53 protein-coding genes (2 of these 53 cut by a window edge) are annotated in these 57671 nt (G+C 35.6%); 29 read left to right on the top strand and 24 right to left on the bottom strand.

Annotated elements, in window-relative coordinates:
• The 4 genes in view from msrA to F1003_RS07275 are tightly spaced (at most 18 nt apart) and all read left to right on the top strand, a layout consistent with a single transcriptional unit that may run on beyond the window.
• A protein-coding gene (gene msrA / locus F1003_RS07290) for a peptide-methionine (S)-S-oxide reductase MsrA (protein ID WP_155088543.1) crosses the window boundary here: on the top strand, positions 1-223 show its 3' portion. It extends 323 nt beyond the left edge of the window; 223 of the gene's 546 nt are visible here — the last part of the coding sequence; its start codon lies beyond the left edge, outside the window; its stop codon occupies positions 221-223.
• Between the two features lie 18 nt (positions 224-241).
• Positions 242-499 carry a peptide methionine sulfoxide reductase gene (locus tag F1003_RS07285; RefSeq protein ID WP_155088542.1) on the top strand — a complete coding sequence of 86 codons (258 nt, stop codon included), beginning with the start codon at positions 242-244 and terminating at the stop codon, positions 497-499.
• Positions 489-992 (top strand): peptide-methionine (S)-S-oxide reductase, encoded by a 504-nt coding sequence (locus F1003_RS07280; RefSeq protein ID WP_155088541.1) that lies wholly within the window; start codon positions 489-491, stop codon positions 990-992. The genes F1003_RS07285 and F1003_RS07280 overlap by 11 nt, the downstream gene beginning before the upstream one ends.
• Complete coding sequence (locus F1003_RS07275) at positions 985-1227, top strand: DUF7672 family protein (protein ID WP_155088540.1); 243 nt, start codon at positions 985-987, stop codon at positions 1225-1227. Before F1003_RS07280 ends, F1003_RS07275 begins: the two co-directional genes overlap by 8 nt.
• Here the strand turns inward: F1003_RS07275 and F1003_RS07270 are convergent.
• The 5 genes from F1003_RS07270 to F1003_RS07250 all read right to left on the bottom strand — a co-directional run bounded on the left by F1003_RS07270 (position 1213) and on the right by F1003_RS07250 (position 5344).
• Positions 1213-3210 (bottom strand): protein-disulfide reductase DsbD family protein, encoded by a 1998-nt coding sequence (locus tag F1003_RS07270; protein ID WP_202913886.1) that lies wholly within the window; start codon positions 3208-3210, stop codon positions 1213-1215. The genes F1003_RS07275 and F1003_RS07270 overlap by 15 nt on opposite strands.
• Positions 3211-3347: 137 nt before the next feature.
• A complete protein-coding gene (locus tag F1003_RS07265) occupies positions 3348-3758 on the bottom strand; it encodes a rhodanese-like domain-containing protein (protein WP_155088539.1) in 411 nt (136 codons plus the stop codon).
• A gap of 20 nt (positions 3759-3778) precedes the next feature.
• Positions 3779-4093, bottom strand: a complete 315-nt coding sequence (locus F1003_RS07260; RefSeq protein ID WP_155088538.1) for a rhodanese-like domain-containing protein — start codon at positions 4091-4093, stop codon at positions 3779-3781.
• A gap of 126 nt (positions 4094-4219) precedes the next feature.
• Positions 4220-4828 (bottom strand): thioredoxin family protein, encoded by a 609-nt coding sequence (locus F1003_RS07255; protein ID WP_155088537.1) that lies wholly within the window; start codon positions 4826-4828, stop codon positions 4220-4222.
• Between the two features lie 6 nt (positions 4829-4834).
• On the bottom strand, positions 4835-5344 hold the full coding sequence (locus tag F1003_RS07250) for a TlpA family protein disulfide reductase (RefSeq protein ID WP_235898289.1): 510 nt from the start codon (positions 5342-5344) through the stop codon (positions 4835-4837).
• Positions 5345-5611: 267 nt separating this feature from the next.
• Here F1003_RS07250 and F1003_RS07245 point away from each other — a divergent pair, with 267 nt between their 5' ends.
• The 10 genes from F1003_RS07245 to F1003_RS07205 all read left to right on the top strand — a co-directional run bounded on the left by F1003_RS07245 (position 5612) and on the right by F1003_RS07205 (position 13802).
• Positions 5612-7012 carry an anthranilate synthase component I family protein gene (locus tag F1003_RS07245; RefSeq protein WP_155088535.1) on the top strand — a complete coding sequence of 467 codons (1401 nt, stop codon included), beginning with the start codon at positions 5612-5614 and terminating at the stop codon, positions 7010-7012.
• A gap of 98 nt (positions 7013-7110) precedes the next feature.
• Positions 7111-7677, top strand: a complete 567-nt coding sequence (locus F1003_RS07240) for an anthranilate synthase component II (RefSeq protein ID WP_155088534.1) — start codon at positions 7111-7113, stop codon at positions 7675-7677.
• A 99-nt stretch (positions 7678-7776) separates the two neighbouring features.
• Complete coding sequence (gene trpD, locus F1003_RS07235; protein WP_155088533.1) at positions 7777-8772, top strand: anthranilate phosphoribosyltransferase; 996 nt, start codon at positions 7777-7779, stop codon at positions 8770-8772.
• A gap of 51 nt (positions 8773-8823) precedes the next feature.
• On the top strand, positions 8824-9609 hold the full coding sequence (trpC, locus tag F1003_RS07230) for an indole-3-glycerol phosphate synthase TrpC (protein ID WP_155088642.1): 786 nt from the start codon (positions 8824-8826) through the stop codon (positions 9607-9609).
• Between the two features lie 17 nt (positions 9610-9626).
• Complete coding sequence (locus F1003_RS07225; RefSeq protein ID WP_235898288.1) at positions 9627-10241, top strand: phosphoribosylanthranilate isomerase; 615 nt, start codon at positions 9627-9629, stop codon at positions 10239-10241.
• A 326-nt stretch (positions 10242-10567) separates the two neighbouring features.
• Entirely contained in the window at positions 10568-11749 is a 1182-nt protein-coding gene (gene trpB, locus F1003_RS07220; protein WP_155088531.1) for a tryptophan synthase subunit beta, read from the top strand.
• Positions 11750-11834: 85 nt separating this feature from the next.
• Positions 11835-12629: a tryptophan synthase subunit alpha gene (gene trpA, locus F1003_RS07215; protein WP_155088530.1), complete on the top strand. Its 795-nt coding sequence runs from the start codon at positions 11835-11837 to the stop codon at positions 12627-12629.
• A gap of 98 nt (positions 12630-12727) precedes the next feature.
• Positions 12728-12874 carry a hypothetical protein gene (locus F1003_RS16820; protein WP_202913885.1) on the top strand — a complete coding sequence of 49 codons (147 nt, stop codon included), beginning with the start codon at positions 12728-12730 and terminating at the stop codon, positions 12872-12874.
• A gap of 60 nt (positions 12875-12934) precedes the next feature.
• Positions 12935-13387 carry a tRNA (cytidine(34)-2'-O)-methyltransferase gene (locus F1003_RS07210; RefSeq protein WP_155088529.1) on the top strand — a complete coding sequence of 151 codons (453 nt, stop codon included), beginning with the start codon at positions 12935-12937 and terminating at the stop codon, positions 13385-13387.
• Between the two features lie 88 nt (positions 13388-13475).
• Entirely contained in the window at positions 13476-13802 is a 327-nt protein-coding gene (locus F1003_RS07205; protein ID WP_155088528.1) for an EF-hand domain-containing protein, read from the top strand.
• A 167-nt stretch (positions 13803-13969) separates the two neighbouring features.
• Here F1003_RS07205 and F1003_RS07200 read toward each other — a convergent pair whose 3' ends face one another.
• The 8 genes from F1003_RS07200 to F1003_RS07165 form a co-directional block, all read right to left on the bottom strand.
• Positions 13970-14194 carry a VF530 family protein gene (locus F1003_RS07200; protein ID WP_155088527.1) on the bottom strand — a complete coding sequence of 75 codons (225 nt, stop codon included), beginning with the start codon at positions 14192-14194 and terminating at the stop codon, positions 13970-13972.
• Positions 14195-14313: 119 nt separating this feature from the next.
• Positions 14314-15585 (bottom strand): DEAD/DEAH box helicase, encoded by a 1272-nt coding sequence (locus F1003_RS07195; protein ID WP_155088526.1) that lies wholly within the window; start codon positions 15583-15585, stop codon positions 14314-14316.
• Positions 15586-15683: 98 nt separating this feature from the next.
• Positions 15684-16493, bottom strand: a complete 810-nt coding sequence (locus F1003_RS07190) for a TspO-related membrane protein (RefSeq protein WP_155088525.1) — start codon at positions 16491-16493, stop codon at positions 15684-15686.
• Between the two features lie 81 nt (positions 16494-16574).
• Complete coding sequence (locus tag F1003_RS07185) at positions 16575-17276, bottom strand: uracil-DNA glycosylase family protein (RefSeq protein ID WP_155088524.1); 702 nt, start codon at positions 17274-17276, stop codon at positions 16575-16577.
• Positions 17276-18001, bottom strand: a complete 726-nt coding sequence (locus tag F1003_RS07180; protein WP_155088523.1) for a hypothetical protein — start codon at positions 17999-18001, stop codon at positions 17276-17278. Before F1003_RS07180 ends, F1003_RS07185 begins: the two co-directional genes overlap by 1 nt.
• Positions 18002-18032: 31 nt before the next feature.
• On the bottom strand, positions 18033-18791 hold the full coding sequence (gene yaaA, locus F1003_RS07175; protein ID WP_155088522.1) for a peroxide stress protein YaaA: 759 nt from the start codon (positions 18789-18791) through the stop codon (positions 18033-18035).
• 485 nt (positions 18792-19276) lie between these two features.
• Complete coding sequence (locus F1003_RS07170; protein ID WP_155088521.1) at positions 19277-20308, bottom strand: RluA family pseudouridine synthase; 1032 nt, start codon at positions 20306-20308, stop codon at positions 19277-19279.
• Between the two features lie 4 nt (positions 20309-20312).
• On the bottom strand, positions 20313-20864 hold the full coding sequence (locus F1003_RS07165; protein ID WP_155088520.1) for a PASTA domain-containing protein: 552 nt from the start codon (positions 20862-20864) through the stop codon (positions 20313-20315).
• 127 nt (positions 20865-20991) lie between these two features.
• On the opposite strand from F1003_RS07165, the gene F1003_RS07160 reads away from it, so the two are divergent.
• Positions 20992-21969 (top strand): D-alanine--D-alanine ligase, encoded by a 978-nt coding sequence (locus F1003_RS07160; protein ID WP_155088519.1) that lies wholly within the window; start codon positions 20992-20994, stop codon positions 21967-21969.
• Positions 21970-22056: 87 nt separating this feature from the next.
• On the top strand, positions 22057-22512 hold the full coding sequence (gene coaD / locus F1003_RS07155) for a pantetheine-phosphate adenylyltransferase (protein WP_155088518.1): 456 nt from the start codon (positions 22057-22059) through the stop codon (positions 22510-22512).
• On the opposite strand, the gene F1003_RS07150 is transcribed toward coaD, so the two are convergent.
• The 4 genes from F1003_RS07150 to F1003_RS07135 all read right to left on the bottom strand — a co-directional run bounded on the left by F1003_RS07150 (position 22505) and on the right by F1003_RS07135 (position 27736).
• Positions 22505-23149 (bottom strand): response regulator, encoded by a 645-nt coding sequence (locus F1003_RS07150; RefSeq protein WP_155088517.1) that lies wholly within the window; start codon positions 23147-23149, stop codon positions 22505-22507. The two genes, coaD and F1003_RS07150, sit on opposite strands and share 8 nt — an antisense overlap.
• 18 nt (positions 23150-23167) lie before the next feature.
• Positions 23168-25108, bottom strand: a complete 1941-nt coding sequence (locus tag F1003_RS07145; protein ID WP_162306915.1) for a tetratricopeptide repeat-containing sensor histidine kinase — start codon at positions 25106-25108, stop codon at positions 23168-23170.
• A gap of 213 nt (positions 25109-25321) precedes the next feature.
• Complete coding sequence (locus F1003_RS07140; RefSeq protein WP_155088515.1) at positions 25322-27193, bottom strand: outer membrane protein assembly factor BamB family protein; 1872 nt, start codon at positions 27191-27193, stop codon at positions 25322-25324.
• A gap of 9 nt (positions 27194-27202) precedes the next feature.
• On the bottom strand, positions 27203-27736 hold the full coding sequence (locus tag F1003_RS07135; RefSeq protein ID WP_155088514.1) for a DUF6252 domain-containing protein: 534 nt from the start codon (positions 27734-27736) through the stop codon (positions 27203-27205).
• Positions 27737-27932: 196 nt separating this feature from the next.
• Between F1003_RS07135 and F1003_RS07130 the strand changes: the two genes are divergently transcribed.
• A complete protein-coding gene (locus F1003_RS07130; protein WP_235898287.1) occupies positions 27933-28361 on the top strand; it encodes a HEAT repeat domain-containing protein in 429 nt (142 codons plus the stop codon).
• Between the two features lie 23 nt (positions 28362-28384).
• On the opposite strand, the gene F1003_RS07125 is transcribed toward F1003_RS07130, so the two are convergent.
• Positions 28385-29338: a GSCFA domain-containing protein gene (locus tag F1003_RS07125; RefSeq protein WP_155088513.1), complete on the bottom strand. Its 954-nt coding sequence runs from the start codon at positions 29336-29338 to the stop codon at positions 28385-28387.
• Between the two features lie 33 nt (positions 29339-29371).
• Entirely contained in the window at positions 29372-31981 is a 2610-nt protein-coding gene (alaS, locus tag F1003_RS07120; RefSeq protein ID WP_155088512.1) for an alanine--tRNA ligase, read from the bottom strand.
• 228 nt (positions 31982-32209) lie between these two features.
• On the opposite strand from alaS, the gene F1003_RS07115 reads away from it, so the two are divergent.
• The 6 genes from F1003_RS07115 to F1003_RS07090 all read left to right on the top strand — a co-directional run bounded on the left by F1003_RS07115 (position 32210) and on the right by F1003_RS07090 (position 36000).
• Positions 32210-33181 (top strand): M23 family metallopeptidase, encoded by a 972-nt coding sequence (locus F1003_RS07115; RefSeq protein ID WP_155088511.1) that lies wholly within the window; start codon positions 32210-32212, stop codon positions 33179-33181.
• 1 nt (position 33182) lies between these two features.
• Positions 33183-33512 carry a MerR family transcriptional regulator gene (locus tag F1003_RS07110; RefSeq protein ID WP_155088510.1) on the top strand — a complete coding sequence of 110 codons (330 nt, stop codon included), beginning with the start codon at positions 33183-33185 and terminating at the stop codon, positions 33510-33512.
• 12 nt (positions 33513-33524) lie between these two features.
• Positions 33525-34121 carry a LemA family protein gene (locus F1003_RS07105; RefSeq protein ID WP_155088509.1) on the top strand — a complete coding sequence of 199 codons (597 nt, stop codon included), beginning with the start codon at positions 33525-33527 and terminating at the stop codon, positions 34119-34121.
• Positions 34122-34129: 8 nt separating this feature from the next.
• Positions 34130-34567 (top strand): TPM domain-containing protein, encoded by a 438-nt coding sequence (locus F1003_RS07100; RefSeq protein WP_155088508.1) that lies wholly within the window; start codon positions 34130-34132, stop codon positions 34565-34567.
• Positions 34567-35391: a TPM domain-containing protein gene (locus F1003_RS07095; RefSeq protein WP_155088507.1), complete on the top strand. Its 825-nt coding sequence runs from the start codon at positions 34567-34569 to the stop codon at positions 35389-35391. The genes F1003_RS07100 and F1003_RS07095 overlap by 1 nt, the downstream gene beginning before the upstream one ends.
• Positions 35392-35502: 111 nt before the next feature.
• On the top strand, positions 35503-36000 hold the full coding sequence (locus tag F1003_RS07090) for a TPM domain-containing protein (RefSeq protein ID WP_155088506.1): 498 nt from the start codon (positions 35503-35505) through the stop codon (positions 35998-36000).
• On the opposite strand, the gene F1003_RS07085 is transcribed toward F1003_RS07090, so the two are convergent.
• The 4 genes from F1003_RS07085 to era all read right to left on the bottom strand — a co-directional run bounded on the left by F1003_RS07085 (position 35997) and on the right by era (position 43608).
• Positions 35997-38777, bottom strand: a complete 2781-nt coding sequence (locus tag F1003_RS07085) for an outer membrane beta-barrel protein (RefSeq protein WP_155088505.1) — start codon at positions 38775-38777, stop codon at positions 35997-35999. The genes F1003_RS07090 and F1003_RS07085 overlap by 4 nt on opposite strands.
• A 104-nt stretch (positions 38778-38881) precedes the next feature.
• Positions 38882-41263 carry an FIDD domain-containing protein gene (locus F1003_RS07080; RefSeq protein ID WP_235898286.1) on the bottom strand — a complete coding sequence of 794 codons (2382 nt, stop codon included), beginning with the start codon at positions 41261-41263 and terminating at the stop codon, positions 38882-38884.
• A gap of 70 nt (positions 41264-41333) precedes the next feature.
• Entirely contained in the window at positions 41334-42638 is a 1305-nt protein-coding gene (der, locus tag F1003_RS07075) for a ribosome biogenesis GTPase Der (RefSeq protein ID WP_155088503.1), read from the bottom strand.
• An 88-nt stretch (positions 42639-42726) separates the two neighbouring features.
• Positions 42727-43608, bottom strand: coding sequence for a GTPase Era (era, locus tag F1003_RS07070; protein ID WP_155088502.1), 882 nt, complete (start codon positions 43606-43608; stop codon positions 42727-42729).
• A 120-nt stretch (positions 43609-43728) separates the two neighbouring features.
• On the opposite strand from era, the gene F1003_RS07065 reads away from it, so the two are divergent.
• On the top strand, positions 43729-46980 hold the full coding sequence (locus F1003_RS07065) for a S41 family peptidase (protein WP_155088501.1): 3252 nt from the start codon (positions 43729-43731) through the stop codon (positions 46978-46980).
• Positions 46981-47180: 200 nt separating this feature from the next.
• On the opposite strand, the gene F1003_RS07060 is transcribed toward F1003_RS07065, so the two are convergent.
• A complete protein-coding gene (locus F1003_RS07060; RefSeq protein ID WP_155088500.1) occupies positions 47181-53297 on the bottom strand; it encodes a LamG-like jellyroll fold domain-containing protein in 6117 nt (2038 codons plus the stop codon).
• A 379-nt stretch (positions 53298-53676) separates the two neighbouring features.
• Between F1003_RS07060 and F1003_RS07055 the strand changes: the two genes are divergently transcribed.
• The 5 genes from F1003_RS07055 to F1003_RS07035 all read left to right on the top strand — a co-directional run.
• On the top strand, positions 53677-54432 hold the full coding sequence (locus F1003_RS07055) for a hypothetical protein (RefSeq protein ID WP_155088499.1): 756 nt from the start codon (positions 53677-53679) through the stop codon (positions 54430-54432).
• Positions 54433-54453: 21 nt separating this feature from the next.
• Positions 54454-56073 carry a hypothetical protein gene (locus tag F1003_RS07050; RefSeq protein WP_155088498.1) on the top strand — a complete coding sequence of 540 codons (1620 nt, stop codon included), beginning with the start codon at positions 54454-54456 and terminating at the stop codon, positions 56071-56073.
• Positions 56074-56084: 11 nt separating this feature from the next.
• Positions 56085-56705 carry a hypothetical protein gene (locus tag F1003_RS07045; protein WP_155088497.1) on the top strand — a complete coding sequence of 207 codons (621 nt, stop codon included), beginning with the start codon at positions 56085-56087 and terminating at the stop codon, positions 56703-56705.
• A gap of 54 nt (positions 56706-56759) precedes the next feature.
• Positions 56760-57476, top strand: coding sequence for a fibronectin type III domain-containing protein (locus tag F1003_RS07040; protein WP_155088496.1), 717 nt, complete (start codon positions 56760-56762; stop codon positions 57474-57476).
• Positions 57477-57614: 138 nt separating this feature from the next.
• A protein-coding gene (locus F1003_RS07035) for an RNA polymerase sigma factor (protein ID WP_155088495.1) crosses the window boundary here: on the top strand, positions 57615-57671 show its 5' end (the start). 522 nt of this gene lie beyond the right edge of the window; 57 of the gene's 579 nt are visible here — the first part of the coding sequence; its start codon is at positions 57615-57617; its stop codon lies off the right edge, out of view.

Genomic DNA, 57671 nt, shown 5'->3' with positions numbered 1-57671 from the left:
AAACCAAAAGGAAATTGCTGAAGCTGTTTTTGACGCACTAACACCTTATTACGATAAGCCAATTGTAACCGAACTTTCTAAAGCAGAAATTTTTTACGAAGCTGAAAAAGAGCATCAGGATTTTTACAAAAACAATCCTAATTATGGCTATTGCAGTTATGTGATAGACCCAAAGTTGGCCAAACTGCGCAAACTACATTCGGATAAATTGAAAAATACTTAGGTAAGAGAATGGGTTTTTATGCTTTTAGAAAAAATTAAAAATATCCCTATAGGATACTCTGAAGTCAATTACAAAGACAAAACATACGGAGTAACTCGTAATGATTTTAATAACGGAAAAAGTATAAAAATTTATGCCGAAGAACTTGGTGGTAGTGATTTCATAAGCTTAAACTATTATATAACCAATAACAATGAGCTACTCAAGCCTTGCGAAATGTCAGAGCAGAAAGTCATTCACTTTTTAAATAATTATATGTTGTCGCATGAAAACTAAAATTGCTTTGGGAGGTGGTTGCCACTGGTGCACAGAAGCTGTATTTCAATCATTGATTGGAGTTGGCATGGTGGAACAAGGTTATGTTGCTTCAATTGGAGAACAACATGCGTTTTCAGAAGCTGTTATTGTTCATTTTAATACAGAAATGATTTCATTGAGAACTTTAATTGAAGTGCATTTAGAAACACATAAAAGCACCTCTAACCATTCCATGCGAAAAAAATACCGTTCTGCCATTTATGTATTTTCCGAAGGTCAAAAAATTGAATGTGAAAAATTGATAGTAGATTTTCAAAACGAATACGACGGAAAGTTGATTACCGAAGTCTATATGTTTTCGAAGTTTAAAGCATCTCGAGAAGCTATTCAGGATTATTATCTAAAAAATCCTGAAAAGCCCTTTTGTAAAACTTTTATTACACCAAAGCTTAAAAAGCTTCGTAAATTGCATGGTAATAAATTGAAAGCAAAAACAATTAACTATGATTAGAATCTACATCATCGGATTAGCCATTTTAATTATTGCTATAATTGCTAATGGTATCGTAGTTAAATTAGGACTAAAATCTTGGTATGACTTTATCAACTTACTTACTGACCAAGGTATATCAGCACTTAAAGAAATTTCAATTATAGATTATTTCTGGCTGTTGATTGGCTATCCTTTGGTGCTCGGTTTAGGTTATTATCTTGGAGATAAATTGTATATGCTACTTTTTACCTAATGCTGTTTGCTTTTTAAAATTCTCTAAACCAGTTTTCAACCACTCAGCGTATACATCTTCATTTGGTGTATTTCCTGTAGGATGATTTAAAAGTCCCATATTATGATCTAGTAGTGCATAATACGGCTGGGAATTATTCTGAAAATTTATGGTCTGTAAAGCTGTCCACTTATCTCCAATATCCTCAATATCCTTTACCGTACCATTAGATCTTAAATATTGAAATTGTTCTTCCTCTGGTAATTCCTTTCTGTCGTCTACATAAAGTGAAATAATAACATAATCCTTAAGCAATACATCATACACCTCTGGTGTACTCCACACCTGTTCTTCCATCTTTCTACAGTTAACACATGCCCAACCCGTAAAATCCAATAAAATAGGCTTGTTTTCTGCTTTTGCCGCAGCAACTCCCTCTTCTAAGTCCTTATAACAATTAAGATCTAGCGGACATTCTGATGCTTTTTCATATAAACTATAAAACATTGGAGGCGGAAAACCACTTAACAATTTTAAATTAGCGTATTTAGTATTGGTTAAGCCAGGTAATAGATAAATGACAAAAGCCACAACCAAAATACCCGTAGTAATTCTAACTTTGCTCAATTTTTGTAAAAGCCCATCATGAGGGAATTTAATTTTCCCAAATAGATATAAGGCCAACCCTATACCAATAATAACCCAAAGTCCTATAAATACTTCTCGCTTTAAAAGTCCCCAATGTTCTACTAAATCTGCGTTGGACAAGAATTTAAGTGCTAATGCTAATTCTAAAAACCCTAAAACAACCTTTACTGTATTTAGCCAACCACCAGACTTCGGCAATGAGTTGAGCCATTTAGGAAACATAGCAAATAGCGTAAATGGCAAAGCTAAGGCCAAGCCAAATCCGCCCATTCCCATACTTAATTGCATGGCACTAGCATCTGAAGCCATTGTACTACCCAACAAACCTCCTAGAATTGGCCCAGTACATGAAAAGGACACAATTGCTAAGGTTAGAGCCATAAAAAAGATGCCGACTATACCACCAATTTTATTGGCTTTACTGTCCATGGCTGCACTCCATGATTGAGGTAGAGTGAGTTCAAAATATCCGAAAAATGAAAATGAGAATACTATGAAAATGACGAAGAATATAATGTTTAGGGTAACGTTTGTAGAAATAGTATTAAGAATTCCTGAATCCAAAGAATCCATAACATGGAATGGAATACTTAACAGTACATAAATCAAAAAGATAAAAAGTCCATAAAGTATTGAGTTAAACAATCCTTTTTTAGAATCGCCAGAACTTTTAGTGAAGAAAGATACCGTAAGCGGAATCATTGGAAACACACAAGGGGTTAACAAGGCTATCAAACCTCCTAAAAACCCAAGGAGGAATATCCCAAAGAAGCCCTTACCATCTGTAGTTTGCTTTTCGTATTTATCCCAACCTGTTACATTGAGGTCTAATGCCTCTGAAAGTTGTTTACTTCTTTCATCTACCGTGACCTCCTCTTTTTCTATTGCTGAACCGTCTAATGACAAATTAAAGGTATAGTCTCCAGGAATACATTTTTCGTTGTCACAAGTCTGATATTCTACATAAATCTCAATCTGATTAAAATCTGCATTTAAAACAGTAATTTTCTGCTTAAATTGAGCTTGATCCTTAAATTTTACAACGTTCTCTTCAAATATTTCATCAAATACTGGCGCCACTGAAGGTTCTGATGTAACTCCTTCTAGTTTATAGTTATCATCTTGATTTCTATATTCAAAAAAAGTTATTGGCGCAAAGCCATCTTTATCGACTTTATTTTGAGAATAGATATACCAGCCTTTGTCAATATTGGCTTTAAAAATGAGATTGTATTCAGTGTCGGATATTTTTTCTATTTCAGATTCCCACTTAACGGGTTCTAAAATCTGCGAAAACGAATGGAATGAAAAGCAAAATGCCAAAAAGCAAAATAGGAGTACTCTTTTAATAGTCATAAATAAAGCATTAAAACACAAATGTAAACGTTGTGTTTCTATTATCAATTAACAAGCGCCTAATTTATAAAAACCTTAAGAATTTACGGGAATGGGAAAAACATAAAAAAACCAAACATACAGTTTGGTTAATTAGTTTAAGATTTTACCTCAATCTTTATTTTATCGGAATGTTTCCACTTAGAAATACCACCTTCGAGATCATAAACTTTCTCAAAGCCAGCTTCCTTTAATTTTTTAGCACATTTAGCACTTCGGTTACCTCCTTTACAGTATAAAATTACCGGTTTTGCTTTGTCTAATTTAGATATATCCTCATCAAAAGTTGGTGATGTAAAATCTATATTTTGAGAATTTACAATGTGCTCTTTTTCGTGTTCTTGTGGTGTTCTTACGTCTACCAATTGTACTTCCTCCATCTCCAGTATGGATTGCATTTCTTCAGCAGTTACAAGCTTTACATCTGTTGCAGCATCTTTAGTGTCTAAACAACTTGAGGCGAAGCATAGTGTCAATAAAAGACCGAAGATTAAATATATTTTTTTCATAATAGTGCTGTTTATCAAAATTATAATTGAGCAACGTCTCCTTGCCACTCCATAAAACCGCCTTTTAAATTATAGGCGTTGTTAAAACCCAACTGGTTCATGATAGCGCAAGCTTGCCCACTTCTCCCTCCAGATTTACAATACACATAATAGCTTTTGGTTTTATCTAATTTCTCTAGCTCATCGATAAAACCTTGACCTTGATAAATATCGATATGAATTGCATTAGGAATAACTCCTTCTTCAACTTCATCTTGTGTTCTAACATCCAAAACAACAGAATTATTGTCTTTATCTAGTTGTTTTGTCCAATCCTTTTGCGATAAATCCGCCATAAAAAAAGCTTTTTTAGAATCACAAAATTAACATTTCCTTATGAAATAGACGTAAAAAAATCCGAAGTGTTACACTTCGGATTAAATTTTAACATTTTTACTTTAAGTAAAGGATAAGCTTCTCACTTACACCTTAATAGAACAGCCTATTGCTCTTGTTTCTTTTACCGGAACTTCCTTATTCTTCTTCAAGGCATCAACAGCATCTTCTACATATTTGGTGTTTACGGCACTTGAATCTTTATAATTGTCATCTATCGCTCCAATATATTTAACCACATTACCTTTCTTAGTTTTTTCTAAGATGTATACATGAGGTGTTTTAGTAGCTCCATACTGAGGATAAATTTTTTGTCCTTTATCCATTAAATATGGAAAGGTAAACCCTTTGGCTTTTGCTCTTGCTTTCATGGCTTCCATATTATCACCAGGTTTTACATCTGTATTATTTGGCATAATAGCAATTACTGGGTAACCTTGCGAAGCATATTTTTTATTGAGGGCCTCTATCCTATCTTCATAAGCAACAGCGTAAGGACAAGTATTGCATGTAAATATTACAATAAACCCTTTGGCATCCTTATAATCGGACAAAGACACCATTTTTCCATCAATGTTTTCTAGGCTGAAATCAGTAGCGATATCTCCAATTTTATAGCCATCACCATCTGTTGTTGTAAAAGCAGATAATGTTACCACTAACACCATAACTGCGAGTATTCTTAAAGTTTTCATATTAATCTATTTTAAAAATTGTTTTAGTTCGTTTTCTAGTTCTTCTTTAGTAAACGACTTTTCGTAAAACTGTCGTTTATCACCTTTGTATATAATTGTGGCTGGTAAAGCACCAGTCCAATTTTCGTTAATTGCAGGTATCCATCTATTTTGATCTGTATCATCAAAAGCTACGATTTCAGATTTTAAGTCGTGCTTTTTTATAAAAGGTTTTAACTTGGTATCGTAGTTTCTTGGAAAATCCAGACTCACCAATAAAACCTCTACGTCCTTATCCTTGTAGTCTTTATTTATTGTTTCAAAATAAGGTAATTCCTTAACACAAGGCGCACACCAAGTAGCCCAAAAATTGACCACATGTACCTTCTCGTCTTTTTTATTAATTAAAGGCTCTAAACCATCATAGTCATAAACTTTAAGGTCAAAATCAGAATTAGTGATTTGAGTTACTGACTGTTCCTTTTCATTGTTAGCATCAGCTACCTCTTGTTTAGCGGTCTCGTTCTTGCAAGACATAAAAATCAACAAGATTATTATAACACTGTATTTCATAACCATAAAGTTATCAATCCATCTATTTAATACTAAAAAATTAACAAAACATTAATTTAAATGTTTGATATTGAAATAATCCTTATTATATTTGGCACTCAAATGAAAACAAAAACAAATCATATTTGGTGGTGGAATTTCTCAAACTCATGTTCGTGAAATAACCCTTGGTATGTAATAATATAAAAAAAGGCTTGTCATTCACGACAGGCCTTTTTTAATTTTAAATTGATGAAAACATTTAGTCTATACACACATTATAAAAAAATATTGGCAGATACCATTACTCCAGTGAGCATCTACCTGAAGATTAGGGATAAATTCCCTAACAGTATTCTTCTGGAAAGTAGTGACTACCATGCCAATGACAACAGTTTTTCTTATATCTGCTGCAATCCAATAGCCTCAATACAAGTTAAAGATGGTGTTATTTCCCAAACCTATCCTGATGGCAGTTCTAAAAACAATTTTGCCAATACTGTTGGGGTAGTAGAAGAAATCCACAAGTTTACTCAACGATTTAAAGTAGATAGCAATAAAGAATTTAAATTCATTAATAATGGCATTTTTGGTTATACAGCTTATGATGCTGTAAAGTATTTTGAAGATATAGACATCTCCAAAAAAGACAGTTCTATTGATATTCCGGACATCTACTATGCAGTGTATCAAAACATCATAGCAATAAATCACTTTAAAAATGAAGCGTATATTTTTGCACATTGTTTCGATACAGAAAATAATATTGACGATATTCTTCAATTAATTCAAACAAGGCAATATGCGTCTTATGATTTCGCTACAAAAGGCGATATAGAATCTAACCTTACAGATGAAGAATATAAAGCAAATGTAGAGCTTGCTAAAAAGCATTGTGCGAGAGGAGATGTATTTCAGTTAGTCCTCTCTAAACAGTTTTCGCAACAGTTTAGCGGAGATGAGTTTAATGTTTACAGAGCATTGCGAAGTATTAACCCATCACCTTACCTATTCTATTTCGACTACGGGAATTTTAAGATATTTGGAAGCTCACCAGAAGCACAGTTGATCGTAAGTGATAATAAGGCAGAAATCCATCCAATTGCTGGCACATTTAAACGAACAGGAAACGACTTAAAAGACGCTGAGCTAGCAGAACAACTAATTAAGGACGACAAGGAAAATAGTGAACATGTTATGTTAGTTGACTTAGCCAGAAACGACCTAAGCCGACATGGAAGTAACGTTACCGTTGAAAATTATAGAGAAGTTCAGTTCTTTTCTCACGTCATCCATTTAGTAAGTAAGGTCACAGGAACGAAACATAAAGACACAGATACTATGCAGGTTGTTGCTGACACATTCCCAGCCGGAACATTGAGTGGAGCTCCAAAGCACATGGCGATGCAACTTATAGAGAAGTACGAAAAAACAAGCAGAGCTTATTATGGTGGCGCGATAGGTTTTATGGATTTTGAGGGCAATTTTAATCACGCCATAATGATTAGAACATTTTTAAGTAAAAACCATAAACTCTTCTGGCAAGCAGGAGCAGGATTGGTTGCTAAATCTAATCCTGAAAGCGAATTACAAGAAGTATATAACAAGCTTGGAGCATTGACAAAGGCGATTGAACAAGCTAAGGAAATATGAGTGATTAGTAAAAAAACTAAAAGTATGAAATTGAAGACAAATATTAATAAATCAAAAAACAAATTCCCTTTCCTCTGGAAAGGGTTAGGGAAAGGCTTATGAAAAAAGTATTGGTCATAGATAACTACGACAGTTTCACCTACAATCTAGTACATTATTTACAGGATTTAGATTGTGATGTCACCGTAAAAAGAAACGACAAACTCACCTTAGAAGAAGTCGATGCTTTTGATAAAATCATCTTATCACCAGGTCCTGGAATCCCAGATGAAGCTGGACTACTGAAAAAAATTATAGCGAAATACGCACCAACCAAAAGTATTTTGGGTGTGTGCTTGGGACAACAAGCCATAGGCGAGGTTTTTGGTGGTTCCTTAGTGAATTTAGATACGGTTCACCATGGTGTGTCAACTAATGTTACAGTTTCTGTAGATGATGAAACCTTATTTAAAGGACTTAATAAAACTTTTGAAGTAGGCCGTTACCACTCATGGGTTGTTAACACAGATTTACCTGATAGCTTAGAAGCAACATCTTTCGATACTAACGGACAAATCATGTCTTTAAGGCATAAGGTTTATGATGTTAAAGGAGTACAATATCATCCTGAATCTGTTCTAACACCAAACGGAAAAACTATTCTTAAAAACTGGGTGAATAGTTAAATTGATTGACGATTGACGATCGACGAATAACAGAAAATTTGGAACGAATAAGACTTAATGAAGATTAATTAAAAAGTTACTCGCTTCCGCGAGCATAAAATGAAAGAAATACTAAACAGATTAATAAACCAAGAAAGCATCTCTAGCGAGGAAGCGAAAAACGTACTCGTTAATATATCAGAAGGCAAATACAATCAAAGTCAGATCGCTTCATTCTTAACGGTGTATATGATGCGTAGCATTACCATAGAAGAACTCAGAGGCTTTAGAGATGCGCTTTTAGAACTTTGTATTCCTGTAGAATTAGAAGGCTACAACACCATAGATTTATGTGGTACGGGAGGTGATGGCAAAGACACGTTTAACATTTCAACATTGTCATCTTTTGTAACTGCAGGTGCTGGAGTCCATGTCACAAAGCATGGTAATTATGGAGTGTCTTCCGCTTGTGGCTCTTCAAATGTTATGGAGCATTTAGGTATTAAATTCACTAATGATATTGACTTTTTAAATCGCAGTATTGATAAAGCAGGTATTTGTGTATTACACGCACCTTTATTTCATCCAGCTATGAAAAATGTAGCACCAATTAGAAAAGAGCTAGGTGTTAAAACATTTTTTAATATGTTAGGACCGATGGTTAATCCAGCTTTTCCTAAAAATCAGATGGTGGGAGTTTTTAACCTAGAATTACTAAGACTTTACGGCTATTTATATCAAGAAACAGATAAAAACTATGCTGTTGTGCATGCGTTAGATGGTTATGATGAAATCTCTTTAACAGGAAAAACAAAAGTCATTTCAAACAATTCTGAAACACTATTCGAGCCTCAAGATTTAGGTGTAAACAAAATAGAACAAAAAGAAATCTTTGGTGGTAATACAGTTGCCCAAGCCGCACGATTATTTACCAAAATAATTAGGGGAAAAGGCACTGATGCACATAATAATGTGGTTTGTGCAAATGCTGGTTTGGCGATAGCCACGGTAAAACAGATTTCACATAAAGAAGGGTTTGAATTAGCTAAGGAGTCGCTCTTGGGTGGAAAAGCAAAAGCGAGTTTAGACAAATTGATTGAGTTGAGTGAGAAGTAGGAAGTTAGAAAAAAATAATTAAAAAAGATTACCACTTTCGTGGGAATAGACATGAATATTTTAGACAAAATAGTAATTGATAAACGTAAAGAAGTTGATTTACGCAAATCTCTAATTCCAATTCAGCAATTAGAAGCTTCAATACTTTTTGAGCGAGAAACAATCTCACTTGCTCAGAAACTAAAAACAAGTCCGTCTGGAATCATCGCTGAACATAAGAGACGCTCTCCGTCTAAATCAGTGATTAACCAAAGTCTTAATGTTCAAGATGTTGCTAAAGGCTATGAAGGTGCAGGAGTATGTGGTATGTCTGTTTTAACAGATTCTAAATATTTTGGAGGCTCTTTAGATGATTTAATATTGGCAAGAGCAAGTTCTAAGCTCCCACTTTTGAGAAAGGAATTTATAATAGATGAGTATCAAATTATCGAAGCCAAAGCTTATGGAGCAGATGTTATTTTATTGATAGCTGCCATTTTAACCAGAGGCGAGATTAAAAAGTTCTCTGAAGTTGCAAAAAGTCTTAATCTCGATGTTTTATTAGAAGTACATAACGAAGAAGAACTAAACAAATCCATCATGCCTTCATTGGATATGTTAGGTGTAAACAATAGAAATCTAAAAACTTTTGAAGTCAGTTTAGAAACCTCTAAAATGCTCAGTGAAAAAATCCCTAACGATTTTGTAAAGGTGTCTGAGAGCGGCATTAGCTCTGTTGAAGCCATAAAAGAACTACAACCTTATGGTTACAAAGGGTTTTTAATAGGTGAAAATTTTATGAAAACTGATAATCCAGGGCAAAGTGCTACAGATTTTATAAAAGCTTTAAAATCATGAAGCTAAAAGTCTGCGGCATGAAATATAACACAGCTGACGTTGCAATACTGCAACCCAACTATTTGGGCTTTATATTTTATGGCAAATCACCACGAAATTTTGAAAGTGCTATTCCAGAACTACCAAAAGGTATTAAAAAAGTTGGAGTATTTGTGGAAGCACCAATTCAAACAATCTTAGATAAAGTGAACTATTATAGTTTAGATGTCATTCAACTTCACGGAAAAGAATCAGCAAAGTACACGAAGGACCTTTTGAGGGTATTAATAGATTCGGCCATAAAAATTCCCGAAATCATTAAAGTCTTCTCTATAAAAGACAACTTTGATTTTTCTCAATTAAGGTCATATAAAGATTTAGTCGATTATTATTTGTTTGATACCAAAGGAAAATTACCAGGAGGTAACGGTTACACTTTTAATTGGGATGTATTGAAAGACTACCCATCAACCAAACCTTATTTTTTAAGTGGAGGAATTGGATTGAATGAATTAGAAAAAATTAAAAAATTTAAAAAAAGTCCTGCTTCAAAATACTGTTATGCTGTTGACGTTAACAGCCAATTTGAAATAGAACCTGGATTAAAAAATATTGAGGAATTAGAAAAATTTAAACATGAATTAAATAAATAGTTTTCAGTCACAGTATTCAAGTACTAATGATTGAAAACAGAAAATTAAAAAAGATTGAACTAGAAGTAAATTTAACAAGAATGAAAGTCATGACTTCCGACATAGGCGGAATCATCAAAATTCAGAAATAAAGAGCGAAGGAATGTAGATGCGAAGCGCAGCTTCAAGCACGGAATTCCGAAAGTGAATGGTGCTTTAGCAATTTCCTAATTTTGATCGTGATTTTTTGGTTCGTTTTGCATCAAGTCAAAATGAACAAAAGAAAAAAGAAACAGATTGCCACATCGCACAAAAAATGCGATTCGCAATGACAATATTTTATAATTATGAGTTACAACATCAACAACAAAGGCTATTACGGAGAATTCGGTGGAGCATTCATCCCAGAAATGCTCTACCCAAATGTTGAAGAACTACGGCAGAATTATCTAAAAATAATGACAGAACCTTCGTTTAAAGAAGAGTTCCATCAATTATTAAAAGATTATGTAGGTCGTCCTTCACCACTCTATTACGCCAAACGCCTTTCTGAAAAACACAACGCAAAAATTTACTTAAAGCGTGAGGACCTCAACCATACTGGTGCTCATAAAGTCAACAATACCATTGGGCAAATCCTTATGGCAAAACGATTGGGTAAAAACAGAATCATTGCCGAAACAGGTGCTGGTCAACATGGAGTAGCTACAGCAACCGTTTGCGCGCTCATGGGAATTGAGTGCATTGTGTATATGGGAGAAATTGATATCGCACGGCAAGCTCCTAATGTAGCACGTATGAAAATGTTGGGAGCAGAAGTTAGGCCTGCTTTATCTGGTAGCCGAACCCTTAAGGATGCAACCAATGAAGCCATTCGTGATTGGATTAATAATCCGGTTGACACACATTATATTATTGGGTCAGCCATTGGACCGCATCCATATCCTGATATGGTGACTAAATTTCAGTCCATTATTTCAGAGGAAATCAAATGGCAATTAAAAGAAAAGGAAGGCAAAGAAGATCCTGATTATGTAGTGGCTTGTATTGGAGGCGGTAGTAATGCGGCTGGTACCTATTATCACTTTTTAGACAATGAAAATGTTGGTATCATAGCAGTAGAAGCCGCAGGAAAAGGAATTCATTCGGGCGAAAGTGCAGCCACATCTGCACTTGGAAAAGAAGGCATCATCCACGGTTGCAAAACACTTTTAATGCAAACTAAAGATGGACAGATTACTGAGCCTTACTCTATTTCGGCCGGATTGGATTATCCAGGAGTTGGTCCATTACATTCGCATTTATACAAATCTGGACGTGGAGAATTTTACTCCGCTACAGATGATGAAGCCATGACAGCAGGATTGGAACTATGCCAGTTAGAAGGTATCATTCCAGCGATTGAAACTGCTCATGCATTGGCCATTTTTGAACATAAAACTTTTCAACCAGAAGATATTGTTGTGATTAGCTTATCTGGTCGTGGTGACAAGGATTTACAGAATTATATAGATTATTTTAAACTCTAACGTCATTCCGAACAAAGTAAAGAAATCTCATGATGAGATTGCCACGTCACTTCGTTCCTCGCAATGACAAGAAAAATTTCAAAAATTGAACAGAATAATCCAAAAACTAAAAGAAGACAACCTGCCTGACGGCAAAACAGGAAAGCTTCTATCGATATATTTCACTGCAGGTTATCCCAATATAGATGACACTGTAACCATCATTCAAAATCTCGAAAAAAGTGGTGTGGATATGATTGAAATTGGATTACCTTTTAGTGATCCTCTAGCCGATGGCCCAACAATCCAAGCAAGTTCTACAGCAGCATTAAAAAATGGAATGACTACCGAATTACTATTTGAGCAACTCAAAGATATTCGTCAAACCGTATCAATTCCATTAATTATTATGGGTTACTTTAATCCAATACTACAATATGGTGTCGAAGAATTTTGTAAAAAATGTAAAGAAACAGGTATTGATGGATTGATTATACCTGACTTACCCGTTGATGTCTATCATTCAGAATACAAGGAAACGTTTGAAAAATATGGGCTTATCAATGTATTTTTAATTACACCGCAAACCTCTGATGAACGTATAAGATATATTGATTCTGTTTCGGACGGATTTATCTACATGGTAAGTTCGGCCAGTACCACTGGTGCAAAAACTGGTTTTGGAGATACACAAACCGAATATTTTGAGCGTATCGCCAATATGAATCTTAAAAACCCTCAGATTGTTGGTTTCGGAATATCGAATAACGAAACCTTTACACAAGCGACCAAGTACGCCAAAGGAGCAATAATTGGCAGTGCCTTTATTAAACATTTAACCAATAACGGCGCGGAAACCATTGCATCTTTCGTTAACCCTATTATCGCTACTGAAAATTAATAGTTTTTAACATTTAACTCCCTGATTTTAAGAACCTTTTGAGACAGAAACGATAAGTAATTCCTTATATTAATATGAATATAAAAAAGCAAATAACCATGGGAATTACTAAAGATAAAAGAAAATTTAAAAGAGATAAAGAACAGAAAAATCCTTTGAATCCTGAAGGTGTGGCAAAAAAGACCAACACCAACAAATTCGATATTGATAAGGATACAATAAAAGATCAACAGAATAAGAAGTAATCTTGTTATTCTGAGTGTGTAAAAGTCTAAATTAATCTTAATTTAGACTTTTATTTTTTTATGCCGCTCAACATCGTTCTTATAGAACCCGAAATACCAAATAATACTGGTAATATTGGCCGTTTGGCTTTAGCAACAGGATCTCGTTTGCACTTGGTAAAACCCTTTGGATTTGAAATCGATGATAAACGCTTAAAACGTGCTGGACTGGATTATTGGCAACATTTAGAGGTGATCTATTATGACTCTACAGATGATTTCTTTTCAAAAAACAAAGATGCTGAAATGATTTTCCTATCAAGCCATGGTACACAATCACATTGGGATATTGAATATACCGACAATATGTTTTTAATCTTTGGGAAAGAGTCTGTTGGCCTACCAAAACCATTAATTAAAAAACATCACAATCAACTTTTTAAAATCCCGCTCTTCAGTAAGCAAATTAGAAGTCTTAATCTTGCCAATGCAGTTAGTATTATTGTCTATGAAGGACTAAGGCAACTTCGTTAATCTTTTCGTAAAAGTATTATTTAGGATTAAACCCTTTTAAAATAGTTTGGTCATAGCAGTGTTCATTAATTAAAAAACACAAAAAATTATGATTTCAAAAACATTAAAAGTTGGTCTTTTTGTTGTTGCAATAGGCTCAATGGCATTTTCCAATGCACAAGAAAGAGAAGGGAAAAGAAAACCGAATCCTGAGAAAATCTTCAAAAAATTAGATTCTGATGCTAATGGCTCTATCTCATTAGAAGAGTTTAAAGCTAATCGCATGAAAGATGAATCTAAAGCAGAACTACTCGAAAAACGCTTCGCAAGAATGGATGCCGACAGTAGTGGAGAACTGGATATGGCAGAATTTAAAAAAGCATTGGCCAGAATGAAGGGAAGAAAAGGCCGCAAACCAAAGCATGATGATAACTAACAAAAAAATCCTCTAGAAATTCTAGAGGATTTTTTGCTTAAACTATTTTGCATTGAAATTTATTTGACTAGATAGACGAGAGTGCTTTTATGGTAGAGTTAAAAGTTCAAAAGATGGCGTATTATATAGTTATTTTAATAAAAGAAGAATAAAGTATCGCCTAAAATTTAACGCTTATTCCTCAACATCTCTAAATACATAGCTTCAACCTTAGTCCTTGCCCAAGGTGTGCGCCTTAAAAATTTTAGGCTAGATTTTACCGAAGGGTCATGTGTAAAACATCGAATATTTATTTGGTAACCCATATACTCCCAACCGTAATGTCCTTGTAATTCAGTAATTATCTGTTCTAGTTTTATGCCGTGTAATGGATTGTTGGGTTGGGTTGACATACTTTCTTTTTGTCACTGCTATGAGACAGGCTTTTTACCAGTCTTGGTCATCTTATTGATTTCAATTTATGCAAAGTAAAAAAAGAGATTGCTTCGTACCTCGCAATGACAGGTAAAATTTAATTACTATTCCGTCTTCGGTTTCTATTCCTGTTTCTGTTTGAGTTCTTTTTGTTTCCTGAGTTTCCTGAACCAGAATTCCGGCCTCGACCTTGATTTCTATTCTGACCTGGCTTTATCGGTTCGGTTGATGCATTAGGATCTGGTTCAAAACCTTCAATAATCTCAACATCAATAGACGTATCAATCAACTTTTCTATACCACGTAAATAACTTATTTCGTCAGCGCTCACTAAGGAAATGGCTTGCCCACTTGCTCCTGCTCTACCTGTTCTACCGATACGATGCACATAGTCTTCGGCAATATTTGGCAATTCGAAATTAATAACGTGAGGCAATAACGGAATGTCCAATCCGCGAGCAGCAATATCCGTTGCTACTAAAACGCGTACTGTACCTCTTTTAAATCCGGCTAAAGCTTTTGTTCTTGCACCTTGACTTTTATTCCCATGAATGGCTGCAGCTGTAATACCAGCACTTACCATCTTTTTGGTCAATCGGTTGGCACCATGTTTAGTTCTAGTGAACACCAAAACTTGTTTCCAGTTGCCTTCAGAAATCAATTTAATGATTAAACCCGTCTTTTTGTTCTTGGCAACACGATGTACCTTTTGGTCAATAATCTCAACAGCTGTATTTTCTGGAGTAGCTTCAACCTGTACAGGGTTATTCAAAATGGAATACGCCAATTTCTTAATATCCTTAGAAAATGTTGCCGAAAACATCAGGTTTTGACGTTTACTTGGCATTAATTTCATAACGCGTTCAATATCGCGTAGAAAACCCATGTCGAGCATACGGTCGGCTTCATCCAAAACAAATATCTCAACATGCTTTAATGAGAGGACTCCTTGATTTTCTAAGTCAATCAAACGACCTGGTGTGGCTACTAAAACATCAATTCCATTTCTGATTGTTGCAACCTGTGGTTTTTGATTCACGCCTCCAAAAATAACAGCACTACGTATATTTAAAAATTCACTGTATTCTTTAACATTGGCATAAACCTGAGCAGCCAACTCTCTAGTCGGAGTTAATATCAAAGCTCTAATTGGTCTGTACTTTTCGTTAGGATTTTGCGAAAGAATTTGCAGTAATGGCAATGTAAAACCTGCTGTTTTTCCAGTACCTGTTTGTGCAGAAGCTAAGACATCTTTACCTTCTAAAACTGGCGGAATGGCTTTAGCTTGTATTGGCGAAGGTGTATCGTATCCTTTTTTGCCAATAGCTTTTAGCAAAGGCTCGGATAAGCCCAATGATTTAAATGACATACATCGTTTTTAGTTAAGATGAATATCTATTTAAAGCTCACCTCTTTTGTTTGGGCAAAGGTACTGTTAATTTATGCTCCTATATAACTTTTAGACAATTAATCTTCAACCTTAAAATTTTTCCATTGTTTCAATTTTACAATAGGATTGGTCGCTCTATTTCTATACCCATGAATACCTATAAACACTAATAATATAACAGCACCAACAAATGCTGCGAACATAACAATATCATTACTATCCTTGTTGGCATTGCCAATTCCGATTAATGCCCATGTACCTACTGCAGCAAATTCACGCATATTACGATTCCATATGGCAAAGAGATTAATGACAACTGCAATACCTATCAATATTATCGTCCAAAATGAATCTGACATTCCGAAACCATCCCAACCCACTTTAACAAGATAGCTCGAAATATTTACAATGCTCGCCACTGTGACCCATCCTGAATAAACAACAAATGGCCACCAAAGAAATAAAATAGTTGGAAAAGGTTCATCATCTAATTCCATTCGGTTGTTCCATACAACTTTAAATAACGAAAAAAGTAGCAACAAGATTAACACACAAGACAGACCAGTGAAGTCATAAACCCATGCAAATACCCAAAGCGAATTAAAAATACATGACAATACAAACCACCAACCAGTTTTTAAAATAAAATCATCATTTTTCACATCTACAAACAAACTTCTACCTTGATATATCACAAAGCCAAATAAGAGCAAATAAATAATTCCCCAAATTGAAAAAGCATATCCAGCAGGTGTAAAAAGTGAATTATAGCTATCCGAAATTTCGCCAATAGTGGTGTTATTTAATGCACCTGTAACTGAAACATAATTGATTGTTATAGTAATTATGAAAGCAATTACATTGGCTAATTGAAGTGTTTTTTTCATGATTTTACTTTTGTCTAAAATAGTTAATGTGACACTCAACCCTTAAATAATTTCAATAAAATAATAATTGATACAGTTTCATCATAGATACTCGCGGTATTGCATCACCCTAAAATCAAACGTATTAAAGTTTGGATCTTTGGCTTTTAGTTGCTTGTATAGTGGTAATCTGCTAATTGAAATGTTTGCTGCTCCTGAGCCTGAGGTTAGGGAAACGGTTTTGAGGGTTCTTTTTGAACTTAGTTCTGATTGATGAGATTGCTTCGTTCCACTCGCAATGACAGGTAAGGAAAATTTGTGAATTCTGGGTACTTCGTTATTTACCAATTCTAATTTTAGGTTGTAATCTTTTAGGTGCTTTCTAAAAAAATATTCTGGTCCGTTTTTGCTGTTGCCACCTGTAAATAAAATGGTTTCTATACTTGGATATTGTTTTAAGTAACCTACGACATCTCGCAGTTTTATATTCTGCATTCCCAAATCTGAGGCATCAATTTTTTCGCGTTCTGCGCTTTCTACAATATCGCAAACACCAATTTTGTGTTCAATTAAAAACTGTTTGCGTTGGTCAATGGCCTCTTGCGAATTGTCGTATCGTAAATTAAGATTATGGATTTTGTCTATAAACAACCATAAGGAATTGTAATAGCTTCCGTAGCAAAAGTCAACATCTTTTTCCAATAAGTCTCCTGTTGAAAAACGTGGAGGTGGCAACGTGCCGACAATAAGTTTTTTAGTATCAGATTGAATAAAAGGTTGGTAAGGGTGTTTGTGAAAAAACATTATAACGATTTCAGTAAACGCTCCACTTCAATAATAGTATTTCTATAGATGCGTCTATTAGGTTTGGTCATGTGCTGGGATTCTGTAGCAATTTCCTCAAGCAACTCCTTTCCTTCAGATGTTCTATTGTGTTCTAAATAGAATTTTGCCAGTTCTAGTCGTTCGTTATAATTTGAATACGGTCTATCAATTTGTTTTAACTGCTCTTCAGCCTTATCAACTTTACCTAACTGTTTTAATGCCAGGCCATAGCAAAACTGTTGCTTTGAACCGACAAATTCAGATTTATTCTTAATCTTTTCGGCATGTTCTACAACGCCTTCAAAATCTTCAAGCTGAAAATAGCATAAAACCAATCGTTGTCTAGCATGCAAATCATTCTGATCTGTATCTTTTAAAGTGTGTTTGTAATTAACAATAGCATTTGGCATGTCTCCATTTTCAACATAAGCATCCGCCAATGCAATTCTGTTTGAGTACGTCTCCGAAAACTCTAATCGCTTCTCTAAATCACGAATTTTCTTTGTTGGGTTAATTATAGATGTAATCTCATTCTGAATTTTCTCAGCGTCCCTACGATTATAAATATTTGTAATGAAGTAAATTATTGGACCAATTACAGGAATAAAGAATACAAGAAAATACCAATAATATGGTTTTCGGTTTTTGTAAATATGATAGAGGCAATACCCTTGAATGGCAATGATTAAGTAATATCGAAACATGAAAGATTGGTTAACACCTTAAAGATAACAACTATCTTATAAAAACCAATTCATTTTCTGATGATAAGTCTTCGCTAAAGCCATAGCCTTCGTAATCAAAACCTTTGATATCATCTAAAGTTTTCGCATCCGTATCAATGATATAGCGTGTCATTAAGCCTCGCGCTAGCTTTGCAAAAATAGCTATCATCTTATACTCTCCGTTTTTGAATTCTTTAAATGTAACATTTACAACTGGCACTTTTAAGGCCTTTTTATCAATGGCTTTAAAGTATTCGTTACTAGCTAAGTTTAAAAAGAGTTCATCATCTTCTAACTCATCGTTTAAGGTTTGGGTGACTTTCTTCTTCCAAAACTCATAAAGATTTTTGTTTTTGCCCACTGGCATTCTGGTGCCCATTTCCAATCGATAAGGTTGTATTAAATCCAACGGCTTTAAAATACCGTACAACCCTGAAATGATTCTAACCGTATCCTGTACTTTATCTAACTTTTTGGTATCAACCGTATAGGCATCAATCCCTCTATAGACATCACCACTAAACGCATATATAGCTTGTCTTGCATTATCTTTTGTAAACGGTAAGCTCCATTCTTGGTTGCGCTCGTAATTGAGTTGCCCTAGGTTATCAGAAATCTTCATCAGTTTTGATAAACTCTTTGCCGACTTCTTTTTCAACAATTTATTTAAGCGCTCTGCCTCTGCCAGAAAACAACCTTCCGTAGTTTTGGTCGTTGGCAACTTGGTTTCAAAATCTAAGGATTTAGCTGGTGATAGTACGAGTTTCATAGTCAACTTCCTGCGAAGGCAGGAATCTCATTAAGGTTAAACAATATTTATTCTTCAAGGTAAAAATACAATGTAAAAGCAATAGTTTCAAGTTTTGTCAACAACTAATCTTGATAGTTGTATAATGAATGTCTATATACAAGAAAAACTGGCCTTTGTTGGTGTTTTCCACCAACAAAGTATCTTAACCGATAATCTTAAACTGTTGGTGGAAAACACCAACAGTGGCGAGTTGTGAACTGTCACACTGAGCTTGTCGAAGTGTTGATTCAGAATCTAGAACTTGAAGATTATGTGAGATGCTGAAATGAATTCAGCATAACATAAACTGGCCTTTTGAGCGCTATGCTTAGCACACTGGCCTTTGTTGGTGTTTTCCACCAACAAAGTGTTTTTTGTAAAGAACTTGAGCTGTTGGTGAAAAACACCAACAGAGGCAATGGAAAACACTAACAGAGGCAAAGAGATTCCTGCTTTCGCAGGAATTAGCTTTGATGCTTGGCATATCCTCTCCACTTTTCAATACATTGCTGCATATCTTCTGGTATTTCAGTTGAAAAGCTTAACCACTCGCCTGTTGTAGGATGTTCAAAACCAAGTGTTTTTGCATGTAGAGCTTGTCTTGGCAATATTTTGAAACAGTTTTCTACAAACTGTTTGTATTTGGTAAAGGTTGTGCCTTTTAAGATTTTTTCACCACCATAGCGCTCATCATTAAAAAGGGTATGACCAATATGCTTCATATGCACGCGGATTTGATGCGTGCGACCTGTTTCGAGTTTGCAACTCACTAAAGTGACATAACCTAAGCGTTCAATAACCTTGTAATGTGTAACAGCAGGTTTTCCTTTGTAGGCATCATCACCTTCATATACCGTATTTTGCAATCTGTTCTTAGGATGGCGGCCAATATTACCTTCAACTGTACCTTCTTCATCTTCCATATTTCCCCAAGCTAAGGCTACATATTCTCGTTCACTAGTTTTTTCAGCAAACTGGTTAGAGAGATGTGCCATAGCCTGTTCAGTTTTGGCAACCACCAATAAACCACTGGTATCTTTATCGATACGATGCACTAAGCCTGGTCTATCACTAGAGTTGTTGGGCAAATTTTCAAAATGAAAAATGAGGCCGTTAATCAATGTGCCAGAATAATTTCCATGACCAGGATGCACTACCATACCAGCAGGTTTGTTCACTACCAACAAATCATCATCTTCGTAAACTATATCAATTGGAATATCTTCGGCAACCAATAAATTTTCGTGAGGAGGATGCTCAAATTTTACAGTAATTTGGTCATTAGGCTTGACCTTATAATTTGATTTTACGGTAGTACCATTTACAAAAATGCAACCGTCTTTTGCGGCTTGTTGAATTTTGTTTCGAGCAGCATTTTCAACAAAATTCATTAAATATTTATCAATACGAAGTGGTTGCTGGCCTTTTTCTACTTTAAAGGCATAGTGTTCGTAAAGTTCATCATTGTCTTCAGACATATCCACAATATCAGCCATACACCTAGCGGTTTCCGTTACCCAAAACCAAATCTATGGTCGATGTTAATGGCAACATCTCACCAGGCTTTAGCGTTTCACCATTGTGTCTCATACCCAAAACCACGTCTTTACCAATATTGTCAATGTAGGTAATCTCACCAATTTTAAACTCCAAAGCCTTAAGTTGAGGTTTTGCTTGACGCAAAGTACGTTTCAAAATATTTGGCACTTCAACTTTTCGGTATCCAGAAGGATTTAGAATTAAATAAATCTTTCTGTTTTCTTTTACCTGAGATCCAGAGTCTGGATTTTGCTCAATGACTGAATATTTCGGGTAGTTGGGATTAAAATTTGCAGAATCCTGAATTTCCATGGCTAAATTCAAATCATTCAATTCTATTTTAACCGTTTCTATAGATTTACCTTTTAAGTCTGGTACAACGACAAACTCTCCATGGTTTGTCGTAACGTTTAGCCATTTTAGCATAATAAAACTTAAAACAACAATAGCCACAATAGCCAATGCCAATTGCTTTAAAAATACTTTACTGGTAAGAAACTTAACTAAACTCATAGGCTATTTTGTTGTTGACAAATCTAATAAATAATCTAACGTTATAAAATTAATATACGTATGCCTATTAACATTTAGATTATTGAAAATAAATGATACTTTTACATTATAGCATGAAAGTTAAAGCATGAAAAAAAATATAGCCATAATTATGGGAGGCTATTCTAGCGAATATGAAATTTCGCTTAAGAGTGGTAATGTGGTTTACAATACTTTAGATAAGGACAAATACAACACGTATCGCATTCACATCTTTAAAGAAAAATGGGTGTTTGTTAATGATATGAACGAAGAGTTTCCTGTAGATAAAAACGATTTTTCAGTTTTAGTGAATGAAACTCGGATTACGTTTGATTGTGTCTTTAATGCCATTCATGGCTCACCTGGCGAAGACGGCTACATGCAAGCTTATTTTGAATTAATTGGCATACCACAAACGAGTTGCAGCATGTACCAAGCCGCTCTAACTTTTAATAAGCGAGATTTACTGGCTACGTTGAAACCTTTTGGCATTAAAACTGCTGAAAATTATTATCTGGACTTGGGAGACACTATTGATAATGGTGCCATTGTTGCCAAAGTTGGCTTACCTTGTTTCGTAAAGGCCAACAAAGCCGGAAGCAGTTTTGGCATTTCAAAGGTTTACAAAAAAGAAGATTTAAAAGCTGCCATAGACAAATCGTTTAAAGAAGATAATGAAATTATCATCGAGCAGTTTCTGGATGGTGTTGAAGTTTCCGTAGGTGTGATTTCCTACAAGGGCGAAACTAAAGTTTTACCGATTACAGAAATTGTCTCGGAGAATGATTTTTTTGATTATGCCGCCAAATATGAAGGTAAATCCCAAGAGATTACTCCTGCACGTATTTCTGACGATTATGCTAATAAAGTTAGAAATGAAGCCAAAAAAATATACGAAGTTCTGAATATGACTGGCTTTACAAGAAGCGAATTCATTTTTAAAAAAGACGAACCTTATTTGCTCGAAGTGAACACCGTTCCTGGTCTAACTAACGAAAGTATCTTACCACAGCAAGCCGCTAAAGCTGGTATTAGTATGGAGGATTTATTTGATAATGCTATTGAGGAAGCGTTGAACAAATGACGATTTTTGAATACACACTCAATTTCTTAATGCTTATCTTTGTTTAGAGTTTAATTAAAAAGATTCCTGCCTCTGCAGGAAGAGAATATGAAACGAGCATTATTTCCTGGATCATTTGATCCCATCACTAACGGACATTACGACATTATAAAGCGTGGCATAAAACTTTTTGATGAAGTTGTCGTAGCCATTGGTATCAATTCAGAAAAGAATTACATGTTTTCTTTAGAAGAGCGCAAAGCTTTTATTAATGAAGCATTTGCCAATGAGCCAAAAGTGAAAGTGACAACATATAAAGGGCTAACTATAGATTTCTGCAAGGAAATTGATGCTCAATTTATATTGAGAGGATTGAGAAACCCTGCTGACTTCGAGTTTGAAAAAGCTATCGCCCATACCAACCGAAAACTTTCTAAAATTGAAACCGTTTTTCTCTTAACAGCAGCGAAAACATCTTATATCTCGTCTTCAATCGTTAGAGATGTTATTAGAAACAATGGGGATTATACGAAGTTAGTCCCAGATAGTGTGAGAGTTAAATAATATTATTCCGCTTTGCTTTTTGGACAGCTTCTAATTTATTATGAACTTGAAGTTTGCGATAGATATTCTCAATGTGCTTTCTAATAGTTCCTGTAGAAAGTATTAGGTTTTCCGCAACAGCATTGTAGCTCAAACCTTTACTCAGCTGTTCTAAAACATCAACTTCTCTATTCGTAAGTTTTATACCTAACTGTTCTTTTTCTTGAATAAAGGGGTTTCTAAGTAGTTTTAATGTTTTTAATGCAATGGATGGATTCATTGCCGCACCACCATTTAAAGTTTCTAAAATACCAGAATGTAAGTCAACTGCATTAATTTCTTTAAGTAGGTAACCATCAGCTCCTGCTTTAATAGCATTGAAAATGTTTTCGTCATTATCAAAAACCGTAAGCATTATAATCTTTATATGTGGGTATTTTTGTTTCACTTTCTCTGTAGCTTCAATACCATTCATTATCGGCATTTCTATATCCATTAAAATTAAATCGAGATTGTGATTAATTTCTAATCGTTTTAGCAAGTCTTCGCCATTCATAGCATTAAACTTCACAGTAAGATCATCAAAAAAAGACAGCTTCTCCTCTACGGCTTTTATTAAAAACGTGTTATCATCTACTATGGCTATTCTTGTGGTCATTTTAAATAATTACTGTTATTAAATTGTGAGCTTTACGCTTGTACCTTCATTTTCTTTAGACTTAACAATAAACTCTCCTTCGATTTCCTTTGCCCGTTTTTCCATATTGTTTAAGCCATTGCCTCTTACGATTTCCTCTGTTTTAAACCCAATGCCGTCATCCGTAATTTTAAACACTAGGTTTGATAAGTCCTTATGAACGTTCACTTCGATTTTTGAAGCATTGGCATATTTTAAACTATTGTGGATGGCCTCTTGTATGATTCTATAGATGTTCATGCCCTCAACCGATGTGAATTTTTTTGAAGTATCTACACGCTCATCTACACTAAATTCAAATTCAATATTGGCATCAGACAAGTGGGCTTTTTCGATATAATTGGTAATTCTGGTCTGTAGATCCTCAAAAGTGATTTCGTTTTTGTTCATTGCCCAAATGGTATCCCGAAGTTCATAAATAGTACCAGATGTGAAATCACTAATGTTATTTAGTTTAGTTTTTAGTTTCTCGTCCTTTATATCAAACCCATACTTTAAATTATCAATTGATGAAATAATAAAGGTGAGTTGGGCTCCAATATTATCGTGTAAATCCCTAGAAATCCTTAATCTTTGCTCCTGCAATCTATTCTGTGTTTCAATTTTTAGCAAGGCATCTTTGAGTTCGTTTTCTTTTTGAAGCTGTCTGTTTTTAAGCTCTTGTTGTTTATAAATTAAATAACCCAATATACCTAAGATTATCGCAAGGGCTATGAGACCAAAAATCTGGTAATTTCGTTCTTGGATGATTAAATCTCGTTCAGCTAGTTCTGCACGCTGTATGAGAATTTCCTTTTCTTTTTTTTCAGTTTCATACTTTATCTCCATATCTGCAATTGCCTTTGCATTATTTTCGGAAAAAATCGAATCTTTTAAGGAAATAAACTTATGCTTTGATGCTCTTGCTTTGTCATAATTATTGAGCATATAATGTGCTTCTGCACTGCTTAAATAAAGATCTGTTGCCACCAATTCAATTTCAGGATATTTATCAACCAGTGTAAAACCTTTATTTATATACGAGAGTGCTTTTTTAGGCTCATTACGCTCATTATACAATGTTGCAATATTATTATAAAGGGCCAAAATGCTTTTTTCGTCTGCCTTAAAGTTTTGTGGTTTGTCTAAAGCCTTTAAATAGGTTGAGAGTGCTAAATCTGTGTTTCCTTTAACATAATAGGCATTGGCCAAATTGTCTAGCAAGCGATAGTAATCTATGAGGTTATTCTTCTTTTCGGCAAGAGCAATACCTGTTTTGTACGTTGCTATCGCTTCATCTAATCGCCCTAAATCCTTTAGATTAATGCCAATATTGTTATATGAGGCAATCTGTTCATTTTCAAGATTATATTTTTTACGTACTTCTAATGCTTTTTTATGATAGGTCAATGCCTTTTCGGCCAGATTCATTTCTTGGTATATAAGCCCTATGTTGTTTAAAGAAGCTGATGTTGAACGTTCGCTATCTCTCGCTTCATCCATTTTTAGGGATTGGAAAAAATAGTCGAGCGCATCGTTATAGTTGCCTCTGTTCCAATTGAACATTCCAAGATTATTTAAGCACATGGACTCAATGTTGTCAAAGTTATACTCCCTACTCATCTTTAGGGCCTTTTCGAAATAATAAGCAGCAGAGTCTGATTTCCCAGTAACATCCATGTAAATACCATGGGTATTTGTCAATTCCGTAAGTCCAAATTTAAAATTTGCATTATTGGCAAGTTGCTTACCTTCTTTTATAACATCAAGCGCTTTGTCCGTATCGTTAAAGATATAGCTGAACCCAATTTTGTTGTACATTCTTATTTTAACAGAATCATCCTTTATTGTTCTAGCCTCGGTAAGCAGACTGTCTAAATTTTGAGAAAAACCGAAGAAGGTGTACAGAATTAAGCAACAACTTAATGATAGTTCTTTCATAAGTGGTATAGACACAAAAAGCATCAGGTATATTCTGTGATTTATTACAGAAATTATAACTGATGCTTTTTTAAAAAAATTGATTAATAGCATTACTAATATATCATTATTTAGGCGTAGGTCTATTTTTTTTCGATTAATGGACAATTTAAAAAGATTAAGCGCAATCTGTAAATAATTACGCCTAATCATAACAAATCTCAACAACAAGATTTATTTACTAAGATCGTAAGCGTATATGGTCTTATCGTTTGGTTTATAATATAGAAACCCACCATACTCATCTACTTTGTACACTGGTTTTTTATCCTTTAGTACAATTTCTTTTTCGGTATTACCAGTATCTTTATTTAGTTTAACCAAACCTACACCATCATCTAATTTGGTTAAAACAAACTGCGCATCCTTGGTTGCGGACGTTGCTTTAAAACGTTTTGCCATCTCATTAAAAGATGCTGTACCAATTGCTGAGAACATATCTGCTGTACGTTTCATTCTTGCACCATACTGGTTATACTGACCAAGATAATTTTTGTTTGCGCCAGCGCGCAGGGAAGCATCCATAGCCAATCCTGTAGAAGCTACAGCCACTGCTCCCGCTAATATAGCACCAAAAGCACTTTTACCTGGTGCTCTGTGGTACTCATGCCAATTAGTTTTACCATCCCAGTCGAGCAGCATTATATTTTGATCTGAGCTCAGCAAAATGCCTCCATCTCTAACCTCTAAACCAGTTGGATCTTCTTTTCCTTCAAAATCGACTTCTACTAAGATTTCTGAATCACCAGAACTTGTATTAATGCTCCATAATTTTTCATCTGCGGCAATTAAATACCTGTTGTTTTTTTCATCTAAAGTAGAACTAACCACATTTGCTCTTTTAAACTTTAATGGCTTAGACCACACCTGGTCACCAGTTTCTAGATTAACAATATTGGCGTCTTCTGAAGTGATATAAATAAGTCCTTGTGGCGTTTCTGCCATAGTTAGAATATTCTCTCCTGTTTTTAAAGGCTTTTTGAATAACGGTTTACCATCATAAGAGACTTTATTGATTCCTCCTGACTGAATACCGAATAAAATACCATCTTCCATAATATAGAAATGTTGCACATAGCCTTTGGTTTTTGGTGCTTTTTCCCAAAGATCCTCACCATTAGAGGCATTGAACATTGTAATTTTTGATTCAGATTTAGCGGCTAATGCACCACTACCACCTGCCACATCACTTACAACAGCCAATCCTTGTGGCAATATCTGAAAGTTAGAAACACTTCCTTTCACTTTACGTTCGTCTTCCCATGCCTCAGAACCATTGGCTCCTATTTTATAGATCCTAGTGTTTTTTCCATTAGCGGTTGCGGCAAAAGCATAAATATCTGTTTCGGCTTCATTGCTGGTCATCCAATTGACATTCTTCACCTTGTTTTCCCAAAGTGTTTCTCCCGATTTTGATTTTGCAATAATACCTTGACTTGTAGGAACCAACATCTTATCCTTTAAAAGTAATGGCTTACCAGTAACAGCATAATTTTTCATAGTTACTTTTCCTGGCTTCACCAAGAAAAATGAATAATCCTCCTCACCTGTACCTAAATCATATACAGCAACTTTTGGAGTTACATTTTCAGCTTTATCTCCGCCTATTTGAAACCCACTGACTACGAGCTTGTTCTGCGGCATCATAACGTCGCAGGTAAATACATTCTTCCAGCCTTTAGACTCTGTTGTAAAAAGTATTTTACCTGAAACATGGTCTATCACAGCTTTTTTGGAAGACAAGTTTCCAAAACCAGTTTGCCCTACCATTACATAGGGAGATAGTGGTATATAGTTTAACTCTTCTGCCTTTACTCTTCCATAATCCGTAAAGTTGAAAAGTAATTCATTACTGCCAGGTTTAATCCCAACTAAACCATCATTTGTAGCAACAACAACGGTTCCACCAACGGTTATGGTCATATCATTAATCTTAGCACCAAGATCATATTTAAAGTCTGGTGCTTCTTGAGCAAACAATGATGTAGCACCCAAAACGAGTACAAACATCATTGCCTTTTTAATTTGAATTAATTGCGTTTTCATAATGATTAATTATGTGGTCTGCTTATCTAAATCGAAAGATCCATTGGTAATAGTCTTCACAGATTGATCGCCATTTACATTTTTCCCGGAGAAGTTAAATGTTCCTATCACCTTAGAATCTGTTTCCTCTGAAATATTAATTTCACCAACTTGTGTGTCGTCATAAGGTGCCTGCCAAATTTCTGTTGTTGAATTCTGAGGATTGTTAATATCCACGTCGGTCTCTGTGTATGAAGCAGAGTTAAAAATATTAGCTCCGCCTCCAAGTGGGTAAGTTCCTGGGCCAGAATAGCCAATGATAGTTATTGCAAAGGCATTCCCATCACTATTAGATGCTATTATGATTAAATTTTGGCCGTTGTTTGCAACCGTAGCTGAAGAGGAGATGTCTAATGATTGAAAATTAGTACCATCAACACTTGCGGTTAAGGTTCCTGAAGGTGCATCTCCACCTCCTCCGCCATCGTCATCACTTTTGCATGATGTCAATGCCACTAAGGATACTGTCATTACTAATAACATGAAGTTTTTTAAAGTTCTCATTGTTGAAACATTTATTGGTTAATACTGAGACAAATCTCAACAATAAGATAAAGGCAAAACATACGATGAATTACGTATATTTTTACAATTCATTAATTATCAGTTATTTAAAAGCATATAAGCGTAGTGTTTGAGGTGATTTTTGTAACAATATGTTGAATTTTACTACATATAATTAATAGCCAACACCTGTTTTATGCAAAATTCTTTTTCATATCTACTCTTTATATTGAAGCTAGTTCAGCCTTCAAAAAACACCATCTTAAGTTGGATGCACGCTAATGCTGTAGATAAATTAGAATATGCTTTAAAACATGGCAATTATAAAACACGTCAGTTAGCGGCAGAGGCTCTAGAGCATGTTGGCAGACCTTCGTCCGTACCTATTTTGCTGCATGCGATGAACGATAAAATTCAAAACGTGTCTATTGCTGCTCTTAATGCGCTTGAAAGTTTAGGATGCAACGATGAGCTTGTAATTTCTATTACTAGAAAACGCTTTAATTGGGTAAAGGAAATAAGAGAGAAAAAAGAAAAACAAAGTGGACAACGCGAAAAAACCATAACATCTATCGTTGGGAGCGCAAGAGTAAAAAGAATTTTGAAATGGTTAAGGAACGACTAAAAAGACCTATTCGTTAGGCTCTTTTAATTGAACTTAATATGTGCATGTTGTTTCTGTAAAGTCTCAATTTCTATCTGAAGTTTCCCAAGAAATTGCTGATGTGCTTCAGAATTGGGGTTGAACGGTCTATGCGCCCTTTTTGCTTGGATGGCCGCAACTTGTTCTGCGCTTTTCAGAGCGTCTTCTGATAGCCAAACATTTTTAAACTTTTCCCAGATGTAATTTATAGCAAGGTTATTTGGATGCAACATATCTTCATTGTAAAACCGGTAGTCTCTTAACTCGTCCATTACAATTTCGTATGAAGGAAAATAATATTGTTGTGTTCTTGGTTCTACAGTTTGATGTATTGCAGCAATTAAATGCGATTTGCTTCTTGTGTTTTCCACAAAACCATCCTTTATATGCCTAACTGGAGAGACCGTAAATATGAAGTTAACCTTAGGATTTATACTTTTTATCAAACTAACAATAGCTTCAAGTGATTCTGAAATTTGCTCAACTGAAAGTAATTCCTTTAAAAACTGTTTTTGAGGTAATTTATGGCAATTGGCAACTATTTTATCTGTTGCAATATGTCTGTAAACCCAGCTGGTTCCCAATGTTATTACGATGTGCGTTGATTCTCTGAGTTGTTGATTTGTTAGGTCTAAAGTTTTATTTAGAGTAATTAATAACTCATCTTTTGAAATGCTATTCAACCTAGAATGTGCATCTAAACAACTCCATTGTTCGTTATGAGAAATCAATTCATTTTCGGAATAATAGTCTTTATTAATCGCCCTGGTGACAAGAGTTTCAATAGCTATAGGATGAAATAGAATTCCGAATGGATTTACAATGGATTGAAACTTAAAATAATCAAATTTTTCTCCAATATTTTCTGAAAAACACGACCCTAGAAGCATCATCTTAGAGTTGTAATCTATTTGATTATGCTGTTGTGGCTTTAGTGGTATGTTGGTTTGAAGATTCATATTAGATTCCACATCAAGTGCAGATGGACAAACTTAAAGATAATTTTTTGCAGCCTTTAAAGCCTCCTCAATCCCATCTGGATTCTTTCCACCAGCAGTCGCAAAGAATGGTTGACCACCACCTCCACCTTGGATATGTTTACCGAGTTCTCTAACTATTGTCCCAGCATTTAAGTCTTTCTCTGCAACGAGACTCTTAGATATATAACAAGATAATAAAGCTTTTCCGTTATTATCCGCACCGAATATTGCAAATAGGTTATCGAGCTCACCACCCAATTCAAAACACAAGTCTTTGATACCTGAAGCATCTAAATCTACTTTTTTGGCGATGAAGTTTACGCCATTGACATCAACAATTTCATTCTTAAGATCACCCTTTACATTTTTGGCCTTATCCTTAAGTAATTGTTCTATCTGTTTCTTTAAATCAGCATTTTCAGATTGTAAATTTTCAACTGCCTTTACAGGTTCGTTAGGGTTTTTCAAAACTTCCTTTAAGGCTTGGTACTCTTTATCTATAGTTTCAAAATAATCACCGACAACCATATTGGTTATGGCTTCAATTCGTCTTATTCCTGCAGCAATAGCACCTTCGGATTTAATCTTAAAATGCCATATATCCCCTGTATTTGGCACATGTGTTCCACCACACAATTCCATAGACTGACCAAAGCGAATAGCTCTTACCGTATCTCCATATTTTTCTCCGAATAATGCCAAAGCACCTTCATCCAAAGCTTTTTGCATCGGGATATTGCGCTGCTCTTCCAATGGAAGGTTTTCCTTTATCCTTGCATTGACAAAATCTTCAATCTGCTGTAATTGGTCCGGTTCTACTTTTGCATAATGCGAAAAATCGAAACGCAAGGATTTAGGTCTTACTAAAGATCCTTTTTGCTCAACATGTTCTCCTAAAACAGTTCTTAACGCTTGGTGCAATAAGTGTGTTGCCGTATGGTTACTTGCAGACAAACGTCTGTGTTCTTCATTGACTTCTGCCCTAAACGTATCATTTAAATGCTCTGGTAAATTTTTGGCAATATGGATGATCACATTGTTCTCTTTTTTGGTATCCAATATATAAATCACCTCTCCATTGGAAGCTTCAATGGAACCTTTGTCACCAACTTGTCCACCTCCTTCAGGATAAAATGGTGTCATATTAAACACCAATTGGTATTGTTCACCGTCTTTTTTTGAGGTCACTTTTCTATAGCGCGTCAACTTTACATCAACCACCAAAGTATCATAACCTATGAATTCCTCAGTATCATCTTCTTTTAAGACTACCCAATCCGAAGTCTCCGAAGCCGAAGCAGCCCTAGAGCGGTCTTTTTGCTTTTTCATTTCAGCATTAAAACCGGCTTCATCAATGTTATAGCCTTTTTCCTTGGCAATAAGTTGGGTTAAATCCAATGGAAAACCATAAGTGTCATATAATTCAAAGGCTTTAGTACCAGCAATGGTTTCGGACTTAGAGTTCTCAATGACCCTATCCAACAACAATAAGCCTTGATCCAAAGTTCTTAAAAAGGAATGCTCTTCCTCTTTAATGACATTTTCAATAAGTCGTTTTTGATTCTTAAGCTCTGGGAATGCGGTTCCCATTTGCTTACTCAATGTATCCGTAAGTTTATAGATAAAAGGTTCTTTCTGGTTTAAAAATGTAAATCCATAACGAATCGCTCTACGCAAAATTCTACGAATCACATAACCAGCACCAGTATTGCTTGGCAACTGACCATCTGCTATAGAAAATGCAACGGCTCTAACATGATCTGATATCACTCTAATCGCAATATCAGTTTTATCATCTTTGCCATATCCTTTTCCCGAAATGGTTTCAATCTCCCTTATAATTGGCGTAAAAACATCCGTATCGTAATTAGACTGAACGTCTTGTAATACCATACACAAACGTTCAAAGCCCATACCTGTATCAATATGTTTATTTGGCAAGATCTCGAGAGAACCATTTGCTTTACGGTTGTACTGCATAAAGACCAGGTTCCAGATTTCCACAACCTGAGGATGGTCCATATTAACTAGAGATTTTCCGTCCACTTTTGCTTTTTCTTCAGCAGAACGAATATCTACATGGATTTCGCTACAAGGTCCGCAAGGGCCTTGGTCTCCCATTTCCCAGAAATTGTCCTTTTTGTTGCCCATAAGGATTCGATCTTCAGAAATATATTGCTTCCAAATGTCGTAAGCTTCTTGGTCAACATCTAAACTATCATCATCACTACCCTCAAAAACAGTGACGTAGAGAATATCTTTATCAATGCCGTAAACTTCAGTCAGTAATTCCCAAGCCCAAGCAATAGCCTCTTTTTTAAAGTAATCGCCAAAACTCCAGTTACCGAGCATTTCAAAAAGAGTGTGGTGGTACGTATCATAACCAACCTCTTCTAAATCGTTATGCTTACCAGACACCCTTAGGCATTTTTGAGAATCTGCAATTCGGTTTTTCTTAGGGTCTGCATTTCCTAAAAAATATTCCTTAAAAGGTGCCATCCCAGAATTGACGAACATTAAAGTCGGATCATCCTTTAATACCATTGGAGCAGACGGAACAATAAGGTGCTGTTTGCTTTCAAAGAATTTTAAAAATTTATCGCGAATATCTTGAGACTTCATATACTGAAATTATAGCTTGTTTAGTTTATATTAACACAATTGCAAAACAATCTTTATATTTTTCTCTGGTTTTTATTATTACCTTTAAAACGTCAGAGAGAACCTATTCCTAATATATTCCATTAGTTTTTTAAATTTGTAATGGAAATATTTTTGTAGGTTTGAAAGTTCGCAAAGAAATAAGCACCTTTAATGCTTATTCGCTGCAAAAATAGTATAAATTCAAACATGGCTAAGGTAAAATATTATTATGATGCTGAGACGCTTTCTTACCGTAAGATAAAGCGCAAAAAAAGGACAACCTTTAAATATGCCACAATTTTTCTTTTAGCAGCGGCTCTGTTTGGTTTTTTGTCTTTTGCCATAGTTAGCCATTATATTGAATCTCCTAAAGAGCGCCAATTGGCCAGAGAGTTACAGAATATGGAGTTACAATATGAACTCCTCAACAAACGTATGGACGATGCCATTGCTGCGCTAGAAAACGTTGAAGAGCGTGACAATGCGATATATAGACTTTATTTTGAAGCTAACCCAATACCAGAAGAGCAAAGACGAGCGGGATTTGGTGGTATCAACCGTTATAAGAAATTTGAAGGTTTTGACAACTCGCAATTAATTGCAGAAAGCAATAAGCGATTAGATATACTGGAAAAAGCTATAGTAGTACAATCCAAATCTTTGGATGAAATCGCAAAATTGGCTGAGGACAAAGAAAAATTTTTAGAAGCTATACCAGCTATACAACCAGTTAACAATCTTAATCTAACACGGATGGCATCTGGTTATGGTTACAGAACAGATCCCTTTACCAAGGTTAGAAAGTTCCATTTTGGGATGGACTTTACAGCACCAAGAGGCACTCCTGTTTATGCCACTGGCGATGGTGTTGTAAAACGCGCGGACAATAGCTCTACAGGTTATGGTAAACATATTCGTATAGACCATGGTTTTGGCTACGTATCACTTTATGCCCATTTATACAAATACAATGTAAGAGTTAACCAACGTGTAAAGCGTGGAGATTTAATAGGTTTTGTAGGAAGTACAGGACGTTCTGAAGCTCCGCATTTGCATTACGAGATTTTTAAGGATGGTGAGCGCATCAACCCTATAAACTTCTATTATGGAAATCTATCACCAGAAGAATTTGATGTATTGCTTCAAAGAGCTTCTTTAGAAAATCAATCCCTCGATTAAGATGCATATAGAATTACCAGAAAAACGTTATTACGGTATTGGTGAAGTTGCCAAAGCATTTAATGTCAATGCATCTTTAATCCGCTTTTGGGAAAAGGAATTTGATGTTATAAAACCAAAGAAAAATGCCAAGGGTAACCGAAAATTCACTCCAGAGGATATTAAAAATTTAAAGTTTATCTACCATCTGGTAAAGGAAAGAGGTTTTACTTTAGAGGGAGCAAAAATTCATCTCAAAGAAGAAAAGAAGCAAGCGCTCGAAAAATTTGAAATCATTGAAAAGCTAGAAGACATTAAGGCTCAGCTCATCAAAATAAAAAATCAACTTTAAAACTCACTAATTATGAAAAAATGGATAATTCCATTAGTGCTAGTAGTAATCATTGCATTTTGGGGAATGAATGTGAACAATACAGCTGTAAAACTTGAAGAATCTGCAAAAAAATCTTGGTCTAATGTTGAAAGCAGCTATCAACGACGTAATGATCTTATCGGAAACTTAGTTAAAACTGTACAAGGTGCTGCAGATTTTGAAAAGAGTACCTTAGAAGCCGTTATAAAAGCTCGGGCAGAAGCATCTAAGCCAGAAATTAATATCAATAATGCAGAAGATTTAAGTCCAGAAAATTTAGCAAGATTTCAACAAGCCCAAAGTGGATTAAGTAGTGCTCTATCTAGATTATTAGTTACTGTTGAACGCTACCCAGATTTAAAAGCTAACCAAAATTTTGTTGAACTTCAAAGTCAATTGGAAGGTACAGAAAACCGAATTAACGTAGCTAGAGATCGATTTAATGAATCGGTTGAACCTTATAATAATCATGTTAGAACGTTCCCAAATAAAATCATTGCTGGTATTCTAGGTTTTGATGAAATGGGATATTATGAAGCCGAAGCTGGAGCAGAAAAACCTGTTGACGTAGAATTCGATTTTAATTAAAAAACCCTATGCCATATATTGAAGATTTCCTAACTACAAAAGAAGAAGAGGAAATCATTGAAGCTATTCGAGTTGCTGAACGTGAGACCTCAGGTGAAATCCGTGTACACTTAGAACAGAAATGTGATATTGATGTGTACGAACGTGCCTTGGAGGTTTTCCATATTTTAAAAATGGATAACACCAGGCAGCAAAACGGAGTGCTCATTTATGTGGCTGTTGATAATAAAGCCTTTGTGATTTTTGGCGATCAAGGCATCAACAATGTAGTTGGTTCTGATTTTTGGAACTCTACTCGCGACAAAATCTCGTCACAGTTCAAATCAGGGAATTTTAAGCAAGGTATTATTGATGGTATCCATGAGGCTGGTAAAGTGCTTTCAAAACATTTTCCTTGGGAGCATGGAGATAGAAATGAACTCGATAATACAATCTCTAAAGGCTAATGCAAACATTAAGATATATCGTTTTTTTTCTCTGTCTAGCTAGTGTTTTTAGTGTTTATGCACAATATGAGATTCCACCTGTGCCAGAATTTCATACTAGTGTCTATGATGATGATATCAATCTTCTAACTCCATCTCAAAAAAGCAGTTTAGAAGAAAAATTGATTCGATATTCAGATACAACCTCTACACAAATTGTTATAGCCATAATAAGCTCCACCGAAGGTGAATATATCAATTATCTCGGAGCACAATGGGGCGAAAAATGGGGAATTGGCCAAGAAAAAGAAGACAACGGTATTCTTATACTTTTAGCCAAGGACGATCGTAAAATCGGAATCAATACTGGTAAAGGCGTTGAACATTTATTGACAGACGCCCTAAGTAAGCGAATCATTGATAGAGATGTAATCCCATATTTTAAACGCAACGATTATTATGGTGGATTAAACAGAGCTACAGATGCCATTTTTGAAGTAATGAATGGCGAATATCAAAGTACAAGACAAAGCAACAGCAGCGAATTCCCTTTTGCAGTATTCTTTATCTTATTTGTAATATTCATCATATTTATCATAGCTATATCCAAAACTCGTGGTGGTGGCCGTGGTGGCAATAGAGGTAACAGAAACGATGATGATGCTAGAAGTATCTTAGAAGCTATTATTTTAAGTAATATGGGTCGTGGAAGTTATTCTAGAGGCTCATCCTCTGGTGGTATCTTTGGTGGTGGGTCATCAGGCGGCAGCTTTGGCGGAGGCGGATTTGGCGGAGGCTTCGGAGGCGGTAGCTTTGGCGGTGGTGGAGCTTCTGGTGGATGGTAAGTCCCTATTGTCCTGCGGACATTTCCCCTAAGGGGAAAAATTTGCAATTATCAGTACTCAGTAGGCAGTTAGCCGTTATCTAAACCCGTTTCCTGAATTAAACGTTTTGAGATGAAAAAAGTACCGTACCTAATTGTTGCTTTTATTATCCTTTTTGGGTGTAAGGATAACAAGAACACTACTGTTTCCTCTTATATTCCTGAAAATGTAAACCAGAGTGTTGTCTATGACACTTCAAATTTATTTACGCAGTCTGAGCGCGATTCATTAACTCAAAAAATTCTGGATTTTGAAAAACAAACCACAAATCAAACTGCGGTTTTAACTGTTGATTCTATTCCAAAAAATGAAGATATACTATACTTTGGTACTCAGGTAGCAGAATCTTGGGGAATCGGCACCAAAGAAAAAAACAATGGCTTATTGATCACAATATCTAAGAATGATCGAAAAATTGCCATTTCCACTGGCTTTGGGATGGAAAAAACCATTTCTGACTATGAATGCCAAATGATTATTGACAACATTATAGTGCCAGAATTTAAATCTGAAATGTATTATGAGGGTGTTAGTAAAGCTCTAGATTCTTTATTTCTTCTTTGGGACTAATCTAAAAAGAAAAAACTATCCTTACCTACTTCACCTTTACTTCCTAGACTATTGAATTTATAGCTAAAGCCAAGCATAAAGTATTGTCTTAAAACGGTACTTTGGGAATCTTGAATATAATCTTGCGTGGCTATACGTCTTGCATTGGTGTTTTGGTTGAGCAGATCGTACACTTTTAAAGTGATCAACCCTTTATCCTTTAGCAAACTGTAAGTTAATGTAGAATTCCAAAACCAAGCACTTTTCTGAAAGCCTTCTGCTACATTAGGGTTGTAATTAAAGTTGATGTCATTTCGCCATTCAAACTTTTTGGGTAAAAAAGTCGCCGTTCTCAACCCAGCATTATGACTTATAAAATTAATGTCTTCAAACGCATCAATATCGTAGGCATTGTTAGAAATATTGAGTTCGTAAAACGGTCTTATCTCCATGACTTTTTCCCAGTAAAAATCAACACCAAGACGAGGTGAAATGGTATTTACAGTGCTGGCATATTGCACGTCGTTATTAAAGTTGATGTTTCTACTTCGGTTAAATCGAGCTCTTAAATTAAACTTTACCTTTTTTAAAGTATCTATCCTTATTTCCTTGCTGTAATTACCCGAAATACCATAATTATAATTACCATCTACGTTTTCGTATGTAGTTGTCCTAACCAATGTTTCTGGATCTACCACAGATTTAGAAACCACTTGATTATCCGTAAAACTCGCATTAATATTGGCATAAAAACCGGTTCGCTTTTGCCAATCGAAGCCATTATAGCCAGCATAAAAACTATGGCGATTAGAAGGCTCTAAGTTTGGGTTACCAATGATAACACTTAACGGGTTGGATACATCCGTAAACGCCTGTAGTTGTCTTAATGCTGGAGGATTATTTCGCAACCAATAACTTCCGTAAATTGATGATTTAGGACTAAACCTATAATTTACCCTATAACTCGCTTCAATATTTTTAAATTGACGCTCTACATTAAACTGCGGACGTAATAAATCGTTATTTTCTAGCGTACGAATGTTATAACCTATATCGAAACGTGTGTATAGTTTTTCACCTCTAAAAGTAGCGCCAAAATTAGGCACACTCCTAGAGTCGGTATATTCAAAATCTGTACTTAATTCCGTATTAAAATTCGTGAAGCCTTGGGTGTTGTCATCAAAATCAAAAGTACTTTCTCTATTTCTGTCTTTATCCCTAGAGTATCGATATTCAAAATTCAGGAAAAATTTCTTTTCGATTATCGGTAATCTATAAGTAAGTTCTGTAGAAAACCCATAGCTATCATTAAAACCATCTGTGAACTGATCCCTAACTATGGTTTCTGGTTCCGTACCAAAAATTTCAGCGACAGAGTTTAAAAAATCATCACTTTCTTGCTTGCTTACATTGGTCGATAATTCGGCCCTAACAAAAGCACCTTTACTTCCAAATCGTTTTGTTGCAGATAAATCTGTAGAAAATTCCCGTGCGTAACGTTCTACTTCAGAATTTACAGAAGATTGGTTGGTCAATACCATATCTTCATCAAGGGTTTCATCGTTGCTATCATAAAACGTTTTTGATTTAGAATAACTAAAAGACGGTTCTATATTAAGTTGAAATGTAGAATCTGTTTCTATTTCAAATTCGAGGTTAGCTGAGTGACTGTCTGTATCACTGATAGATCTGGAATTGGAGTTTGTAAAAAATCTCGAATCCGCCAAAATGGTTTCACGCTCTGATGATGTTTCGTTTTCCGAATTACTTGAAGAATTAAAATAATCTGTGGAAATATCTATGGTTTCGCCTATAACATCTGCGTAATTTAAACCTGTACTCCGCGAAGTTGTAATACCTTGCCCTCCACCAAATGAACGACCACCAACCGCAAACGTCCCGTTACTGTTAAATGAAATTCCGCCTCCTGTTCCAAACATTTTAGAAATTTCACCAAAACTAAAACCTGGAGAATTAATATTGTTACCTCCTGCAAGTATGCTAATACGCCTGTCATTATCAAAAAAGTTAAGCATACCTGCATATTCATAGCGCTCGTCCGTACCAGCTCCAGCTGAAACACGTCCAAAAACACCTTTGTTATTTTCTTCTTTAATGGTAAGATTAATGGTTTTATTTTCTTGGTCACCAGCCTCACCAGAAAAAGCTTCAGATTTGGTTTTGGTATCCACAATCTGAATTTTTTCAATAATATCTTTAGTCAGGTTTTTAGTGGTTATGGTAGGATCGTTTCCAAAAAACGGTTTACCATTCACCAAGATTTTGTTCACAGGCTTGCCATTAACCGTAATATTACCTTGCTCATCTACCTCAACACCAGGTAATTGCTTGAGCAAATCCTCAACATTGGCATCCTTTTTTGTTTTAAATGATTTTACATTAAACTCTAGTGTATCTTGTTTAACCGTGATAGGTGCAGTAGATTTTACAAGAACTTCATCGAGTCTATTATCTACTTGCATGGTAATCGTTTTAAGATTAATTTTTTCCTTATCGATTAACACTTTTTTATAGTAAGTACTGTAACCCACATAAGACACATAGAAATTTAAGCTATCTGCATAGGCTGTACCTTCTAATTTAAACTTTCCTTCTTTGTCTGAAATGGTATATGTTACAACACTACTATCCTTAACACGTTCTAAGTAAATTGTTGCTGACTCAACAGGACTTTCAGTATCCTCAGCCATGAGTTTTCCTGTGATTTCAAATGATTTTTCTTGAGAGAAAGAATATACTGTAATAAGTAATGCAAAAACTAAACATAGTTTTTTCATAGTGATTGATTGATTGATTGATGGTTTTAAATAATAGCTAAATTCAAAAACGCAAGAAAGCAATAAATCGTATGAATTTTCTTAAAAGAAATATAAAGTTTCAATTAGTTCTTTAAGGTGAAGTGACCTTTAAATGTTCTACCATCGGCCAATTTTGCAACAAACCAATAATCATCAGTTGGCAATAACAAACCATTATATTTACCATCCCATTTGGGATTGTCTTTATCTAGTATCGTAATCATTTTACCATAACGATTAAAAACCTCTACACTGGCAGTCACTGGAAACTGTGTTGAAAAGCCTTTAATTTCCCAAAAATCGTTTTTTCCGTCTGCATTTGGAGTGAAAAACTTTGGAAAACCTAAAACAGAAATATCGTCGGAAACTATGCCGCAATCTGCTTTTATATCTTTAACATAAACCGTGTGAATACCTGCCGAAACATTTTCAAAACTATTGGATTCTTGATAAACACCATTTTCATCATCTAGTGCATAAACATAGTCACCATCACCTGATACCAAAACAGTTATCATATTATTTTCTGATATATCGGTAACTTCAATGGTTTCAATTACTGCAGTACTCGATGGAAGCACCACAATAGTTCTTCTATTGGTACAACCTGCTGGTTTTGTTACAAACACTTCGTAAGTCCCTGTTTCGTTGACCTCAATATTAATTGTGGTTTCACCTGTTGACCAGTCGTAAGCATAATTGTTTGGAATGTCTCCAATAATGCCTCCTTCTAAAGTGATGGTTTCTGGATAGATGTTTAGGCAATAATACACTTCTTCATACTGAGTAACATTGGGTAAGTCTTTAACAGTTAAATTAAATTCGTTAATAGCATAACATGTTTCATCTATATCAACTCTGGCATACACCGTTTGATTGTAAGCGACTTCATTAAAATAGTTTTCTGTGATTTCATTCACCCTTAATAAGGCGTCATTATATGTTACATAGTAACCCAAGGACGCATTTACAGGAGAATTTTCCAATATTTGAGAATCAGCTTCGGTGAGATTGAAAAATGCAAAGCCATCTTCAATGAAATCATCACAGACTTCTAAACTTGCTGCAAACTGTTGTGGTATATTGACTTGTAAAGTGACCTCGGATATCGAGAAGCAATCCGTAAACTCATCATAGACCTGAGCATAAATAATTTGATAGTTTGATGTATTTATATAGTTATTTCCATCTATCTGGTTCTGTAGCATGGCATCTTCAAAAAAATAGATATCCCAAATCGGCACAACCTGCCCTTGCTCATTTCTTACAATATCATCTGTATAGTTATAAAGGTTGAAGCTTGAAATTCCGTCAATAACTTCATCATCACATTGAATAATCGTAATATCATTTGCAATTGGTGAGGCATAGACATTAACCGTTACAGGAATTCTATTTCCATCGGAACAACCATTAAATAAGGGTAATAAATAATAGGTTGTGTTTGCGTCAATATAATCCTCAAAACTGAGACCTGTATTAATTATCTCAGTAGAAGTTTCCGCTGCATACCAATACACTTCATCTGCATTAGTAGTTAAATTGATTTGTGACAATCCCTCATCACAAAGGCTATTTGTGACTACTTCTGTTTTTGGCATTATAATAACAGAGCTCGCTGAAACTTCAATATTTGGATCACCGTCCATACCACCAAATTCTACAATATATCCTTGAGGATGGTACGGACTTCCTACTGCATCGCCTTGAACTTGTAAATCGTTCCAAGATCCCAAGATACCGACACTTGGGTCAGTGACATGTGCATAATCCTCATCACCTATATTGTTAGGTTCACCATTATTCCAAAAGGCAAACATACCATCAGGTGCACTCCCATTAACTGCACCATTCCAAAATATCTGTCCGGCTTCTGGTCCTGTTTCCCACCTCCAGACTCCTTCTGTCGCCTGATCTGATCCACCTATCCAACCAGTTCCTTCAGCTTGTTCTCCTGTTAACTGCACCTCTTCTTCGGTAGTAATTGTAGCCAAATACCCTTGTAGACCAAAAAAAGTTAATTCGGATGCTGCAGTTTTTGCCTCTGTCCAAGTTATACCTTCTTCGGCAACATATAAATAATAATGGCCTGTTGCAGGTAAAAAGTTGGCGTTGCCTAGGTTAATAGAAAAGAATTTATCTTGTGTAAAATTATTCTCGGAAGTCTGAAATTGAATATCTAAAATAGCATTTTCAAATTCAGTAAAACTTGCAGGACCAGTTAAAGTCAACAAGCCTTCACCGATAGACCAAGATGCTGTTATATTAGGGTGTATACCAGTTAATGATAACACATCACTGCCCAAGGTGTATCCAGTAGCTATTTGAACAAAAACCTCATCCAGTACGTCATCACCTGAACCTCCGTAAATGGAGACATCTGTTACAATGGGCATAGGTGTTTCACCACAATAGAATTGGTTTCCAGTAGCTGTTATATTTGGAGGATTTTGAGCCCAGAGCATTGGACTCAATATTATAAAGACCAAACAAATTTTATGTAGCCCTAATCTCAACATAGCAAAAGCTAAGTTACTATTTTTTGCGCATGTACACGCTTACAGGAACTCCATTAAAATCAAAATGATCTCTCAATTGGTTCTCTAAAAAACGCTTATATGGTTCTTTTACATACTGAGGTAGATTACAGAAAAAAGCGAATTGCGGTTGCGGAGTTGGCAATTGCATAATGTATTTTATCTTAACATACTTCCCTTTGTAAGCTGGTGGAGGATTATGTTCTATAATTGGAAGTAAAACATCATTAAGCACACTAGTCTTTATGCGTTTTGTTCTATTCTTATAGACCTCAACTGCTGTTTCTATGGCTTTAAAAATTCGTTGTTTATTTAAGACTGAGATAAACACAATAGGCACATCGGTAAATGGTGCGATTTCTTCTCTAATATGTTGCTCAAATTCTTTGGAAGTTTTAGTGTCTTTTTCAACCAGGTCCCATTTGTTTACCAAAATCACAATTCCTTTTCTATTGCGCTCTGCTAACCAGAATATATTTTGAACCTGACCATCAAATCCACGAGTGGCATCCAAGACCAACAAGCAAACATCGCAATGCTCTATAGCTCTTACGCTTCGCATTACAGAATAGAATTCTAAGTCTTCTTTTACTTTTGATTTTCGTCTGATACCTGCAGTATCTACCAAATTAAATTCAAAACCAAAACGGTTGTATTTGGTATCTATGGAATCTCTTGTGGTACCTGCAATATCTGTTACGATATATCGCTCCTCACCTATTAATGCATTTATAAATGAAGATTTTCCTGCATTTGGTCGACCAACTACTGCAAATCGAGGTAGTTCTTCTTCGTCTGTATCTTCTTTTTCTGGTAAGGCTTCAACAACAGCATCCAATAAGTCACCTGTACCACTTCCGTTAATACTGGCAATGGTGAAATAATCACCTAAACCTAAGGCATAGAATTCTACAGCATCTGCAGCTCTTTTGTTATTATCTACTTTATTGACCGCGAGAAAAACAGGCTTATCTACTTTTCTGAGAAGGTTAGCCACATCCTCGTCCATACCTGTAACACCAGTTTCAACATCTACCATAAAAATTATGGCATCGGCTTCGTCAATGGCGAGTTCTACTTGTTTGTCAATTTCAGCTTCAAAAACATCGTCGCTACCAACCACATAACCACCTGTATCAATTATGGAAAACTCTCGACCATTCCAATCGGTTTTTCCGTAATGACGATCTCTCGTAACACCACTAACGGCATCTACAATAGCTTCGCGCCTTTTAATCAAGCGATTAAAAAAAGTGGATTTTCCGACGTTGGGTCTTCCAACAACTGCAACTATATTTCCCATAGGTTTCGATTTAATCTGCTTTACATATCCTGTAAGCGATTGCAAAGGTAGGGTTTAATTTTAGATATACGATTTGGAATTTATAAGGTTATTTCTGATTGTAACCAAAACGTTTTAGTTGCCTTTGGTCACTTCTCCAGTTTTTGTTCACTTTCACATACAATTCCAAGTGGACCTGTTTTCCGAAAAACTTTTCCAGATCCTTTCTGGCTTCTACACCAACTCGTTTTATTGCTGCTCCTTTATGACCAATGATAATACCTTTTTGGGTCTCTCGCTCTACCATAATCACTGAGCGCATTCTTATAATATCTTCCTCTTCAAAAAATTCTTCAGTATCAACCTCAACCGCATACGGAATTTCCTTTTTGTAATGCATCAAGATTTTTTCGCGAATAGCTTCATTAACAAAAAAGCGTTCTGGCTTATCCGTTAATTGGTCTTTAGGGTAAAATGGTGGAGATTCTGGAAGCAATTCTATAATTCTGTTGAATACATTCTGAACATTGAAGCCTTCAGTTGCAGAGATCGGGAAAAACTCAGCATTCGGCACTTTGTTTTGCCATAGTTCTGATTGCTCCTCCATCTGTTCCTGATTGGATTTATCAATCTTGTTCAACAGTAATAAAACAGGAATCTTTGAATTCGTTATTTTATTAAAGAACGCTTCATCTTTTAAATCCTTCTCTCCTATTTCAACCATATAAATGAGAACATCAGCGTCATCGAAAGCAGTCTTTACAAAATCCATCATAGATTCTTGCAACTCGTATGCTGGTTTAATGATTCCTGGTGTATCACTCAATATCACTTGAAAGTCTTCACCGTTTACAATACCGAGAATTCTATGTCTAGTCGTTTGAGCTTTTGAAGTGATTATTGATAGTTTTTCACCAATAAACGCATTCATTAATGTGGACTTACCCACATTTGGATTACCGATAATATTTACAAAACCCGCTTTGTGCATTCTAATTATTTTGATGCAAAGTTAAGGTTAAAAATCGTTTCAACTATATAGAATCTTTATAACTAAACTCAAAGAGTTTTAGTAACTTACAGACATATTAACCAAAATCAATCAAATACGATGAAAAAATCACTTTTTACTTTAATTATGGTATTGTGTATTATTTCACTACCTGCACAGATTAGTGGAAAATTAATGCAATATCCAGATGTTTCAGATACACACATTACTTTTACTTATGGTGATGATGTTTGGATAGCATCAAAATCTGGCGGTATAGCAAATAGATTAAGCTCACCAGCAGGCGCAGAAAGCTTTCCACGATTTTCACCTGATGGCAAAATGATTGCCTATACCGCGAATTATAATGGAAATTTTGATGTGTATGTTATAAACGTCAACGGTGGTATACCAAAACGACTCACCTATCATGGCATGAACGATAGAGTTTTGGGTTGGACACCAGACGGAAAATCAGTGCTTTTTGCTTCTTCTAGAGAGAGTGGTAGACAACGTTACAATCAATTTTACACAGTTTCTGTTGATGGTGGTTCTCCTGAAAAATTGAGCGTGCCTTATGGCGAGTATGCCTCTTTTTCGTCAGATGGTAACAAAATAGCCTACACAGACCGATCTAGAGTTTCACGAAATTGGAAACGCTATCGTGGTGGAACTGCACCTGATATTTTAATTTTTGACCTCAAAACTTATAATACAGAAAACATTACCTCGAACACGGCAAATGATGAGTTACCAATGTGGGTTGGCGAAACCATTTATTACATGTCTGATAATGGACCGAACAAGAGAAACAACCTTTGGAAGTATGACTCAAATACGAAAACAAATACGCAATTAACGCAATTTAAAGACTACGACATCACATTTCCAGAAAGTGGAAAAACTGATATCGTTTTTGAAGCTGGAGGCAGTCTATATTTATACAACATCGCTTCAGGAACAACCAATGAGGTGGATATTAAAATTATTTCTGATCAAAAAGAATTAATTCCAGAAATAAAAAAAGTATCAGATTTTCTCCAAGATGCTACAATAAGTCCAGATGGTAATCGCATTGTAGTACAAGCAAGAGGGGAGTTGTTTAACCTACCAGCTACAGAAGGCTTTATATCTAACATTTCAAATACTTCTGGAGTCGCAGAACGCAGCCCTTCTTGGTCTCCAGATGGTAAGCATTTGGCGTATTGGAGTGATGCAGATGGTGAATATCAACTCTACTTATCTGATATGGAAGGTAATGATAAACCCAAGAAAATTACAAAGCATAAAAACGGTTTTTATTATAATATTTACTGGTCACCAGACAGCAAAAAAGTTGCCTTTGTAGATCAAGCCATGAATATTAAGTATATCGATATTGAAAGTGGTAAAACAACTACCGTTGACAAAGGAAAGTATATGTTTCAAGGAGCATTGGACAACTTTTCAGTAACCTGGTCACCAGACAGCAACTATTTTGCATATTCCAGAGGTACTGATAATAGAGCAAAAAGAGCCATCTTCGTTTATGACATAAAAAACGATACAGCTAAGCAGTTAACTTCGGGTTACTATTCGGATAATTCACCTGCATTCAGTAAAGATGGCAAACATTTGTTCTTTATAACCAATCGCACCTTTCAACCTGTTTATTCAGATATGGATAATACGTTCATTTATCCTAACTCTACAAACCTTGCGGTTGCAACCTTAGATAATTCAACCGAGTCCTTATTAACAGTTAAAAATGATAAGTTCGAAGTTAAGAAAGAAGAAAAAGATAAGGACAAAAAGGATGACGATAAATCTAAAAAAGATGATTCTAAAGATGAAGAAAAAGAAACAAAAATAGACTTTGATGGCTTTGAAAGCAGAGTAGAATTATTAGATATACCAGCAGGAAATTATGGAAACTTACAAGCTGTAGAGGGTAAATTATTATTTAACAAATTCCCTAATTCCGGTGCTGAACAAGGTGGCTCATCCATTTTAAATTACTATGACTTTAAGGAGAGAAAAGTAAAAACCATCATATCTGATGTGTTTTATTATCTCGTTTCAGCCAATGCTGAAAAATTATTGGTGATGCAAAACTCAAAATTAGCTGTCATCGATATCGGAGAAAATAAAAAAATTGAAAAGCCTGTACCTCTCGAAGATATGACCATGACCGTTATTCCAAAAGAAGAATGGAAACAAATTTATAATGATGTTTGGCGCTTTGAACGCGACTTTTTCTATGACCCAAATATGCATGGTGTAGATTGGCAAACTATGAGAACACGCTATGGAAAACTTATAGACCAAGCTAATACCAGAAACGATGTTAATATTATAATTGGAGATCTTATCGCTGAACTTAATGCTTCACACACATACAATGGTGGAGGTGACAGCGAATCATCAAAACGCATGAATGTTGGTTATTTAGGTGCCGATTTTAAAATTAATAATGGAGCATTTCAAATAAGCAAAATTCTTGAAGGAGCAGCCTGGGACGCAGAAGAACGATCTCCATTGGCAAAACCTGGTCTAAATATAAAAGAGGGTGATTATATTTTGGCTATTAATGGCACTCCATTAGATATTACCAAACCTATCTCGGCGGCCTTACAAGGTTTAGCCAACACTGCGGTTCAATTAACCGTAAATAGTAGCCCAACTATGAAAGATGCTAAACATATTATAGTGAAACCTTCAGGTTCTGAAACGCGATTGAGACATCTGGCTTGGATTGAAAATAATAGAAAGCGTGTGGATGAAGCCACTGATGGTAAAGTTGGCTACATTTATGTGCGCAGTACAGGTATTGATGGACAAAACGAATTAGTGCGACAGTTCTATGCCCAAATGGATAAAGAAGGAATGATTATAGATGAACGTTTTAATAGTGGTGGACAGATTCCTGATCGTTTTATAGAACTTCTAGATAGAAAACCACTGGCTTTTTGGGCCGTAAGGGATGGTAAAGATTGGGCATGGCCTCCATCAGGGAATTTTGGTGCTAAGGTGATGCTAATTAATGGATTTAGTGGATCTGGTGGTGATGCTTTTCCTGATTATTTTAGAAAACGAGAACTTGGACCACTTATCGGAACAAGAACTTGGGGTGGTTTAATTGGAATTTCTGGAGCTCCTTCGCTCATTGACGGCGGACGTGTTACTGTACCGACATTTAGAATGTATGACCCTTCTGGTGAATGGTTTAAAGAAGGTCATGGTGTGGATCCAGATATTGAAGTGATTGAGGATTTTGAAAGTCTTGCCAATGGCACCGATGCACAGTTAGAAGCTGGTATTAGAGAAGTTATGAAACTTCTTAAAACAAATTTTAAAGATCCTAAAAGACCTGCTTACGAAAACAGGAATTAGATAGATAATACTAATCAGATAAAAAAGGATTGCTCTTTAGGGCAATCCTTTTTTTGGATATATAAACTAAGAATAGAGTTTAAACGATCATCTAAATGATGACTTATAAGGTACAAAGTTGCGCCTTTATCACATATAAGTCCATGTTAGGAATACTATACTTTGAATTATGTAGATCTATAAAAATCTTAAATGAATAACTATTTTAAAATTATCATTTGAGACTTTTGCTGACTCTCATTTTTCACACTAGCCACATAAACGCCAGCATTAATATTAGAAATATCAATCCTGTTTTCGAGGGTGAAATGATCTAAATAAGTCGACTTTACATTTCTTCCTTGCATATCGTAGAGATTAAGTTTTGTCTCACCATTTAATTTTCCACTTACAACTAATTCTTTTGAAGTAGGTAAAGCATAAATATGTATTTGATTGAGATTATCATCAACAGTTGAAAGGGTATCTTCACTAATTCTTAAAAAGAAACGTCCGGTACCAGATAAAGCCGTGATTGGTGTTATGATATAGTCCGATGTATTTAATAAAGTCGAGGTATTATTTAAAGTATCATCTAAATACACCTCTACAGTATTAGGCAATGTTGTTTCTCGGATACTGAACGTTAATTGCTCACCTTGATTTGCATTAACTCCTAGCGGAATAGAAACATTGGACAAATCACTAGGATGTAAAGCTTGCAAAGCAATGGGTAATCCCGTATTATCTTGTACAAACTGTGAATATATAGCAAAACTAGGTGCAAAATTCCCAAGAAGTGTAGCATCGTAGCCATGATCTGCTCCCTGACTAGCATTGTCATTAAAATAAAACTCCGTATTAAACCATTTACTTTGGGTACTGATCATAATATCTAAAAATGTTAAGTTGCTTGTGTCACGGCCAGCTATAAAATCATCATCCGAACCTGCTCTTTGCATAGATTCGTTAAAAAGGAGATCAGTGGTGATAGAATCATCAGTATCAGCAGGAACCAGGAACGCTTGTCCGGGAGCCATCAATCTTCCTCCAGCATTAGCGACAGTAATAACATCCCAAACTGGGCCATCTGGATCAGGAGCTGTGGTACGACCAGCATATGCATAAATACCTGAGTTTGGAAAGAAAATATCAATATTGGTTTTACCAGGAGTCGCTGTTTCTTGATTTAAAAAATCACCTATATGAATATAGGATGGGTATGGATTACCTATTAGGTTCCAATCTGGGTAAATGGTCCCAGAATAATCAATATTAACTGAAATATCACCTGAAGGTACATTTCCTGTAAACGTCAATGTAGATCCACTGTCTGTTGCTGCTCTATAACCTGTTCCTGCTGTCAAAGTTGCTACCGTAGCATCTGAATAGGTTAAGTATGTCTCTGTTGACTTATCAAAAGGACCAAACAAATACGTTGTTGGACTTGTATTTCCATCATCTAATAAATCAGTTGCATTTGTACCTGAATTTAAAAAATCTGTCCAGGATTGTCCAGAAAGTGGTGGTGATATTAAGTCTTTACCGTTTGCATTAGAATTGACATATCTATTATACTTGGCACTTCCAGAAACAGATAAAGTACCTTCTGTAATAATTCCGGAAAATGAATTTGACTGTGAAAACAACTCTAAATCTCCACTTACATTTAAGGTTGCACCAATTGGTACTGTTACGCTAGAACCTGGATTAATATTTAAGTCTCTAATGGTTGTAACACCTGTTAACAGTGGAGCGTTAGGTGCTGTTTCAATGGTAATATCTGTACACTCAGTTGGCACTTCGTTTGGTATCCAGTTTGTTGGGTCACTCCAATCATTAGATACTGAACCATTCCATATTAACTCAAAACTACCACTGCCATTCACAGTAACCATTTGTGTACATGTACTGGAATTGTTATTCGCATCTGTTGCTGTCCATATAATTTCTGTTTCTCCTACAGGATATTGCCCTGAGGCATCTGAGGTAGCATTAAAATTATTGGTAAGAGTAATGGACGGAATTGCTGTTGAGACAACCCAGTCATTACTTACATCCATATTTGTTAAAGTACCAGTATTGTTATTACTTGTTTTATCTGTTAGTATAGTACTGTTAGGTCCATCTTCAAAATCAAAATAAACAACTAAACCTATTTCGTCCCCTACTAATGCTTTATTGTAGGTATTATATATTTCTTCATCTGTTAATGCTTTATCCCAAATCCTTACTTCATCAAGTTCACCCTCAAATAAATCACCAGCATCATTTGAGGCACTAAAACTTCCTCCAACGGCATCAATTCCTACTTTACCAAAACCTCCACCATCAGCATAACCAATTGTCGAAGAATTAACTTCAATTCCATCTATGTATAGTGTAACCACATCTGTAGATTGATTATGCGTCACGGCTACATGATGCCATTGATCGTCATTTATTGGTTGACTTGCAGAAATTACTTGCCATGAACCTGTAAAGTGATGATATTCTAATATTCCATTAGTGATTCCAAAAGAGTTCCAAACATTATTTGTACGATCACCTAGAATATTTAATGCGGAATTGCCTCCGTAACCTGAAGAATTGGCCGTACTACTGGTCTTAATCCATGCTTGATAAGTTAAACCTGTATTTAAAACTATTTTTGTCAAGGATACGTAATCATCAATACCATCAAAGCTTAATGCAAAATCGTTGTTTGACGAGCAATTATCTGTAGCCGTTGGACTATCTATACTTATTGTTGCAAAACATTCTCCAGGATCATTACCAACCACTACGTCGGCAGCACAATTTATTACTGGATTTTCCGTATCTGAAATGGTGATAATCTGTGTACAAGTTGAAGAATTTCCATTGACATCAGTGGCAGTCCAAATTATATCGGTTTCACCAACAGAAAATGTGCCTGATGCATCTGATGTACCTGTGAGATTATTTGTAAGACTCACTGGTGTAATTCCCGCCAGTGATGTTATCCAATCGGAATTAACATCCATATTAGTTAAGGTACCATCACGCCCATTAGGAGATTGATCCGTCAGTGTAGAGCTACCTGTACCGTCATCAAAATTAAAATAGGCTTCTAGTCCAGATTCTGAGCCTGATAATAAATTACTATTAGAACTTGCAATTTCAGTTTCTGATAATACCCTATTCCAAATTCTCACCTCATCTATTTGTCCTGTAAACGGTTCGTCTTGTCCATCCGTAGTGGCTGGGTGACCTATTCTTAAATCCTGTCCACCATCGGTTGGTGACACAGACAATACACTGCTACCTAAAATCTGGCCATCCTGAAATAATTTTACAGTTTTTGTGGCATCATCAAAAGTGGCGACTAAATGTGTCCAAGTGTTGGCTTGATCATCTATTTCTAAGGCATATCCTGAAATTGTAGTACCATTCTGAATATATAAATACATGGTATAAATTCCGGTTTGCCAATTTCTTCTAATCCCAAAATCAAAATTAGTATTCGCATCAAATACAGCGCCTTTACTCACAATAGAACGATAGCCTTCGTTAGGAATATAGATAGGATTGACCCAAGCTTCTAATGTAAAATCTGTTAAAAAAGGAAAATTAGATATGCTCACAAGATCGTTAGAGCCATCAAAATCTAATGCACTATTAATATATACACAATTGTCTGAAACAACAGGTGGCATGATAGTCAAGTCAACTTCTGTACATGAGTTTACAGAAATGTTTGAGCAGGTGATACTTGGACCTGTGTTATCATCAATAATTACATTCTGTGTTTGTGTATCTGTATTCCAATTACCATCATCATAAGTCCATGTCACAACGGTTGTGCCTTGTGCTGTAATAGGGAAAGTTGTATCTGCTGTTGCGGTAATGGCTCCACTATTTGCGGTTGGTGCTGTTGGTGTTAATTCACATTCCGCTGTGAGTTCTGGTAAGTTGTCTATATCTGGGAAAATTGTGGTTTGTTGAAAAAAGTAGGCAGAACCTTCTGCATTTGTAACTATATCATCACCTGAAACGCCAGTGATTATGTAGTTTCCATCTATAGCTACAGAAGAAGCAAAAAATCCACCTGCTCCTGGATTAGGATTAGTAATTAGTTGAACTTCTCGCCAAATAGATCCAATCTCTTTGTATATATAAACTGTATTATTAAAAAAGGCAGGAATCACAATAGTGTCATCATAAATATCAACTCTTCTGCCAAATCTATCTGAAGATGAACCATCTGAAGCTAATAATTTTTGCTTCTCAGCCCAATTACCATTTTCCTTTTTAAAAACATAAGCCGCCCCAGAAAAATCACCAAGCGTATTTTCATTAAGTGCGCCCGCAACTATCGTTTCTCCAGAAATTCTTATTGACCTTCCAAAATTGTCACCAGACTCACCATCTGAAGCAACTATTTTTTGAGTTTGACTCCATGAACCCATACTATAGTCAAACACATAAAAAGATCCTTTGTTGACTCCATTATTATCTAATATTGCACCAACTAAGGCAATATTCTCTTCAATTGCAACCTCAATTCCAAACGCATTGCCAGATTGACCATCATTGGGTAATAATTTAATCGTTTCAAGCCAATTAAGACCATCAAATTCATATATATATGCTGAGCCAGAACTATTTCCCGCATCGTCATTAGATACTGCCCCAACAATTAATCTATTATTATGAACGTCTATATTTTTACCAAAAATGTCACCACTCGCAATATCTGATGCCAGAAGTTTTTGAGATTCTACCCAATTACTGCCATTATTTGAAAAAACATATACTGCTCCACTTGAAAAATTATTTGAACTTGAACCAATAAAAATATGATTATCTTGAATCGCAACAGACTCACCAAATCTATCATTAGCAGATCCATCGGACGCTATTAATTTTGCTACCTCAATCCAGTTTGAACCTGACTTCACAAAAACGTATGCAGCACCTGCTAATGTGCCATTTGTATTATCATCCTGAAAAGCCCCAATAACTGCATAATCACCATTTATCGCAACTGTATTACCAAATTGAGCATTTTCTTCGGGATCACTTGCAGCAACATTTATAATTTCATTCCAATTTGGAATATCAACAGGTAGATCTTGTTCAAAGACGTACAATGCACCAGCATTATTACCAGCTTCATCTTCGTTGGTGGCTCCTACCATAGCATAAGCCCCATCTATCGCAACAGAAGTCCCAAAACGATCTACAGGTTCGGCATCTGAAGCGATGAAATTGTTTATTTCAGCCCAAGTAATTCCTGATCTTTCATATAAGTAAGTAGAGCCAGATTCCGTAACACCTCCATCTAACCGAGCGCCAACAATGGCATAATTACAATCTATATCTACAGACCATCCAAAATAGGCATCAGTTTCTGGATTTGAAGGAATTAACTTGTCTTGTTCCGACCAATTAGTTCCGGATCTAACGAAAGTATATGCAGAACCCGAATTTGTATTATTAATATCTAGCTCATCATCATCGAGATAGGATCCTACAATAGCATATATACCATCAATAGCCACTGACCTTCCAAAATTATCTTGCGTATCAGCATCTGAAGCTGTTAATTTAGCCTGCTCGCTCCAACTTGTACCTGAGCGCAGAAATATATAGGCAGAGCCAGAATCTGTAAATACATCATCATCTTCTTCCGCACCTACAATTACATAATCTCCGCTAATATCAACTGAAAACCCAAATTGATCGGTAGGTGCAGCATCAGAGGCTGTTAATTTGGTTTGCTCAGACCAAACCGTTCCTGATCGATTAAACACATAAGCTGCACCAAAATTAGAACCGACGCCGTTAACATCATCTACTGCAAATGCTCCAATAACGGCAGAATTTCCACTTATCGAGACAGACACACCAAATTGGTCTTGAGTAGATCCATCAGAAGCTGTGAGTATAGCTTCTTCCGTCCAAGTGGTACCATTTCGTATGAAAACATAAGCAGCACCAGCATCTATTCCATTGCTGTCCTTACCAAAAGCACCAACAATGGCATATTTGCCACTGACACTTACAGAAAACCCAAAATTATCTCCAGCTGCCGCATCAGATGCGGTTAGTTTAGCTTGTTCTGTCCAGTTGCCCGCAGATGACCTTATTAAAATATAAGCTGCACCTGAATCTGAACCATTGGTGTCACTTGTTGAAGCACCAACAATGGCATAATTTCCATCCATTGCCACAGAAATACCATATTGGTCACCGGCAGCAGCATCAGAAGCGGTTTGTTTTAAAATTTCATTCCAATCCTGAGAATTGATTGTTAAAGAAATTGTACAGAAAATAAGAAGTGAGACTAGCCTAAGGTTGGTATTTAATAGCATCTATATGTTTGTATTTAGTGTTAGTATTCTTACTCGCCTTGTAAAGTATCACAACTAGGATACAATAGAAATACCCATCTCTGGATATTTTAAATTCAAGACAATAACATAGTTCAATGTCATAAAGTCATCATGATGACGACACTTATAACCAAAAGAAAAATAAATGAAGATTTGGATAGGAATTTCCTAGGTTTTCCTTCAGAAGGACATTTAAAGATAATTAAATAATTTAAATTATTGATTTACATCAATTTATATAACCGAATTATCGGTTAACTGACATCTGTCCCTATAATTAATTTGTGTAAGCTTTTAATCCAACGATGACATTTTAAAGGTTTTTCGATATAGAAGAAACAAACCAAAACTCTCTATTATGAAACCTTATCACTATTTAAAAATTGTAATTCTAGTTCTATTGTTTGTGTCTTGCAGTTCGGATTCCAATGACAACAACAGCTCAAATAACCTCAACAACTTTTCAACGGATCTATGCAATAATGTCTCTGGTCCTACAGCAGCATATTATGCCAACGCTCACGGAATACCTTTACCTCTGACTCAAATACCTACTATAGCCAATCCAGGGCAACAGTTTATCCATAGTCAATACCCAGCATTAGGCTTCACTGTGCCTCAAGGTTATAACGCGTCAGAATCGCAAGCTGGTTTGGGAGTTAACGTTCTGAGAAACGACAATCAAGTGTTATGGCGTTACGTCCCTGGACTTTCCTCTCTAAGCCAAGTCAACATCTTAGACATAGTTGCTGCAGAGGTCAATGGATTATTTGCTTTTTATGGCCACACAGGAAATTTTAACGTTGACTGCGAACAAAACTTTACACAACCTCAAGGTAGTTTCATTATAAGTACCAGTACACGCATTATTCGATTTGGTAACATAACAGCTCTGGTTGCTATCAATTCATATTTTGAAACATCATTGGGCTCTACTTTTGCTTCGGTATCAGTTGCTTCTGGACCAACTGCAGAATTTGATAATCTTGTAATGGATGTATTTCTTCCAATCCATTGGCAACTTCTAATTATTGATGATAACGTAAGGGATTCCGATCTAGACGGCACACCAGATAACCAAGATAATTTTCCATTCGATCCACAACGACAATAATAATCTTAAAATTAATTAATCATGAAAAAACTAGCCATTCCATTAGCTTTATGTGCAGTTGGACTTGTTCTAACAGCCTTTAGCTTTATGGGTTCAAAAAAAGGGAATGCTGATGATATTGACATTAGCATTGAAAAATCGTCTTTTATTATGCCAGCAGCTCATCGAGTTTACGCCAATCCTGATGCCATGGACGGAAAATACTATTTGTTCAAAGCGAAAATTACCAATAATTCTTCTCAAACTTTGGAAGATGTTACGGTAAAATACCGCATTCCGAATTATGTAGATTGGACAGAACTCACCGTTTCTGGTGAGATGTTTCCAGGACAAACATTGGTGGTGCCATGCTATCCAAAATTTAAAAATGACATCACAGAAAAAACCACCGAATCTGTTGAAAAAGCCGAAATAGAAATCACTTGGGATGGCGCAGATGATGATGATATCATTGAAGAGGATTTCAGCTTTAAACTTACCAATAGAAACGAATATGTTTACACAGGCATAAAGTCTGAAGAGATCAGTTCTTGGGCAGATATGTATGACAATGATGCACTTATCGCATGTTTTGTTACACCAAACGATCCTATCGTAAAATATTACACTCAAAATCTTCAAGAAAAATTATTAAAGGGCGAATCAGCCTCAGTAACTCGCAAACCAGAAGATGCCGTAAGATTTTTAACTGGCATTTATGAAGCCACAAGAAGATCACACATGGTATATAGCGGTACTAAAGGCATTCCGAAATCTACAGAAGATGTGCAGAGTATTGTACAGCAAGTACGATTACCACGAGAAGTTATTACAGGGAATACTGGACTTTGTATTGAGTTGAGCGTTTTATACGCTAGTGTACTTTCAGCCGCTGGTATAGACCCTATTATTTACATGGTGCCTGGCCACGCCTATCCTGGTTTTAGAATGAACGGGCAATACTACGCCATTGAAGCTACTGGTATTGGTGGCGAAGGCTTGGGCAATATTATGAGCGCTGAAGATGCTTTTAAACAAGGGCAAAAACAACTGAACAAGTTTATACAACAATCACAAGCTGGAGACCCACGCTATACCATTGTTGATATTCATAATGTTAATGCGCAAGGTGTAACCTCCATGGACTTGAAGGACAATGATTTTATGCGCAAAAAAGTAGATGATATTGTGGCATCTTGGTCTGATGGGCAACAAGTACAGCCGAACAACAATGGAAACAATACAATTAGAGTTCCAGATAATCGCATTCGCACCAATAATAATGCGCTCTCATTTGCTATTCCATCTGGCTGGCAAACCGTAATGCAACCAGCACCTCAAATGCCAATTTTAACGGCACAGGTTATGGCACCAGATCAATCGACTACGGTTAGCGTCTTTGATGTTCAGACAAATAACGTTCAAGATGCCATGCTCACAATCAATCAACATATGATGAATTTTGGAATGGAAATGCAATACCAGGCTAATGGTGGCAATGGACTTATTGGACAAACCTATTCCAGTAATGGAACATTCAACTGGATTGGTAAAATATTACAAACCCGTCAAGGCATCAGGTTTGTTGCCGTTGGCTCGCCAGATTATATGTACCAACAGAATTCAGGAATCATCAACCAAGTTTATAACAGCATTAGATAAAATATAACATCATGAAAACATTAGTAAAAAATATCATTGTATGTGTATTGCTTTTCGGAATGAAAATCAATGCACAGTCACAGCAAAAAATTGAAATGCGAATCGATTCCATTGGAAATGCAAAGCTCAATATCTCCATGAGCATGAATGCACAAGAATGGCAAATCTGGAACAGTAATTACGGTAATAATCCTTCAGCTTTAAAGCGCGACATAGAACGTGGCATGCCAGCTTATTTTCTGGATGATTTTAAGTTAGAAAAAGATGACATGAATCGTTCTTTTAATTTGAGCCTAAACGCTTATGGTGCATGTGAAATCAATAAACGTGGCAAATGGATGGTAGATACAGAACAGAAAAATGCACAGTTGACTGAGTTAGCCGAAAACAAATATATGCTTGTTAGTAGCCCACCAGAATATGGAGGAGGTTTGCAACAAACCTTCATAATAGAGCTACCCAAAGAGGCTAAAAATATAAAAACCGATAAAAACGCATTCGGTAAATCTGTTTTTGAGTTTGATATGGATGCACCATCCTCAGGGTTTAATGTGATGCGATGGGCAGGCATTTTACTTGTTGTTATTGGAGGTGGTTGGGCTGGTAAAAGTGCCATTTCAAAAAATCAATGATGACATTTCTTAAATCCTCTCGATGTATAAAAAACTTTTAAAAACAAAACAATCATGAAAAACTACGCTTACATTTTAATTATTGCACTATTGACATTTATGGGATGTTCAGATAACGACGATCCAAATAATACCGCACCAGGAATATTTTCGGCAAATACCACGGATATTCGATTTGATGGGGCAACCATAGAATGGACTGAATCTTTAGATCCAGATGGTGATGACGTTACTTATGCTATAATTTTAGACGGACAAGAAATTGCTTCGGGTGGTACGACTTTATCTTATTCGTTTTCGGGTCTAGAACCAGAGACATTATACGAAGGCTATGTGGAAGCCAGAGATGGCAATGGTGGTACTTCACAAGCAGCATTTTTCTTCACTACAGAACCAGAAGTATTAATCTTTGAGGTAAATATTGAATGTAGATGGTGGGAAGGCGCCGGAGGCTATGGTATTGTGAACTATTTTGAAGTTGAAGCCGTGGAGGATGCCATTAGTTATCATTTAGAAATATTGGAATATAGCCCAGACCCCATACCTTCAAACGTCGGTAGAACATACACATGGACGCCAGATTCCAACCTGCCAACAGGTAATAACGTGGGCTCAGGCTCTAGCCATCTAACAGAATATACTCCAGGTGTTTATCATGCCAATACAAGTACAGGCAGCGGTTCCCTAATTTATTTAGATTCAGCAATCGCAAATTGCGAATCCGTAATTGCGACTGCCAGAGTAACTATAATTGTTGGTGAACAAAACTAATACCAATCATTTTAGAAAGCCATTTAAAAAGACTTTTTTAGGTAGAACTGTAAATTCAACTACTTAAAAAAGTCTTTCATCAACTTAGTATTGTTTAAAATTGAAATAATCGTATCTTTCTAATGTTTAGCTATTAACATGAGGGAAGCATACAAAATTCACCAAAAACTTCAAGTAATTGATGCTATTAAGAAC

It is taken from the genome of Winogradskyella ouciana (genome assembly GCF_009709615.1).
GTDB lineage: Bacteria > Bacteroidota > Bacteroidia > Flavobacteriales > Flavobacteriaceae > Winogradskyella > Winogradskyella ouciana.
This window is presented reverse-complemented; position numbering and strand designations above follow the sequence as displayed.

Excerpts from the sequence above, each read along its gene's own strand:
- F1003_RS07245 (WP_155088535.1), top strand. The coding sequence starts at position 5,612 with ATGAAAACATTTAGTCTATACACACATTATAAAAAAATATTGGCAGAT.
- F1003_RS07200 (WP_155088527.1), bottom strand. The coding sequence starts at position 14,194 with ATGTCAACCCAACCCAACAATCCATTACACGGCATAAAACTAGAACAG.
- F1003_RS07240 (WP_155088534.1), top strand. The coding sequence starts at position 7,111 with ATGAAAAAAGTATTGGTCATAGATAACTACGACAGTTTCACCTACAAT.
- F1003_RS07110 (WP_155088510.1), top strand. The coding sequence starts at position 33,183 with ATGCATATAGAATTACCAGAAAAACGTTATTACGGTATTGGTGAAGTT.
- F1003_RS07055 (WP_155088499.1), top strand. The coding sequence starts at position 53,677 with ATGAAACCTTATCACTATTTAAAAATTGTAATTCTAGTTCTATTGTTT.
- F1003_RS07100 (WP_155088508.1), top strand. The coding sequence starts at position 34,130 with ATGCCATATATTGAAGATTTCCTAACTACAAAAGAAGAAGAGGAAATC.
- F1003_RS07195 (WP_155088526.1), bottom strand. The coding sequence starts at position 15,585 with ATGTCATTTAAATCATTGGGCTTATCCGAGCCTTTGCTAAAAGCTATT.
- F1003_RS07065 (WP_155088501.1), top strand. The coding sequence starts at position 43,729 with ATGAAAAAATCACTTTTTACTTTAATTATGGTATTGTGTATTATTTCA.
- F1003_RS07130 (WP_235898287.1), top strand. The coding sequence starts at position 27,933 with ATGCAAAATTCTTTTTCATATCTACTCTTTATATTGAAGCTAGTTCAG.
- yaaA (WP_155088522.1), bottom strand. The coding sequence starts at position 18,791 with ATGAAACTCGTACTATCACCAGCTAAATCCTTAGATTTTGAAACCAAG.
- F1003_RS07125 (WP_155088513.1), bottom strand. The coding sequence starts at position 29,338 with ATGAATCTTCAAACCAACATACCACTAAAGCCACAACAGCATAATCAA.
- F1003_RS07115 (WP_155088511.1), top strand. The coding sequence starts at position 32,210 with ATGGCTAAGGTAAAATATTATTATGATGCTGAGACGCTTTCTTACCGT.
- alaS (WP_155088512.1), bottom strand. The coding sequence starts at position 31,981 with ATGAAGTCTCAAGATATTCGCGATAAATTTTTAAAATTCTTTGAAAGC.
- F1003_RS07185 (WP_155088524.1), bottom strand. The coding sequence starts at position 17,276 with ATGTTTTTTCACAAACACCCTTACCAACCTTTTATTCAATCTGATACT.
- F1003_RS07135 (WP_155088514.1), bottom strand. The coding sequence starts at position 27,736 with ATGAGAACTTTAAAAAACTTCATGTTATTAGTAATGACAGTATCCTTA.
- F1003_RS07045 (WP_155088497.1), top strand. The coding sequence starts at position 56,085 with ATGAAAACATTAGTAAAAAATATCATTGTATGTGTATTGCTTTTCGGA.
- F1003_RS16820 (WP_202913885.1), top strand. The coding sequence starts at position 12,728 with ATGGGAATTACTAAAGATAAAAGAAAATTTAAAAGAGATAAAGAACAG.
- F1003_RS07160 (WP_155088519.1), top strand. The coding sequence starts at position 20,992 with ATGAAAAAAAATATAGCCATAATTATGGGAGGCTATTCTAGCGAATAT.
- F1003_RS07165 (WP_155088520.1), bottom strand. The coding sequence starts at position 20,864 with ATGAGTTTAGTTAAGTTTCTTACCAGTAAAGTATTTTTAAAGCAATTG.
- era (WP_155088502.1), bottom strand. The coding sequence starts at position 43,608 with ATGCACAAAGCGGGTTTTGTAAATATTATCGGTAATCCAAATGTGGGT.
- trpB (WP_155088531.1), top strand. The coding sequence starts at position 10,568 with ATGAGTTACAACATCAACAACAAAGGCTATTACGGAGAATTCGGTGGA.
- F1003_RS07050 (WP_155088498.1), top strand. The coding sequence starts at position 54,454 with ATGAAAAAACTAGCCATTCCATTAGCTTTATGTGCAGTTGGACTTGTT.
- F1003_RS07145 (WP_162306915.1), bottom strand. The coding sequence starts at position 25,108 with ATGAAAGAACTATCATTAAGTTGTTGCTTAATTCTGTACACCTTCTTC.
- trpD (WP_155088533.1), top strand. The coding sequence starts at position 7,777 with ATGAAAGAAATACTAAACAGATTAATAAACCAAGAAAGCATCTCTAGC.
- F1003_RS07255 (WP_155088537.1), bottom strand. The coding sequence starts at position 4,828 with ATGAAAACTTTAAGAATACTCGCAGTTATGGTGTTAGTGGTAACATTA.
- coaD (WP_155088518.1), top strand. The coding sequence starts at position 22,057 with ATGAAACGAGCATTATTTCCTGGATCATTTGATCCCATCACTAACGGA.
- F1003_RS07085 (WP_155088505.1), bottom strand. The coding sequence starts at position 38,777 with ATGAAAAAACTATGTTTAGTTTTTGCATTACTTATTACAGTATATTCT.
- F1003_RS07080 (WP_235898286.1), bottom strand. The coding sequence starts at position 41,263 with ATGCTCTGGGCTCAAAATCCTCCAAATATAACAGCTACTGGAAACCAA.
- F1003_RS07150 (WP_155088517.1), bottom strand. The coding sequence starts at position 23,149 with ATGACCACAAGAATAGCCATAGTAGATGATAACACGTTTTTAATAAAA.
- F1003_RS07090 (WP_155088506.1), top strand. The coding sequence starts at position 35,503 with ATGAAAAAAGTACCGTACCTAATTGTTGCTTTTATTATCCTTTTTGGG.
- F1003_RS07275 (WP_155088540.1), top strand. The coding sequence starts at position 985 with ATGATTAGAATCTACATCATCGGATTAGCCATTTTAATTATTGCTATA.
- F1003_RS07280 (WP_155088541.1), top strand. The coding sequence starts at position 489 with ATGAAAACTAAAATTGCTTTGGGAGGTGGTTGCCACTGGTGCACAGAA.
- trpC (WP_155088642.1), top strand. The coding sequence starts at position 8,824 with ATGAATATTTTAGACAAAATAGTAATTGATAAACGTAAAGAAGTTGAT.
- F1003_RS07205 (WP_155088528.1), top strand. The coding sequence starts at position 13,476 with ATGATTTCAAAAACATTAAAAGTTGGTCTTTTTGTTGTTGCAATAGGC.
- F1003_RS07040 (WP_155088496.1), top strand. The coding sequence starts at position 56,760 with ATGAAAAACTACGCTTACATTTTAATTATTGCACTATTGACATTTATG.
- F1003_RS07225 (WP_235898288.1), top strand. The coding sequence starts at position 9,627 with ATGAAATATAACACAGCTGACGTTGCAATACTGCAACCCAACTATTTG.
- F1003_RS07210 (WP_155088529.1), top strand. The coding sequence starts at position 12,935 with ATGCCGCTCAACATCGTTCTTATAGAACCCGAAATACCAAATAATACT.
- F1003_RS07250 (WP_235898289.1), bottom strand. The coding sequence starts at position 5,344 with ATGTCTTGCAAGAACGAGACCGCTAAACAAGAGGTAGCTGATGCTAAC.
- F1003_RS07105 (WP_155088509.1), top strand. The coding sequence starts at position 33,525 with ATGAAAAAATGGATAATTCCATTAGTGCTAGTAGTAATCATTGCATTT.
- F1003_RS07285 (WP_155088542.1), top strand. The coding sequence starts at position 242 with ATGCTTTTAGAAAAAATTAAAAATATCCCTATAGGATACTCTGAAGTC.
- F1003_RS07190 (WP_155088525.1), bottom strand. The coding sequence starts at position 16,493 with ATGAAAAAAACACTTCAATTAGCCAATGTAATTGCTTTCATAATTACT.
- F1003_RS07260 (WP_155088538.1), bottom strand. The coding sequence starts at position 4,093 with ATGGCGGATTTATCGCAAAAGGATTGGACAAAACAACTAGATAAAGAC.
- F1003_RS07180 (WP_155088523.1), bottom strand. The coding sequence starts at position 18,001 with ATGTTTCGATATTACTTAATCATTGCCATTCAAGGGTATTGCCTCTAT.
- F1003_RS07265 (WP_155088539.1), bottom strand. The coding sequence starts at position 3,758 with ATGAAAAAAATATATTTAATCTTCGGTCTTTTATTGACACTATGCTTC.
- F1003_RS07060 (WP_155088500.1), bottom strand. The coding sequence starts at position 53,297 with ATGCTATTAAATACCAACCTTAGGCTAGTCTCACTTCTTATTTTCTGT.
- F1003_RS07170 (WP_155088521.1), bottom strand. The coding sequence starts at position 20,308 with ATGGCTGATATTGTGGATATGTCTGAAGACAATGATGAACTTTACGAA.
- F1003_RS07140 (WP_155088515.1), bottom strand. The coding sequence starts at position 27,193 with ATGAAAACGCAATTAATTCAAATTAAAAAGGCAATGATGTTTGTACTC.
- der (WP_155088503.1), bottom strand. The coding sequence starts at position 42,638 with ATGGGAAATATAGTTGCAGTTGTTGGAAGACCCAACGTCGGAAAATCC.
- F1003_RS07095 (WP_155088507.1), top strand. The coding sequence starts at position 34,567 with ATGCAAACATTAAGATATATCGTTTTTTTTCTCTGTCTAGCTAGTGTT.
- F1003_RS07270 (WP_202913886.1), bottom strand. The coding sequence starts at position 3,210 with ATGACTATTAAAAGAGTACTCCTATTTTGCTTTTTGGCATTTTGCTTT.